This window comes from Marinococcus halophilus, from assembly GCF_002265875.1.
In the GTDB taxonomy this organism is placed as follows: Bacteria; Bacillota; Bacilli; order Bacillales; family Marinococcaceae; genus Marinococcus; species Marinococcus halophilus.
In genome coordinates, this window is sequence record NZ_NPFA01000017.1 from 1 (window position 1) to 41,592 (window position 41,592).

At 43.8% G+C, this 41,592-nt stretch carries 44 protein-coding genes, 3 pseudogenes and 1 riboswitch; of the genes and pseudogenes, 15 read left to right on the forward strand and 32 right to left on the reverse strand.

Annotation, left to right across the window (positions count from 1 at the left end; genetic code table 11):
- Positions 1–286, reverse strand: a pseudogene (locus CHL76_RS14035) (IS701 family transposase); the annotation flags it as partial.
- A 271-nt stretch (positions 287–557) separates the two neighbouring features.
- Here CHL76_RS14035 and CHL76_RS14040 point away from each other — a divergent pair.
- From CHL76_RS14040 to CHL76_RS14050, 3 genes are all read left to right on the forward strand, one after another.
- Positions 558–1,763 (forward strand): MFS transporter, encoded by a 1,206-nt coding sequence (locus tag CHL76_RS14040; protein WP_158219187.1) that lies wholly within the window; start codon positions 558–560, stop codon positions 1,761–1,763.
- 120 nt (positions 1,764–1,883) lie between these two features.
- Positions 1,884–2,072, forward strand: a complete 189-nt coding sequence (locus tag CHL76_RS14045; protein ID WP_094908867.1) for a hypothetical protein — start codon at positions 1,884–1,886, stop codon at positions 2,070–2,072.
- Positions 2,073–2,455: 383 nt separating this feature from the next.
- A complete protein-coding gene (locus tag CHL76_RS14050; protein ID WP_079476674.1) occupies positions 2,456–3,211 on the forward strand; it encodes a tryptophan-rich sensory protein in 756 nt (251 codons plus the stop codon).
- 634 nt (positions 3,212–3,845) lie between these two features.
- On the opposite strand, the gene CHL76_RS14055 is transcribed toward CHL76_RS14050, so the two are convergent.
- Complete coding sequence (locus CHL76_RS14055) at positions 3,846–4,895, reverse strand: 2,3-butanediol dehydrogenase (protein ID WP_094908868.1); 1,050 nt, start codon at positions 4,893–4,895, stop codon at positions 3,846–3,848.
- Positions 4,896–5,114: 219 nt separating this feature from the next.
- Here CHL76_RS14055 and CHL76_RS16845 point away from each other — a divergent pair.
- Positions 5,115–5,288 (forward strand): annotated as a pseudogene (locus tag CHL76_RS16845) (type II toxin-antitoxin system YoeB family toxin); the annotation flags it as partial.
- Positions 5,289–5,365: 77 nt separating this feature from the next.
- On the opposite strand, the gene CHL76_RS14065 reads toward CHL76_RS16845, so the two are convergent.
- Positions 5,366–6,616 (reverse strand): aminopeptidase, encoded by a 1,251-nt coding sequence (locus tag CHL76_RS14065; RefSeq protein WP_094908870.1) that lies wholly within the window; start codon positions 6,614–6,616, stop codon positions 5,366–5,368.
- A 27-nt stretch (positions 6,617–6,643) separates the two neighbouring features.
- On the reverse strand, positions 6,644–7,051 hold the full coding sequence (locus tag CHL76_RS14070; protein WP_094908871.1) for a hypothetical protein: 408 nt from the start codon (positions 7,049–7,051) through the stop codon (positions 6,644–6,646).
- Between the two features lie 509 nt (positions 7,052–7,560).
- Between CHL76_RS14070 and CHL76_RS14075 the strand changes: the two genes are divergently transcribed.
- Positions 7,561–8,073, forward strand: a complete 513-nt coding sequence (locus CHL76_RS14075) for a DUF4352 domain-containing protein (protein WP_094908872.1) — start codon at positions 7,561–7,563, stop codon at positions 8,071–8,073.
- Between the two features lie 177 nt (positions 8,074–8,250).
- Here CHL76_RS14075 and kynA read toward each other — a convergent pair whose 3' ends face one another.
- Together kynA and kynU are read right to left on the reverse strand one after the other, a co-directional pair.
- On the reverse strand, positions 8,251–9,084 hold the full coding sequence (gene kynA / locus CHL76_RS14080) for a tryptophan 2,3-dioxygenase (RefSeq protein WP_094908873.1): 834 nt from the start codon (positions 9,082–9,084) through the stop codon (positions 8,251–8,253).
- Between the two features lie 241 nt (positions 9,085–9,325).
- Positions 9,326–10,567 (reverse strand): kynureninase, encoded by a 1,242-nt coding sequence (kynU, locus tag CHL76_RS14085; protein WP_094908890.1) that lies wholly within the window; start codon positions 10,565–10,567, stop codon positions 9,326–9,328.
- Positions 10,568–10,772: 205 nt separating this feature from the next.
- On the opposite strand from kynU, the gene CHL76_RS14090 reads away from it, so the two are divergent.
- The 3 genes from CHL76_RS14090 (at position 10,773) to CHL76_RS14100 (ending at position 13,541) form a co-directional block, all read left to right on the forward strand.
- Positions 10,773–11,387 (forward strand): TetR/AcrR family transcriptional regulator, encoded by a 615-nt coding sequence (locus CHL76_RS14090; RefSeq protein ID WP_094908874.1) that lies wholly within the window; start codon positions 10,773–10,775, stop codon positions 11,385–11,387.
- Positions 11,388–11,667: 280 nt separating this feature from the next.
- Positions 11,668–13,119, forward strand: coding sequence for a cardiolipin synthase (gene cls / locus CHL76_RS14095; RefSeq protein ID WP_094908891.1), 1,452 nt, complete (start codon positions 11,668–11,670; stop codon positions 13,117–13,119).
- Between the two features lie 107 nt (positions 13,120–13,226).
- On the forward strand, positions 13,227–13,541 hold the full coding sequence (locus CHL76_RS14100; RefSeq protein WP_094908875.1) for a hypothetical protein: 315 nt from the start codon (positions 13,227–13,229) through the stop codon (positions 13,539–13,541).
- A gap of 108 nt (positions 13,542–13,649) precedes the next feature.
- On the opposite strand, the gene CHL76_RS14105 is transcribed toward CHL76_RS14100, so the two are convergent.
- Positions 13,650–14,261 carry an N-acetylmuramoyl-L-alanine amidase family protein gene (locus tag CHL76_RS14105; RefSeq protein WP_079476680.1) on the reverse strand — a complete coding sequence of 204 codons (612 nt, stop codon included), beginning with the start codon at positions 14,259–14,261 and terminating at the stop codon, positions 13,650–13,652.
- Between the two features lie 455 nt (positions 14,262–14,716).
- Between CHL76_RS14105 and CHL76_RS14110 the strand changes: the two genes are divergently transcribed.
- Positions 14,717–15,028 carry a hypothetical protein gene (locus CHL76_RS14110; RefSeq protein WP_094908876.1) on the forward strand — a complete coding sequence of 104 codons (312 nt, stop codon included), beginning with the start codon at positions 14,717–14,719 and terminating at the stop codon, positions 15,026–15,028.
- 57 nt (positions 15,029–15,085) lie between these two features.
- Here the strand turns inward: CHL76_RS14110 and CHL76_RS14115 are convergent, their stop codons facing one another.
- From CHL76_RS14115 to msrA, 3 genes are all read right to left on the reverse strand, one after another.
- Complete coding sequence (locus CHL76_RS14115) at positions 15,086–15,400, reverse strand: DMT family transporter (RefSeq protein ID WP_094908877.1); 315 nt, start codon at positions 15,398–15,400, stop codon at positions 15,086–15,088.
- Positions 15,400–15,741 (reverse strand): DMT family transporter, encoded by a 342-nt coding sequence (locus tag CHL76_RS14120; RefSeq protein ID WP_094908878.1) that lies wholly within the window; start codon positions 15,739–15,741, stop codon positions 15,400–15,402. Before CHL76_RS14120 ends, CHL76_RS14115 begins: the two co-directional genes overlap by 1 nt.
- Before the next feature lie 74 nt (positions 15,742–15,815).
- Positions 15,816–15,921, reverse strand: a riboswitch (guanidine-I (ykkC/yxkD leader).
- A gap of 528 nt (positions 15,922–16,449) precedes the next feature.
- Positions 16,450–17,577: a peptide-methionine (S)-S-oxide reductase MsrA gene (gene msrA / locus CHL76_RS14125; protein ID WP_094908879.1), complete on the reverse strand. Its 1,128-nt coding sequence runs from the start codon at positions 17,575–17,577 to the stop codon at positions 16,450–16,452.
- A 492-nt stretch (positions 17,578–18,069) separates the two neighbouring features.
- Between msrA and CHL76_RS17480 the strand changes: the two genes are divergently transcribed.
- Positions 18,070–18,144, forward strand: coding sequence for a hypothetical protein (locus tag CHL76_RS17480; RefSeq protein ID WP_371862280.1), 75 nt, complete (start codon positions 18,070–18,072; stop codon positions 18,142–18,144).
- 98 nt (positions 18,145–18,242) lie between these two features.
- Here CHL76_RS17480 and CHL76_RS14130 read toward each other — a convergent pair whose 3' ends face one another.
- The 12 genes from CHL76_RS14130 to CHL76_RS14185 form a co-directional block, all read right to left on the reverse strand.
- Positions 18,243–18,698, reverse strand: a complete 456-nt coding sequence (locus CHL76_RS14130; RefSeq protein WP_094908880.1) for a hypothetical protein — start codon at positions 18,696–18,698, stop codon at positions 18,243–18,245.
- Between the two features lie 86 nt (positions 18,699–18,784).
- Entirely contained in the window at positions 18,785–20,086 is a 1,302-nt protein-coding gene (locus CHL76_RS14135) for a PepSY-associated TM helix domain-containing protein (RefSeq protein WP_094908881.1), read from the reverse strand.
- A gap of 41 nt (positions 20,087–20,127) precedes the next feature.
- Positions 20,128–20,700: a DeoR family transcriptional regulator gene (locus tag CHL76_RS14140; protein ID WP_158219188.1), complete on the reverse strand. Its 573-nt coding sequence runs from the start codon at positions 20,698–20,700 to the stop codon at positions 20,128–20,130.
- A 308-nt stretch (positions 20,701–21,008) separates the two neighbouring features.
- Entirely contained in the window at positions 21,009–21,602 is a 594-nt protein-coding gene (locus tag CHL76_RS14145) for a hypothetical protein (protein WP_079476695.1), read from the reverse strand.
- Positions 21,603–21,926: 324 nt separating this feature from the next.
- Positions 21,927–23,459 (reverse strand): BCCT family transporter, encoded by a 1,533-nt coding sequence (locus tag CHL76_RS14150; protein ID WP_261764001.1) that lies wholly within the window; start codon positions 23,457–23,459, stop codon positions 21,927–21,929.
- A gap of 338 nt (positions 23,460–23,797) precedes the next feature.
- Positions 23,798–24,421 (reverse strand): malonate decarboxylase holo-ACP synthase, encoded by a 624-nt coding sequence (locus CHL76_RS14155; protein ID WP_079476696.1) that lies wholly within the window; start codon positions 24,419–24,421, stop codon positions 23,798–23,800.
- Positions 24,412–26,094, reverse strand: coding sequence for a biotin-independent malonate decarboxylase subunit beta (locus tag CHL76_RS14160; RefSeq protein ID WP_079476697.1), 1,683 nt, complete (start codon positions 26,092–26,094; stop codon positions 24,412–24,414). Before CHL76_RS14160 ends, CHL76_RS14155 begins: the two co-directional genes overlap by 10 nt.
- Complete coding sequence (locus CHL76_RS14165) at positions 26,078–26,383, reverse strand: malonate decarboxylase subunit delta (protein ID WP_079476698.1); 306 nt, start codon at positions 26,381–26,383, stop codon at positions 26,078–26,080. Before CHL76_RS14165 ends, CHL76_RS14160 begins: the two co-directional genes overlap by 17 nt.
- A complete protein-coding gene (locus CHL76_RS14170; RefSeq protein WP_158219189.1) occupies positions 26,352–27,272 on the reverse strand; it encodes a triphosphoribosyl-dephospho-CoA synthase in 921 nt (306 codons plus the stop codon). The genes CHL76_RS14165 and CHL76_RS14170 overlap by 32 nt, the downstream gene beginning before the upstream one ends.
- 13 nt (positions 27,273–27,285) lie before the next feature.
- Positions 27,286–28,932 (reverse strand): malonate decarboxylase subunit alpha, encoded by a 1,647-nt coding sequence (mdcA, locus tag CHL76_RS14175; protein WP_079476700.1) that lies wholly within the window; start codon positions 28,930–28,932, stop codon positions 27,286–27,288.
- A gap of 30 nt (positions 28,933–28,962) precedes the next feature.
- The gene (locus CHL76_RS14180) at positions 28,963–29,874 is read right to left on the reverse strand and encodes an ACP S-malonyltransferase (RefSeq protein WP_233133443.1); all 912 of its coding nucleotides are present in this window, start codon (positions 29,872–29,874) and stop codon (positions 28,963–28,965) included.
- A 61-nt stretch (positions 29,875–29,935) separates the two neighbouring features.
- A complete protein-coding gene (locus CHL76_RS14185; protein WP_094908884.1) occupies positions 29,936–30,604 on the reverse strand; it encodes a GntR family transcriptional regulator in 669 nt (222 codons plus the stop codon).
- A gap of 164 nt (positions 30,605–30,768) precedes the next feature.
- Here CHL76_RS14185 and madL point away from each other — a divergent pair, with 164 nt between their 5' ends.
- A complete protein-coding gene (madL, locus tag CHL76_RS14190; RefSeq protein ID WP_079476703.1) occupies positions 30,769–31,161 on the forward strand; it encodes a malonate transporter subunit MadL in 393 nt (130 codons plus the stop codon).
- Positions 31,162–31,176: 15 nt separating this feature from the next.
- Positions 31,177–31,941, forward strand: coding sequence for a malonate transporter subunit MadM (gene madM / locus CHL76_RS14195; RefSeq protein WP_079476704.1), 765 nt, complete (start codon positions 31,177–31,179; stop codon positions 31,939–31,941).
- Positions 31,942–32,115: 174 nt separating this feature from the next.
- Here madM and CHL76_RS14200 read toward each other — a convergent pair whose 3' ends face one another.
- Positions 32,116–32,676, reverse strand: a complete 561-nt coding sequence (locus CHL76_RS14200; RefSeq protein ID WP_079476705.1) for a sugar O-acetyltransferase — start codon at positions 32,674–32,676, stop codon at positions 32,116–32,118.
- A gap of 180 nt (positions 32,677–32,856) precedes the next feature.
- Between CHL76_RS14200 and CHL76_RS14205 the strand changes: the two genes are divergently transcribed.
- Together CHL76_RS14205 and CHL76_RS14210 are read left to right on the forward strand one after the other, a co-directional pair.
- Positions 32,857–33,450: a TetR/AcrR family transcriptional regulator gene (locus CHL76_RS14205; RefSeq protein ID WP_079476706.1), complete on the forward strand. Its 594-nt coding sequence runs from the start codon at positions 32,857–32,859 to the stop codon at positions 33,448–33,450.
- Entirely contained in the window at positions 33,447–34,004 is a 558-nt protein-coding gene (locus tag CHL76_RS14210) for a hypothetical protein (RefSeq protein ID WP_079476707.1), read from the forward strand. The genes CHL76_RS14205 and CHL76_RS14210 overlap by 4 nt, the downstream gene beginning before the upstream one ends.
- Here CHL76_RS14210 and CHL76_RS14215 read toward each other — a convergent pair.
- From CHL76_RS14215 to CHL76_RS14225, 3 genes are all read right to left on the reverse strand, one after another.
- Positions 33,995–35,146 carry an MFS transporter gene (locus CHL76_RS14215; protein ID WP_079476708.1) on the reverse strand — a complete coding sequence of 384 codons (1,152 nt, stop codon included), beginning with the start codon at positions 35,144–35,146 and terminating at the stop codon, positions 33,995–33,997. The genes CHL76_RS14210 and CHL76_RS14215 overlap by 10 nt on opposite strands.
- Positions 35,147–35,242: 96 nt before the next feature.
- The gene (locus tag CHL76_RS14220) at positions 35,243–35,797 is read right to left on the reverse strand and encodes a TetR/AcrR family transcriptional regulator (RefSeq protein WP_079476709.1); all 555 of its coding nucleotides are present in this window, start codon (positions 35,795–35,797) and stop codon (positions 35,243–35,245) included.
- 70 nt (positions 35,798–35,867) lie between these two features.
- Complete coding sequence (locus CHL76_RS14225) at positions 35,868–36,119, reverse strand: hypothetical protein (RefSeq protein WP_079476710.1); 252 nt, start codon at positions 36,117–36,119, stop codon at positions 35,868–35,870.
- Positions 36,120–36,425: 306 nt separating this feature from the next.
- Between CHL76_RS14225 and CHL76_RS14230 the strand changes: the two genes are divergently transcribed.
- A complete protein-coding gene (locus tag CHL76_RS14230; RefSeq protein WP_094908885.1) occupies positions 36,426–36,953 on the forward strand; it encodes a hypothetical protein in 528 nt (175 codons plus the stop codon).
- A gap of 49 nt (positions 36,954–37,002) precedes the next feature.
- Here the strand turns inward: CHL76_RS14230 and CHL76_RS14235 are convergent, their stop codons facing one another.
- From CHL76_RS14235 to CHL76_RS14255, 6 genes and pseudogenes are all read right to left on the reverse strand, one after another.
- Entirely contained in the window at positions 37,003–37,197 is a 195-nt protein-coding gene (locus CHL76_RS14235; RefSeq protein ID WP_079476712.1) for a hypothetical protein, read from the reverse strand.
- A 586-nt stretch (positions 37,198–37,783) separates the two neighbouring features.
- Positions 37,784–38,009 (reverse strand): annotated as a pseudogene (locus CHL76_RS17485) (DUF6007 family protein).
- Between the two features lie 153 nt (positions 38,010–38,162).
- Positions 38,163–38,336: a hypothetical protein gene (locus CHL76_RS17130; RefSeq protein WP_158219190.1), complete on the reverse strand. Its 174-nt coding sequence runs from the start codon at positions 38,334–38,336 to the stop codon at positions 38,163–38,165.
- Between the two features lie 174 nt (positions 38,337–38,510).
- Entirely contained in the window at positions 38,511–39,365 is an 855-nt protein-coding gene (locus CHL76_RS14240; protein ID WP_094908886.1) for a MurR/RpiR family transcriptional regulator, read from the reverse strand.
- A 358-nt stretch (positions 39,366–39,723) separates the two neighbouring features.
- The gene (locus CHL76_RS14250; RefSeq protein ID WP_094908888.1) at positions 39,724–41,034 is read right to left on the reverse strand and encodes a PTS sugar transporter subunit IIC; all 1,311 of its coding nucleotides are present in this window, start codon (positions 41,032–41,034) and stop codon (positions 39,724–39,726) included.
- 15 nt (positions 41,035–41,049) lie between these two features.
- A complete protein-coding gene (locus CHL76_RS14255) occupies positions 41,050–41,358 on the reverse strand; it encodes a PTS sugar transporter subunit IIB (RefSeq protein WP_094908889.1) in 309 nt (102 codons plus the stop codon).
- Positions 41,359–41,592 lie beyond the last annotated feature (234 nt).

A 41,592-nucleotide genomic window follows, 5' to 3' on the forward strand; every position in this document is an offset into this window, starting at 1 on the left:
TGGAGGAGGCCTGCCGCCGGATGTGCTGCAGTACCGAGCGCTGGAGCTTACGCTCCAGGGCATGGTCATCCACCCGGGACGTGCGAAAAAACCGGGTCACCGATGAATGGTGGGCGTGATGATTCGCAGCTTCCTGCAGGGCCTTCACGCTCCCGTTACGGTGCTCCCGGGTCCAGCCTTCCAGCAGCTTCTGCATATGCCGGGCAGCTGGGGCGGACATAAAGAACCGGAGGTTCCATTGATCAAAGGCGTTGGCGATGCAGGAGGAATATGATACGGTAGACATGAGGCAGAATCCTTTCTCGATGGTGTTTTGGTCGATGTCATCGTACCGTATTAACGGGGATTCTGTCTCTTTGTTATTGATAATGGAAATAATTGTTAGCAAACCTGCAACATTAGAGCAGAAGTTAAATCAACATTAATGCAACATTTTATCCAATAAAGCACTTTGACGAAAGGACGAAAGCCCATGTAGGCAGCTCATCTTTTTCCCATATAAAAACTAAATACTAGTGGGTGATATGATGGGCCGTAAGCGTTCGTTCTTTTTGTTGTTGAGTAATCAGTCTATCGCCAGTGCCGGCGATATTTTTTATCTTGTAAGTATTATCAGTGTCGTTTACGAGCGCACTTCTTCCGTGTTTCTCGTTTCTCTTATTCCTTTTATCAATACATTTTCCCGGTTTCTTGGCGGACTGTTCGCTCCCTGGATACTGGAAAAAGGGAGCCTGAGATCGATTTTAGCTTCGGCGTCCATTGGCAAGGGGCTGCTGTTGATGATTCTGCCCGCGCTTCTCCTAACAAACGTGGTGTCTTCATTTTTAATATGGGCGTTGACGGTTGTAGGCCTGATTGCCGTATTCGACAGCTGGATTACGCCAGCCCGGAACGCTTCTCTCCCGAGAATCGTCCCCCGGCATTCGCTGGTTCGGGCAAACAGCCTGATGGCCATGTCGGATCAAACAATTCAATTAGCCGGATGGCCTGTTGGCGCTCTGTTCATCGTACTGTTTCCCCCGGGCGCGGTGCTTATAGGCACCTCCCTTGCCTTTATGGTGATTTCTTTTCTGCTTCTCGGCGTTCGTATTGAGAGAAGCGACGCTTCTTTTCAAACCTCTTCGGGCCCATCGATGGCAGCAGTCCTTCAAGCAGGGTGGAAGTATGTTTGGAAGCATCGTCCGCTGCGCACCATGTTTATTGTCGACGGCATTACCTCTTTAACAGGAGCCATCTGGATTGCTGCGTTATTGTATGTGTATGTTACCGACGTGCTGCAGGAAAATCAATCGTGGTGGGGGTACATCAATGCTTCTTTTTTCGCCGGCCTGATGATTGGAGGCATGCTCTGCTTCCGGTTTGAAAAGGCACTTCAGATAAAAGCCCGGTATTTTTTAATCGGCAGCTCCTTTTGTGTTGCGGTTTTCACCTTTTGGTTCGCATTTCCAGCTTCCAGCGTTTTTGCCCTGCTCATTTCCCTTTTGATCGGTATTCCGACGCAGGTTCAGGAGGTTACACAGATTTCTCTGATTCAAATCCATACGGAGGAAAAACAGCTGGCAAGGGTATTTTCCGCCAGAGACGTAATTTTAACCAGCTTTTTTGGTTTTTCTTCGCTGCTGGTTGGCGGAATCGCGGAAGTAGTGGGAGTCCGCAACGTTTTTATTATGGCTTCGCTCCTTTTGACTATCAGCGGGCTGATGTATGTACGGTACCGGAATGTATTATCGACGTCTGCCGAAGAACAAGAGCTCTCTACCTAAGAAATACTGATACAACCACCATATAAAAATAAACAGCGGCGCTTTCTGTATATAGAGGGCGTTGCTGTTTGTATTGAAGTAAATAAATCTTTCAGTTTAATAGCAGAAAGGAGAATCTTATTGAATGCAGTTGACGTGATTATTTATGCAGTGTGCTTTCTATTAATCATGACCGCCGGCGTTATTATGTTCAAAGAGTACAGAAAATCAAAAAAGGTGAGCAGGCAGCCGAAGTTCACTATATCTATATGCCTTTTACTATCGGCTTCTTTACTTCAGCTGATTTATGGTATCACCACTAATTTCTAAGAGCACAATCCCGAACGTGCATTGAGTGATTTCAAGTATTATTAAAAATTGATGACAGCACAGTTTAATAGCGTGTCAAATATGTCCAGATTCATTTTCAAACACCCCATAAATAATTTAAGACCTTTTGATAAGTAAAAGTGCTTTTTTAAGTCGATATATGGAATGACTAAAAATGTTTATCTTTAAAACAATAAACATTTCCCTATTTATGCCCACGAAAATAGCATGGAACGTCTATCGATAAATTTTTCATCCGTTCGTTGAACAAAAAGCGTTTAAAATGATCTCGAAGAGGAAAACCTAACACGCATACGTTTCTACTGCCTCTTGATCAGTAGCTACGGAAGAGACTATACATCGATGAAAAAGGAGAGAGAGTCATGACAACATCACGGCGATGGGCTATCGCTTACCTGCTCGTTTTTGGCTTTATGATTTTTTTAAATTACTGGAGTACCACCAATGTTGGGACTGTAGCAAACAACAACCAGGCGATCATCCAGCCCGCCGGCTTTGCCTTTTCCATCTGGGGTCTGATTTATGTGCTGCTATTGGCCTGGATCCTCAAGCAGTTATTCACCAGTGGGCGGAAGGAAACCGTAGTGTCCCAATTGACATTCTGGCCGATCCTCAATTTCCTGTTAAACGGATGCTGGATCATCGTGTTCACCCAGCAGTGGTTGGTCACTTCTACCCTAGTCATTGCGGCCCTCCTCTATACATTGGGCGTCATGTACACCCTCACAGCCAAAGCCGGTTATCGAGGGTTCGACCGGCTGCCTTTTTCCATTTATTTTGCCTGGGTGACGGTCGCAACCATCGTGAACGTGTTTACGGTAATGGTCAGCGCGCAGGTCACCACATTGCTGGGCCTGCAGGAATTAGGCTGGACGTTGATCCTGCTTGGAGCAGCGACCGGCATTGGCGTCCTCATTGCCGCGCGATTTCGCGACTGGCTGTATCCCCTTGTTCTCCTCTGGCCCTACTACGGCATCTATGCGGCAAATGATCGGGCCTACGCAAGCCTAGACCTGACCCTGCTGCTTACCAGTATTCTCTTAGTGTTCGTAGCGCTTATCGTGGGAATCTATCAGCTGCGTCTTCAGCAACGGACGAGCCATCCACAATCCTTGTAAGTTCTGCTGGAATCGGTGCTTCATGGTAGTCGGTTTTCTGGAAGAAGACATTAAAGTCTCCTTCTTTGATGTTGGTTGTTGGTTCTGCAGTGTATTATGCTACTAGGCAGCTTTTTTCCTAGATGGACCACCAACGTCTGTGCTTCTCTCACAGTACAGGTTTTTTGGTCATAAAAATAGAAAAAACCGCTACTCGGCGGAGCAGCGGGACGAATCGTCCTGGTTCCACATCTGATCTTACAGGGACATCGGACTTAAGCGATTGATAATGTATTCTTTTTGTCTTTATGTTTGAATACCGTGAAATAGCTCCTCCTTATAAAAAGGAAGCAGACTTCTAGCAGCTTCCCTCTTCAACGTATTCATGACATTGCGACAGATCTTTAAGCAGATGATCTTTTGAATAAGACTTCAATTAACATAATCACGATTATTAGCAATTCACAAAAAAGCTTCGCTTTCTCCGTTTGGAAAGCGAGGCTTTTTGCTTGGGCTTCATGTTTATTCTCTTTTCACGTTAAGCGTTTGCAACGTGGAAAGGGCGTGCGTGAAGGAACACTAAGAAATGTTCTCTTCCCTTCAATCATAAAACCCGTCATTAATTCAAATGGTTTGAGGGTTGATAACGTGATTGTTACGACTTTCCACTTACTCGTACAAGAATTTTTGCCTGGGACTTATCCTGCGATAAGGCTTCAAAACCACGAGGGACAATGTCGTTCAAATCAATATGATCCGTAATGACTGGATCAACATACAGCTGACCATTGGCTAACAGTTCCAGTGTTTGCTTATACGTACTTGGTTCGAAAGCAAACGTCGATTTCACGCTGACACCGGTCGTCGTTAACGACATCGGGTGGAACGTCATGTCATTAGCAAAAATAGAAACCACATTCATGATGCCCCGTGCTTTTGTAGCAGCCACGGCCTGGTTAAAGGTGACACCGATGCCTGCCACTTCAAACGACTTATCGACACCGTCAGGAACAATCTGTTTGACCGCTTCGACGGCATCTTCTTCGCCAGAATTAATGATGTGGGTGGCCCCAACGTCTTTCGCTTTTTGCAATCTGGTTTCAGACAAATCCAGGGCAATAATTTTCGAAGCCCCGGCGGCCCGGGCGGCAATAACCGTAAGAAGACCAATAGGACCTACCCCAAAAACAGCGACCGTTTCCCCTATCGTTATATTGGACTCCTTAATTGACTGCACGGCTACCGACGTTGGTTCCACCAGAGCGCCCAATTCCAGGGAAAGTCCTTCTGGTAATTTATACACGTGATCTTCAGGTACCGAGACAAAATCGGCGAATCCACCCTCCCGATGAAGACCAATAAAAGCGACGCCGTCATAGATATCGTAATGTTCACCCTTGTTTCCATAGGTAAGTACAGGATTAATAGAAACACGATCACCTACATGAACATCTTTAACGTTCTCCCCAATGGCTTCTACCACCCCTGAAAATTCATGGCCCATCGCAAAAGGCGCCTGGCCTCCGGAGATGGGATCCTGTTCCTCGTTGGGGATAAAAACCGGGCCTTCTTCGTATTCATGCAAGTCACTTCCACAAATACCGGCCCAAGCTACTCGCACTTTGACCTCGTCATTATGGATAGACGGCTCGGAACGCTCTTCCACTCTTATGTCTTTGGCATCATACCATACGGCTGCTTTCATGATTATTTCCTCCTTTATTGGTAAATTATTCCCAATTTATAAAATATTTAAACGAAACCCCGCATCTCTCTTTAAAATTTTGAGATTAACGCTTGGACAAAGCACTTTAATCGAAGTAGTCAAACGTTCATCAACATAACGGCCCTTATCGGAAGTAAAGTCGTTATATTGAAAATAACCTAGAATAATGATTACACATGCGCAACGCATAAGGCGTTAGACGGCGTTGGGAAGCCGGAGGAGTTAAAAGGAAAATTAGTCAACTTTTATAGTCGTCGCATTGATATCGAACGCCGACTGATGTATAACACGGATAAACAGCAAATTAGTATTTTTACTTGGAGGAATGAAATCTGCCACCTTGATTGGATATATAACCAAATGACAACTTAAAATGTTTTTCAGCTTAATTCATATAACATTGATTACCAACCCACTAAGAATCCTTTCACAGCAGTTAACCCTTCGAATTAGAATTGGAAATCCCCATCTCTCATTAAGATAGTTTCTTTCCCGTCTTTTTCGACCCCCACCGCCTTCATATCTTCAGTACCAAAGGCGACATTGATCGATAGGAGGGACGTATTCAGCCCGGCTTCCTCCAACGCTTGCTCCGATAGACTACTGCCGTGTTGAAGATTAGAAGGGGAGGCGTTCCCGATGCCAATATGGCAGGCCGTATTTTCATCAAACAGGGTATTGTAAAAGAGCGTATTTGTCTGGGAAAGAGGGGAATGAGTCGAAACCAAAGCAATTTCTCCTAAATAAGAAGCACCTTCGTCGGTTTCAAGGAGACATTGTAATGCTTCCTGGCCATCGGTCGCAGCATAGGACGTAATTTGTCCATCTTGAAAGGTGAGGGAAACATCCTCGATAATCCTTCCCTCATAAACAAGCGGTTTCGTAGCTGCGAGTTTGCCGTTGACCTTGTTTTTATGAGGGGCTGAAAATATTTCTTCCGTAGGGATGTTCGGAAAGAACGGAATTCCCTTGGTGTCTGTCACGCCCCCGCCAAGAAAGACATGATTGTCCGGCATCCCAACGACCAAATCGGTCCCCTGACTATTGGTAAAATGCAAAGCGTCAAACTGGCGATTGTTGAGAAACGTTTTCCGGAACTCGAAAGCTCTGTCATGGTTTTCCCAATCTTCGATGGAATGGCTTCCATCGGCACGGACTCCGTGTAAGACGACTTGCCATAACGACTGTAGCGCTTCTTCTTTCCTTAGATGAGGAAATACTTTCGTCGCCCATCCAAAGGAAGGAACAGCCAGAAGACACCAGCGTACCTCGTGGGATCTCGTCTTGGCATAATATCTCTCCAGTTTGTTGCGATAGGCCTTTTGAACGCGACTCGTCCTTTCGGGGGAAACATCTGTAAAGACATCGAAGCTTTCAGAAATGAGATGGATGTAGGCAGCACCCGCATCGCCCCATTCGTTCACGCGCGCCTGCTTCCAATCAGGAACGTGATCGATGGCTCCTCCTGCAGCGTGAAGGTAAAATGCCCGGGTCGACCATTCATCCCTCCAGTCCATCACTACATTGGACGCCCCGGCCTCGTAGGCTGCCGTTTGGACAAGACGCGCAAAAGCGGCATGCTTGATGTCACTATGTATTACCACTAATTGATTTTTCTGTACATTGATTCCCATTCGTACCGCAAGCTCGGCATATTTTTTCAACGATTCGTCACTGATAAGCTCATCGATATTTTCCATTCTCCCCTACTCCTTTTATAGAAACTGCTAGATCTCTAACCATTGCCTACCTATTATAAGCAGCATTAGCCACTCGAAGATCCCTCCTAAGATCCACCAACCACACCAATAATCATCGTTATTATTACTTTCCTTTTTCCATTGATAGGTTCCAAACACCAGGTAGAGGGAACAAAGAGGAAAAATAATGACAAAGAGCGAAAGATAGCCTGGCCACTTTCCCAGGTTCATGGGTAATACGGTAAGAAAAGCGATACTAGCGGTAAACCAACGTGTAACATTTCGATGAGTCTCATTCGCATAGTTTTTAAGGCGATCCTGCCCATTGCGCTTCATATACCATCGCCTCGTTAGTTTCATCGTTAAGGCCATGCCACCCGCCAGCAACAATAAGCTGGAAAACAGTTCCACGAAAAACCACAGTTGTTCGTTCATCACGTTCCCTCTCTCTTTGTTTTTCTTTTGCCATGGCACTATCCAATAAAAAGAAAAAGTTTATCTCGAAACTAGTCGATGTTTTTTTGCACGGAGGCCGGGAGTTCAACGATGAGCTTATCTTTCAACCCTATTAAGACGGATGATTGCAGGCGGTAATTTTGCATTTTCAATGCGTCAACTCTTTAGCGCTTCTCATCTTCTGCTTAATTGTGGCTTTGGTTTGAACGACGGATATTTGAAAAATACCTGCTCTGAAAATTTCAAACGACATTTTTCTCTTTTTTGTTTCTCCGCGCAGAAAAAGATTTATCAGTAATGATTTCGAAAGCAATTAGATTGCAGGGCAAATTTTTGCATTCTTATAGGCTTCAGTCGCCATCTAGCGTAAGGGCATTGATCAGTACCAAATTGTTTTTCACCTTTTTTATTTTCATATCAGGTTAATGCGTTGCTTACAGCGGGAAAGGATTTTATAGCGTTAATAGGGCAAAAAGGAGTTGACCACTTTGCAAAAACAAATTATTACGATGAGTACAGCTCTGCTATTGAGCGGCGGGCTTTTAGCTGGGTGTGGCGGAAACGAAGAAGAAACGCCCTTCAGCTCGCAAAATTACGAAGGGGGCGAAGAGCAGCAGGACGACCGCGAGGTAAATATAATGAGTCCTGGTGACACTGCTACAGCAGATGGCATGGACATTACCATCGATTCTGTGGAGTTCACTTCCAGTGAGGAGAATACTAACGGAGATACCAACGATCTTTTAGCAATAAACGTCTCTGCGACAAATACAACCCAAGAATCAAAAACGCTTTCTCAAGAGAACTTTGAACTTTTTAACGAAAGCGGGTATACCCGCCCGGTGCATAGAACTGGGGAGTCTATCCCTGCCACTCTCAGCCCAAATGAGGAAGCCAGCGGCACCATTTATTATGATGCTAAAGAGGGGAACAAGTTCCAAATTGAATACATGAGCCCTTCTACAGAAGAATCGACCCCCGTTTGGGAGGTGCCGTCATAGTTATCGGCCAAGGATGTTATATTTTTCACTTTTATGAGGGCTCTTTTGCCCAGTGGCACGGTCGATAATTATTTTCAATGTGTTTGCCGGACCCTTATTTTTTGTAGTTTAGTTGCTCTTTCTTTTGGCTTGTGATAGCACAAATAAAGAGCAACCCTTTCGTATGCCATTGGAACATTACAACTTTGTTCTAAGGTTCCATAGCTCTGGAAAAAATTGCTGTTCCAGCACCTTTTGTAAATAACCTACACCTGACGAACCGCCGGTCCCGCTTTTAAACCCGATAACCCTCTCCACCGTTTTCATATGTCGAAAACGCCATTGTTGAAAGCAATCTTCGATATCTACCAACTTCTCCCCAAGTTCATACAAGTCCCAATATTCATTGGAGTTTTGATAAACTTCAATCCAGGCGCCTTCCACCGTTTTATCAAACTCGTAGGCTCTGGTAACATCACGATTTAAAACCTCTTCAGAAATATGAAAACCCGCCCGGCTCAATGCATGGATTGATGCATCATAAATACTGCCGGAATAGTACCCGGCTTCTAATTGTTTTAATAGTTCAGGATCTTTTTCATAGATCTTTAAAATAAAATCTGTCTTATAGCCCAGGGCAAATTCTATTAATCTGTATTGATAGGATTGGAAACCGGATGAACTTCCGAGCGCCTCTCTAAACTCTAAGTATTCAGCCGGAGTTAACGTCGACAGCACGTCCCAGGCCTGAATGATTTGATTTTGGATTTCGGAGACCCGGGCCAGTTTTTTAAAACTTACAGATAAATCCCCTGTCTCAATAGCATGTTTGGCAGCATGAAGCTCATGGAGGATTAACTTCATCCATAACTCGCTCACCTGATGAATGATAATAAATAACATTTCATCGTGATGGCCGGATAATCTATTTTGGCTGGAAAGAATCGTGTCCAGATTCAAATACTCGCCATAAGTCATTTTCTTTTGAAAATTTGTTTCAATATTCTCTTCTCCACTTGTTGGATTAGTCATTTTAACACTTCCCGTTCATCTATTTTTTTCATAAGCCTACTTATAACGGAATGGAGAGATTCTTTGGTTATATTCATCTGTCTTTACACAAGTAAGCTCTAAATCATGAGCAGCAGCTTCCGTCCCAAAATAAGGGCCTGCGAAAACGGGGCATCTCCGGCTCAGTGCGCAATATCAGGGCGCAGGGATTGAAAGTGGTTTATTTATTCGCAAGAACCAGGTATTTAGCAGGCTTTCTTTTCTAAGCGATAATATTACGCTTATTTTCGTATTTTTTGTATGTTTCCTCAGTCATAATACGCTTTAATACGTTTACGGTTTCCCATATATCATAGAAAGAATTGTATAGTGCCACCGGTCCGATTCTAATGAAATCCGGCGCTCTAAAGTCTGGCACAATTCCTTCGGCGTTCAGTGCTTTACAAATGCTTGCGGCATGGGTATGTTGCACGAGCAAATGTCCTCCGCGCTGTTTATGATCCAAGGGACTGGCGATGCTGAAATGAAAACCGCTTAATTCATGGGTTATTAGCGTAATCATATAATCAGTAAGCCTGAGCGATTTTTGTCTAACCTGTTGAATTCCAGCTTCATTAAACATAGCAAGCGAGCCAAGCAGCGGCGCCATACTGAGTATATGCGGGGTCCCGATTTCATAAGCACCGGCATCTGCGTCTGGAGTCAATTCATGGCTCATATCAAACTGAACCTCTTTCTTTGAGCTGAACCAGCCTGCAAGTCCCGGTTCCCGGCCAAAATGTTTTTTATTAACATAAAGCCCGCCAACGGCTCCCGGCCCCCCATTTAAATGTTTATAGGTACACCACACTGCAAAATCAATATCCCATTCGTCGAGCTGGTGCGGAACCGCTCCGATGGAATGACACAAATCGAACCCAACGATAATGCTGCGCTTATGTGCTTCGGCAGTGATTCTTTCCATATCCAGGATTTGCCCGCTTCTATACAGTACGCTTGGTAAAAATATGAGGGCGACATCGTCGCTCATGCTTTCAATAATTTGCTCTTCAGCAAGCATGCCATTCTCACTCTGAACTCTCACTAATGCATTTGCCGGGTCATACCCCTTAAGTTTCAACTGGCTTTTCAATGCATAAATATCTGACGGGAACGTAGCATCATCTGCTAAAATCTTATATTTAGCTGCCGTGGGCTGATAAAAAGTCGATACTAATTGATGAATATTTGTGGTGGTGGAGCCAGTAACTATCACCTGTTCTTTTTCTGCTCCAATTAATGGCGCCGTCATTTCACCTAATTGCTGGGCCATATAGAACCAGGGGTTTTCTCCCTTGCTCCAGCCATCAATCCCTAACGTTTTCCAATCGTTTAATCCATCCAAAAGTGCTTGTTCTGCTCTTGTAGAAAGCAGCCCGAGGGAGTTCCCGTCCAGATAGATCATATCTTTATCCAAATAAAACTCGTTACGATAGGAACGCAAAGGATCTGACTCATCCATCATTGCTGCATATTCTTCTGTACATTCGTTTGGCTGCGTCAACCTCGTTCACCTCTATTTAATATTTTTTCAGAATTATCATTAAATTAATACTATCATTATTTGACACTATGTCAATGACACTATGTCATTAAAAACTAATTATTTTATTCTATTTTTTCTTTTTCATGTTACGGTTGTTATATAAAAAATCAGTAGGAGAGCTAAAATGAGTAATAATAGAAAACAACAAGCAATGGAAACAAAGCAGAAACTACTTTATGCCGCCCGGGAGGTCTTCTTTGAACATGGGTTTAAAAAGGCAACTATACGCCAGATTAATCAGAAAGCAGAAACCGGACACGGTACAGCATATGTATACTTTAAAAATAAAGAGGATTTTCTGGTCGAGCTGATGCTCGAAACCATGGAATCCTTCCATAATATCGCGGCCATTCCTTTTCGGCCTTCCTCCCAGAGTGAAGCACATAAGCTAATCGCCCACCAGGTTGAACAATTTTTATCATTAGCGCTTGAAAAAAAACAAATAATGAAAATTTTTAAAGAAGCAATCGGTATTTCAGCTAATGTCGAATCGAATTGGCAGCATATTCGTAACCAGTTTATAGAAAGTATTACAAAGGATATCGTTTATGCCCAACGGTATGCCCTGGCACACCAGCATTTAAATCCTTCTATCACTGCCCGGTCCTGGTTTTACATGAACGAGATGTTTATGTGGGAACTTGTCGAGGATCAATACACAGATGATATTGAAGAGATTATTGAACATATGACGAGCCTTTATATGAATGGATTATATATCAGTACCTCCCATGGATAAACGGCCCGTACGCAGGCCTGTACTATTATGTATTCTCTTTTAATCGTTATCACATTTGATCATTAATATGTTTCCAGCTGCCTCCACCAAAAAAAGCAGAAGCCAAGCAGCATCTTGAGTGGCTTTTACCATGATCGATTTGGCCGCAGCTATCCTTTAAGCTGGTATTTTTCTTCCCTTTATGTCCCTGCTCTCCAAATAATGCTATTATTTGGAGACCTGCTTTTTAGAGCAAGCTTTAGTAAAAACATGGATTTAGAGAGGAGTAGAAAAAATGGGCATTGATATTATATCTATCTTATTCGCTGTGCTGCTGGTTTTTAATGTTTTTTCCGCTTTTGTGATTGTATTTCTTGAAAAACGGCATCCGACTACCGTCTGGGCCTGGCTTATGCTGCTGTTTTTTCTGCCGATTTTAGGCTTCGTACTGTATTTGATCTTCGGACAGAATTTAACCCGGAAGCGTTTGTTTGATACAAGCGAAATGAAAAGCATCGGCATCGAAGACCTGATTCAGGAACAGCTCGGCGCCGTAAAGTCCGGGTCTTTCTCCTTTTCGGATGATATTGCGGCCAAGCACCGGGATTTGATTTATATGCACTTAAAAAATGACGGAGCTATTCTGACCCAGCAGAATGACGTTCAGATTTACATCGATGGCCAAAACAAATTCGACGCTTTGCTGCATGATATTTCCCAGGCCCGGGATCATATTCATCTGCAGTACTACATTCTCCGAAATGATAACCTCGGCTCTCAAATCATTGAAGCTCTCCGACAAAAAGCGGCCGAGGGCATCACCGTCCGGGTGCTCTATGATGATATGGGCTCAAGAACGTTAAGCAGAAAAGATCTGAACGGCATTTTGGCGGCTGGCGGGGAAGCCGCTGCATTTTTCCCCAAGCGCCTGCCCTTGATTAACCTGCGGCTTAATTACCGCAACCACCGGAAAATCGTAATCATTGATGGACAGATTGGTTACCTCGGCGGCTTCAACGTAGGCGATGAGTATGTTGGCCTAAGCAACAAGTTTGGTTATTGGCGTGACACGCACTTGCGGCTGGAGGGGCAGGCTGTTAAAGCAGCGCAGACCCGGTTTGTTCTCGACTGGAACCAGGCTCATTCCCACTCGAAGATTCGCTACGACGACCGCTATTTTCCCTCTCTCTTTGCGTCCGGACCCTGCAGCACCCAGATTGTATCGAGCGGCCCGGACTCCGAATGGGAACAAATTAAAAATGGGTATATTAAAATGATCAACTCTGCCAAGCACTCTGTCACCATTCAAACTCCGTACTTCATTCCGGATGAAAGCCTAATGGATGCGATACGCATCGCTTCTCTTTCCGGCGTTGATGTGCGTATCATGATCCCTTCCATGCCGGACCACCCTTTTGTTTACTGGGCGACGTACTCCCATGTGGGAATGATTCTCCGGGCCGGCGCGAGAGTCTATATATATAATCGCGGGTTTATCCATGCCAAAACGATCACGGTGGATGAAGAAATCAGCTCGGTCGGCACTGCTAATATCGATGTGCGCAGCTTTCGCTTAAATTTCGAGGTGAATGCCTTTATCTATCATGCCGCCACCACGAAACGTCTGGTTGATGCGTTTCATTACGACATGGGGACTTACGCCTCTGAACTTACTCTTGAAGCTTACCAGCAGCGCTCCCTGTGGATTCGAAGCAAAGAAGCGGTGTCCCACCTATTGTCACCCATTTTATAGCGCAAAAAACTTTTTAGGTATGCTATGATAAAAAGACAAACATCTTTTAAAATGAAACGAAGCAGAAACAGTACTTGCCTCTAGCTTAATAAAAGGAGTTGATGTTGGTGACAGGATCCCAGATTACTTCCATCCTTTCCTATATCAGCGTGTTTTTTGCCCCAATCTTTGTGCCATTAATCGTGTTAATCGCTGGAAATAATTATTCCCGGGCCCATGCCGGGAAAGCTCTGGTCTCTCATCTGATTCCGACGCTCATGATCCTAGCCATCGGTATCTGGGTGTATTTATCCGACGGTATGTTTGCGTACTCGAATTTTTTCTGGACACTTTTATCTCTTATTGCGCTGGTCCAAGTCATCATTATGATTTTAAACGTGCTCTGGGCCATACGGGTGGCAAGAGAGGAACCCCAGGAATAAGAAGAATAATAAAGACGGGCATCGTAGAACAATACGACGCCCGTCTTTATTTCGTTTATTTAAAACAAGAAACCGTTCGGCTGGCTTTTATGTAAAGAATGGCTCTAATTAAAAATGCTGATGAATCCCTAAGTATAGAGCATTTGCCGCCTCGTTCCGAAACGCACTGTCTTTCATGCGTTCTGCTTCCTGCTTGTTTGTCACAAATCCAAGCTCGACAAGAGCCGCCGGCATTTCTGTGTTGCGCAACACACTGAAATTAGCGGTTTTGACGCCCCGGTCCTCACTGCCGAATTCATCCACCATGTGCTCCTGCAGGTTGAATGCCAGTCGTTGTCCTTCTTCGCTTGTTGGGTAATGATAGGTTTCCGTTCCTTCTGCATAAGGAGTGGCAGCCGCATTGGCGTGAACGCTGACGAAAATATCTGCATCCTTGCGATTTGCGATCTCCGCCCGATCTTCTAAGGGAAGGTATTCATCTCTCTCCCGGGTCATGACCACCTCAGCACCGGCCTGCTCCAGCCGCTGCTTGGTCCGGTACGCTACATCATATACCAGTTCTTTTTCATGCAGACCATTATCCAATGCGCCTGGGTCTTCTCCTCCGTGTCCCGCATCCAGCGCGACTGTTTTGCCTTCTACAGAGGCTTCCGCCTCATTAACGAAAACACCGCCTCCCAATAAGAAAATGGTTAACACGATGCCGATGTATTTTTTCATGTTCAAATCCTCCCAAAGAAGTAATTATCATACATGTCGACTGTACTAATCGAAAGCGGAAACGACAAGCTGCAAAAGTCGATCCTACCAATCCCCTTACCAAATAGATTCGGCCTAAACGACAATGTTTGACTTCGCATATAAGTAGGAAAAATGTGTATGATAGAAAAGGATTCTGTACGGGGCGGAGTACTAAAAGCGTTGCTCTTTTTAACCAGGCTTTGTTCATTTAAGGTGCTTCTCTTACCGGCCCTGATTTTTTCTTAAACATTATAAAATATACCAAGTTAAGTTGCTGCCTGCGTCAGGAAAGACCATAATACCACCTTAATTTCGATCGAAGGTTTTATAGTAAACTAGCAGGAAAAAGAAGATGACAGGCTTGCGAAAGCAAATAGTTACGATAACTTCCCCTCTGTTTTTAAGCGGAAGGGTCTTAGCGGGAGCCAGTGAAAATGAAACAGAAGTGTTTTTTAGCGCTGAAAACTATGAGGGGTGGTGAACAGCAGGAGGGCCGTGAGATCAATATCATAAGTCCTGGCGACACCGTTACGGCAGCTGGCATGGATATGGCGGTCGACTCTGCGGACATCTCTTCCAGCGAAGAAAATGCTGACAGCGAAATGAAAGCTCTATTAAAAGTGATTCTCTCTGAGACAAACCAAAACGGGGAATCAAAAACACTTTCGCAGGAAGAGACGTCTTATTTTGCTTTATGTGCATATTCTGTCGGTTCCTTATTTTTCATGCGATTGGAGTCTGGCTGACGCTGGGTGTCATAACGCTAAAAAAACGCCGGCTCAGTGGAAGAGCCGGCGTTATGATTAAGCAACGAGTTTCAGTCCTACTGCTGCGCCTAACACCATAAGGATGAACAAGAGCCGCTGCCAGTTTTTCTTTTCCCCGTACAAAATCATCCCTGCCAGCGCACCTCCGGCTGCTCCAATGCCTGTCCACACTGCATAGGCCGTCCCCATTGGCAGGGTCTTCATGGCTTCAGATAGAAAAAAGAAACTTGCCCCGAATCCGATAATTAACCATACCAAGGATCTCCAGCGCCGGTCTTGATGCATTTGATTGATCATCATCACACCAAACATTTCAAATAATCCGGCTAACACGAGCCACACCCATGCCATTAAGAATCAGCTCCTTTCTCTTTGCTTTCCGTCGTCACCAATTTCAAACCTACCACGCCGGCCAAAAGCAGCATAACTAAAACGATCTTTATTATACTGAATGCCTCGCCAAAAAAGACAATTCCTGAAAATACTGTCCCTGCTGTCCCGAGTCCGACAAATACAGCGTAAACCGTGCCTACTGGCAGTTTTCGGCCTGCCATGATCATAAGGTAAAAACTGACGATAATACAAACCACCGTTCCGCCCCACGTCCAGACGCTCTCGGCATGCTTTAATCCAATAACCCAGCCTACTTCAAAAATCGCGGCAATCACCACTTTGATCCAGTTTCCGTTCATCTTAATGGTGCCTCCTTTTCTTTATTTCGTTCACAAATCAAAAAAAGCCCGGGAGACAGCTGTATACAAACAGCATCTCCCAGGCTTTTATCCTTCCGTGTGCACGGTGTGTTCTACAAGAACCGTGTGTTTTCTCTCGGACCAGCCAGTCTGAACTGCGGAACCCTAGAAAACATTCCCTTATTTGATTAATTTCATTATATATTATAAGAAACACCAAGGCAACCCTTGAGCTTATTTTATGTCGAGTAGACAGGCATTGTTATAAACACTTTGATCGCTATCCTCAAAGGAGATCCCTACACATCTTTTAGGAAAATTTCCCTCTTCTGCTAATTCTTTATTTGTTCAGGTGTTACTCTTGTAAGAATCTTATTTATGAATCAAACTCTTGCGCACACACGCTGTATTTTGTCAGTTCAACCAATTTAGTTACTCAGGCAATAGACCACTCCAGCCAGGAGGCCCTACGTAAATGGTGGTAATTCGTCTCAAACAGCCGAATGCAGCCAATTTTTATCACTCATCAGCGCCGGCGGCGAGTCAAAAGTTTTCTCCACTCAAATTAGAGGCCTCAACAGTACAACGCCTAACAGGAATATCAATCCCAAACGTTTAATCTAATTCATTGCTGTAATGTTCTTTAACACTTAAGGAAGGTTTGCTTTTGAAAAGCTTGAACCTATTCCAAAGAGAGTTTCTGGTCTGCTATTTAAAATCGTCCGCATACTTTTCGTATTCAGTGCCTTCCAGTTCGTCAGCCGGGATAAACTCCATCGCTGCTGAATTCATGCAGTATCTGAGGCCTGTCGGCTCAGGTCCGTCTCGAAAAACGTGTCCTAAATGTGAATCTGCATGTTTGCTGCGAACTTCCACATTCGTTCCAAGAATACCGGTGTCTTCTTCATACGTAATATTTGCGAGCTCCAATGGTTTCGTAAAGCTTGGCCAGCCTGTTCCGGAATCATACTGGTCAAGCGAGCTGAAGAGAGGCTCACCGGATACAATATCAACATATATACCCTCTTCCCCGTTATCGTGGTAGGCATTATCGTACGCAGGCTCCGTTCCGTCTTCCTGCGTCACTTCATACTGCATGCTGTTCAGTTCCGATACGGCCGCTTCTTTATCATCAACGGCAAATGGGGATTCCGTGCTTACCTCATATTCTTTATCCTCTCCCCATACCTTATCTAAAAAGGCATCGCGCCCGGAATTATTTCTGTAATATTCATATCTTCCCGGGTTTTTCTTATAGTAATCCTGGTGATAGGCTTCTGCTTTGTAAAACGTATCATATTGTTCAATGGAGGTTACAATGTCTTCATCAAACCGGCCGGACTCTTCGAGCTCCATTAACGAGGCTTCCGCTGCCTGGCGCTGGGCCTCATCATGATAAAACACTGCCGATAAATAAGGCTCTCCCTTATCCACAAACTGCCCTTCGTCATCCGTCGGGTCAATCTGGCGCCAGAAAATCTGCAGCAGGTCCTCGTAGCTGATCTGCTCCGGATCGTACGTAATTTGCACTGCTTCCTGGTGTCCTGTCTGCTTGCCTGATACTTCTTCATACGTAGGATTTTCCTCCTCGCCGCCCGTGTAGCCGGAAACCACACTGACGACGCCGGAACGGGATTCAAATGGCGGCTCCATACACCAGAAGCACCCTCCAGCGAACGTAGCCTGCTCCATCCCTTCCAGATCCCCCTGCAATTCCGATTGCTCCGTAGCAACCACTTCTTCATATTCATTAGCCGTAAACGCCTGGTACAAATACCAGCCGCCTGCCAGCAGAATAACCGCCGCTATACTAAAAAACCACCGTTTTTTATTCATACAGCACCCCTTTTGTATCTTTTCTTTCATTATAAGGAAAAGGGGCCGACTTTAACATCATTCCAACTTGTCCGCACTTATATTAGTGAATGTTATTCGAACAAAAGACACCAATCAATGTTTTCAATGTTTAGTTATTACCTGCTCGTTAATTTACCAGCTGTAGCAATAATACGCCCACGAGCATTCCAATGAGAAAATATGCCAGAAACCGCACGAATTTATTCTTCACCTTGAACCACCACCTCAAAAATGTATAGCCGTCTAGGCTGTAAATAATCTTAATGTGTTCAATATACTGTTCGAAAAAGCAATTGTATACTAAATCTATACTCATTTATAAAAATGAACTATCTTGCTGTTCGATCCAAAACTTGAAGACAAGGAGACGAAGAGTGTGAATCAGCGACTGATTAAAACAGAAGCATTTATGGCAGCCGTCCTGGCGGGTGCTTTGTATTATGCAAGCGGATACTCCTGCCAGACCTTTCCATGATCGGGTATGCGGTTAATTCCATGATTGACGCTTATGTCTACAATGTCGCTCCCACGTACATTCTTCCCTAAAATTTTTAAAATGGCAAAAAAGAAGGCCAGCTATAGCAGCTGGCCGCCAGTGTGGGTATTAAACGATAAGAGTGATTCCTGGGAAAACGTCCTCTTTACTAATGATGACTGCTGCTGTGCCCTGATTCGTGTCCGCCTCCCAGCATTTCCTGCTCCTCAGAGGTTAAATCCCCTACGCCCACTTGTTTGGCTGTCTGCAGCTCGCTTTTGTGTTCTTTTAACTCCGCTTCGAACGTATAAACGCCGTCGTCCGGCACCCGTACGGAAGCCGTATAGACGCCCTCACCCGATGAGTCCGCTCTCTTTGTCTCAATCTTTTCCTGCTCGGCGTCATATACTGTCAGGCTAACGTCTCCCTGAACCGAATGCGGCTGCTCATTCTGAAGTAAATGAATCTGCACAGGAACAGCATCTCCTGGCGCCACGTTTTCTTCCGTATGAATGTATAAACTAGCAGGAGCACTGGTTCCGTAATCCTCATGGTTACTAGCATCTATCGCTGAGCATCCACTTGCCAGCAGCAGGACGGTTATTCCCCAAAGCATGATTTTCATTATTACTGCTCCTTCTTATGAGGCATAGAAAAATGATCGTAAACGCCGGCTTTGGCGAATCACCAGCCGATCAACCGCAAAGATAATTAATACCGATAAACCGAAGAGAGGAAAAAGGATCCCAAAGCCGATGATAAGCACGACAAACCCCCGGAACCTCCACAGCTGCTCATGCTTCTCGGCGCTCCAAGCTGACCTTCCGGACGCCGGGACCACCACAGCCAGATACCGCTCAGGATCATCCCGATCAGTCCCAGGCAGATGAAGAGCCCGGCCAGCTGGTTCCAGATGCCAAACTGCAGACCTTTATGGATGGTAATACCCATGGCCATCGTTTTGGCGAGCGGCGGATACTGTTCCCACCTGTAATCCGCTAGTAGACTTCCAGTATACTGATTTATATGCATCGTGACTTCCTCCTGGGCCTGGTCCGGGAAAGCAGATACCGTGTAGACCCCTTCACTCGAAGAAGGATAAAACACATCGTATCCGGAAGTCACATCGGTTTGTTCCGCCTGGTCTACGACCCGGTCGATCGATATTTGTTCATAATTGTTGTCTGCATATGATTCCGGCACCGGCATCTGCTCGGCAGCCCAGGAAACATCCCCCGTTTCTTCGGTAACCTGGTCGGACACCGGAGCGTCTCCGACCCAGGTCGACGGCGGATAGCCAATGCCCTGGCTAGTCGTCAGCTGCTGAAACCCGTTTCCCCAAAAGCCGGTCCAAAGCATTCCGGTCAACAAAAAGAAGGCCAGGCCGCCGGAAATCCAAAAGGCCGGTACCGAGTGCCAGCGCTTGCGTCTCTCACGGTCTTTATTCGATTTTCCCGGCAGAAAGCTTTTCCGGGAGGCCATCTGTTGTCGGGACGGCCACCAGAGATACAAGCCGCTGATCAGCATAAAAATGGTCCAACAGGCAGCGGTCTCCACAATACGGTCTCCCGCGGTACCAGACATTAGTTCTCCATGTAATTCTTCAACCCGGTCCATGATCCGGTGTTGGTCCATCAGTGTGCCGGTGCTCTCCAGGGTATAGGGATTCACAAACACCGTCATTCCCTCCCCAGAGGCGTTGGTCATTCCCACTTCTGCCGCTTCGCCCTCCCCGGCCGGCGGCTGGTAGCGGGTCACCGTACCGTCAGGGTGCTCCTCCATGGCAGCGCCGGTAATCGCAGAGGCTTCCTGTTTCTCTCCTTCTGCGGCCACCTCTACATAGTCCTGATACAGCCATTGTTCGATATTGCCGCGGAACAAATAGGTCGCTCCCGTAATGGCCAGCATTAACAAGATTGGCGTCAATATAATACCGGCATAAAAGTGCCACCGCCAGAACACGTGATGATGCTGCCGGTTCATTCTATTCTTTTGGCTCCTCTGTTGTTTCATGTCTTCCTCCTAGTATAAGTTGCTCCGCGTCCGTTCTTTCTCTAATTCTGGCCGGGGTCCGGCGTGCAGCAGGACATTGCCGAAGCGACAGCTGTCACAGCCTGAGAGAAATCGTATAATTCCCCGCCAAATCCTGCTTGGAATTTGACTGCCTGAGCTTGATGTTGAAATAGTAATACCTGTGGGGCACAGCAATGCAAGCATTCATCGGCTCCAATTAAAAAAATACCCAGGCGCGCATTCATGGTGGTCCCCCGCAGAAAATCACGCCCTATCACCTGTTCTTCTTCGCTGCCGTGATGGGCCATAAACATCAGCAGGCAATGCGGGCAACAGAAATGAGCCATCGATCCATCAGCATGCATGAGCTGCGCTGCCTGAACCGAGAATGATTCCTGAAAGCAGACGCCGCATTGTCTTGATTGCACCGAAGGCTGAAGGTATTTGACACCTCCAGGCACCCGTTCAATTTCTTCATCCTGAATCAATTTTTGGATATCCCGGTAAATGGTCATTTCGGATACGCCCAGCTCTTCTTTCAAAAAAGCAATGCGGACGGATCCATGCTGCTTTACCCAGGCCAGGATTTGTTTTTGTCGTTTTTCAGGAATCACCGGCACTCCCTCCTTATGTATTCTTCTGTGAAGCAATTAAATGATACACACCCACTGGTCGGTTCATCCCACATATACAATGGCACGTCAGTCACATTTGTGTACCATCATCATATCCGTTTTCAATTGTTATTGCTGTGAACATTGTTTGAAAATGTTAAAAATCATCAAACTTTAACATGACTGACACATATACCGTTTTCAAAACCGAGGCTTTTAATTATCTATTTAGATCACGTAAAAAAGCCTTCATGTTTTTCACTAAACATAAAGACTTTTGTCGTCTTCTGAAATTCTTGATAAGAGCTTCACTCTCGATCGTTGGTGGTTTCCTCTTCTGTTCCGTAAACAGAGATATAATCCCCGTTCTGGTAGACTTTAAACCGATCTACGGTTCCTGTGCCTCCGGCTTCTGAAAGGGCTTTTGAAGTTAATTGGACCGTGTAATAAGCTCCCTGTTCATCTTCCCGGAGGACGCCGCCCAGGTCATCAAGCCGGATGCCTTCGCCAACGTCCTCCTGTTGTTTAACTATGTTAATGGCTTCCTCACCTGAAGAGACTATCACTGCCTGATCTTCATCTGTTGATGTTTGACTCCGCTTCTGGTTGGGGGGCTTGCTATCAGTCTTTTGATTTTCAGCAAGCAGGTCCCACGTATTTAGCCCAGGCATGGCCTCAATAGTCAAAAAATACCCCTGCGCATTCAGGGCGGCCCGCGTGATCGCTATGCCCCTCGCTGGATCCCCGCCTGTCGCTGCCAGCTCTGACCCTACGGCATCATGTATACTCGTCTGAAATACTTCTCGTTCGTCGCTGCTATTGGAAGCCACAGCTCCGATTGGCGCCAGAATCAGACCGGCAGCACTTATTATAAAGATAGTCCATGTTGAAATACGCTTCATGATAGATTTTCCTCCTTCATTTCACAACCACCTTTTTCCATAAATAGGGCATTCCAAACGTATCAGTTTTTTATAATATAACATTGCCTTTTTTCGAAATTAGGTTACATTATCTTGCCTGTGATGGGCTTCATTGTTTCAGAAAGTAGCGAAAAATATGTCGTATTGCATTTATATTATTTTTGGAAGAAAGCCGAGCAGCACTCGGAACGTAAGCATATGAAGAAGCTGAAGAAACAAGCAGGCAAAGTTTGGGCTGTAACTATAAAAAGAGCTTTTCATAAAAAAGAACTCCCAATATTATTAGGAGTTCCAGCTGCCAATTCAGGAAGCCTTATCTGGTTTATCGGCATTTCTGCTTTTATCCTTTGTTTCCACGTCTTTTTCTTCCCGGAGTGCTTTAAACAGCGAGTACACCATTAATATCATCACAATGGAAAATGGAAGGGCCGATATAATCATGACGTTTTGCAGCGCATTAATTCCTCCCGAGTACAGCAGCACGGCCGCTGTAGCAGAAAGCATGACCCCCCAGATGAACTTCACCACAGCAGAAGGGTTCATCGAGCCGTTGGAGGTCTGCATGCCGAGTACAAATGTAGCGGAGTCAGCCGAAGTGATAAAGAAAGAAACAATTAACAAAAGTGCAATTGTGGACATAACGGTGCTGAGCGGGTATTGGTCAAATACGCCGAAAATCGCTTCTTCGGGAGCCAGCGAGGCAATATCTGCCATACCGCTGCTTTGTACGTTTAAGGTGGCCCCGCCAAACAGCGAAAACCAGACGAAGCTGACAATTGATGGTACCAAAATGACGCCGATCGTAAACTCCTTCAGAGTACGCCCTCTCGACACACGGGCAATAAATATTCCTATAAAAGGCGTCCATGAGATCCACCAGGCCCAGTAGAAAATCGTCCATGTATTAATCCACTCTCTTGTATTTTCAGATGTGGGAGCGATTCGGAAGCTCATCTGCGGAAGCGTCTGCAAATACGTACCGAGTGTATTTGTAAACAAATTCATGGAAAATAATGTTGGGCCGACAAAAAGCATTAAGACAAACAAAATAATCGTTAAATATATGTTTGCGTTACTCAGGAATTTAATTCCTTTGTTCAAGCCCGTATACGCTGACACTAAAAACATGGCAGTAATAACAACAATGACTATCAACTGCATCGTATAGTTGTTCGGGGTGTTAAACAAATAGGACATACCACCGGAAACCTGTGTTACGCCAATACCAAGGACGGTGGCAATCCCCGAGACTGTTGTAATCAGAGCGATAATATCTACAATTTTTCCACCGATGCCTTTTTCGTTCATAATCGGACTGAGCATGGCGCTTACCATGCCGGGCGCACCTCGGCGGAACGTAAAGTAGGCAAAACAAATACCTGTAATCCCATAAATCGCCCATGGATGTATGCCCCAATGCAAAAACATGTACCTCATTGAATCGAGAAGCGCCTGCTCCGTTCCTGCATCTGCTTCCGGGGCGCTTGTGGCATAGTGCGACACTGTTTCCGCCCCGCTCCAGAACACAAGACCGACTCCCATACCCGAGCTGAACAGCATCGCAAACCAGGTGGGATAGCTGTATTCGGGGAGGTCCTCCGGTCTTCCGAGACGAATGTTGCCATATCTGCTGAAAATAAAATAAATACATAAAAGTACACATGCTGATACAATTAAAAGATAGTACCATCCAAAATGAGTCGATACAAACGACCTTACAACAGAGCTTGCGTTAAAAAACGATTGCGGAATTGCGACTCCGACAATCGCCATGATAAGCAGTATCACTAAGGCTCCGTAAAACACAAAACCTACTCTTGGTTTTTGATTATCCACGACGGGGGCTCCTTCCTCTTTTCACAGCGGCTCAAAATATGGAACTAATTGCTCTAGAAACCTTCTTATTAACGTTAAAATAAGTGATTCCCGCCGCATTTACAGCGTAAACCCCCTGTCTACAGATCTAATTAATAACCCAAAACCGGTGAAAATCAAGGAAGGGCGGGCGCTTTTCAAATATAAATTAGAGGAACATAAAATGAGTAATCGACTCCGCCAATCCAAAATAGGTACCACGGCTTCCCAATAGTTATGGTGCTTATAAGGCTTATAAACCCAGTATTCAATTAATTTATTCCGAGTAGCTGAAAGAATATTTAGGAGAAGTTGCTATACTAAAATACTTTTTCTCTATCAAAGAGCCTGGGTCCATTTTTGGTACGTACTAACATTTTTGAGTGCTTTCCTAGATAATCCTCTAACGCTATAGCTCCGATTTCAGCTTCGAGCAGTACATCAACACGTGCCGAAAGGTTTTGAATTTTCTCTCTTAAAGTTTCCATCTTTTTTATATTTTGTTCATCAACGCGAATAATAATGTCTACATCGCTGTGCATATTTATTGTATTCATTTTTGACACCAGTTCAAACCCTGTACTGCCGCCCGGGCCCCAGGCCAATCTTTCTCTTCGGAGCAGCTTGTCCAAAGCCAGCATCGCTTCTATCTGGGGCAGTACTCTTCTATTTCCCTCTAATTCTTTCCACATTTTCTGATGAATAATCTCTTCCGGTGGGATAACCTTTTCTGCATTTTCTTCATCTACCCAGGCCGCCATTCGCTCAGCCCGGTTTTCACCACGTATCCCGACCGGAATTTTCTTATTCACAATCTCAGCTCTTCGTACAACGACATAGGGAGCTTTCTTTAATGAAAAAATTGCCCAGGCAGGAAGAGGTTCACTTGTCTCGAGCGCCTGGGCTCCATTAATTTTTACTAAATCATGCACGTTTATATCCATTGTTCCTCCATCTTTTCCCGAACGTTGATGGAAGCTATGCGTCCTTCTTTCACTGCCTGGGCTGTCTTCCAGCGGTGATTAATATCTAACCCTTTTTCCTGGACGTCTGCAAGCTGGGAAAGAATATGTTGTTCTATCAATTCCTTATCTTTTACATCCGGTGTTCCCGGGGACTCTGTATGCACCAGCTCGTCCAGGGCCCCCAGCTTCTTAAAGGAATGAATATCATAGCCAGTAGCTGGAACAGTTTCCGACGCCCGCTCTACTTCTTCAACAGTCCGCAGGGTAACCCGTGCTGCCGATTCTTTAGACATTACCTGTACTTGAACGTGGTCATCGTCTAAGGCAATTATTCTATTTCCCTGCATTCCATGGGAAAGAAAAGCTCCAGATATAGCTTTCCCCACTATCAGCGTTATGATGGGGTGTCCTTCCATACGGGCTGTGGCATAGGCATCTACAGCGGCTGCACAAGAAAGATGAATACCTGCCATCTCTTCATTATAGCCATAGGCCTGACTTGGTGTATCAACAACGGCTACAATAGGCCTTTTCAGACTATTTTTGTCTTCTTCAACAATACTATTAATGTATTCCGCTAGTTTCCATCCTTCTTCAAGTCCAAATTCTCCGTCTGTGGCCCTGCGGTATTTTGCTTCTGCATTTGGAACGACCGCTAAAAAACAAGCTTCTTGCTCTCCCACTTTTCCGCTTCCGTATAGTACAGAAGGAATTTCCTCCATATGGGCGGCATTTTTTCCTGTAAATACCTCAAACCACTTTTCTCCCCTACTTTCAGCAGACTGGTTAACAGGGCCAGAGTTTTTCTGCACGCTACTATTATTGGAATGAGTTATTTCTCTAAAAATTTCAGGCTGGATTCTCTTACTGGGATCGTGCTGATTAACAATCTGCCTGTAACGGTATATTTGCCTGCTTCTGGGTTCTTCTGCAGAATCGCTTGTGAATAAGGCATTTATTTTCGCTTTGAAACTATCGATATCATCTTCAGATAATGCATCTGCTAAATTTGTTTTTACGCGTTGCTCTCCGCCAATAACTCTCCATACCAACCGCCGATCGGAAGAATCAAGCTCCGTAATACCTGCTTCCTGCTCAATAACTTCAGGCCCGTTTAAACACATCCTGCCTTCTTTAGTCATAATAAGTTTACTGCACAGGCCGGCACTAATGGCCATACCTCCAAATACGCCGATTTTTCCAGGAATAATACCGATTACAGGTACATATTCCCTAAGCGCTATTATTGCTGCATGAATTTCAGCAATCGTCAGTAGACCGTAATTTGCTTCCTGGAGCCTGACGCCCCCTGTATCCAGAACCAGAACTACCTGCGTAGAAAGGCCGTTTTGATTATCACGCAAAGCAAGCTCCAGGGCTCCGGCAATTTTTGCCCCGGCTACTTCCCCGATACCCCCGCCCTGAAATTGGCCCTCTGTCGCAATTATAACGGTTCTTTTTCCTTCCAGTAAGCCCTTGCCAATCACTACTCCATCATCACTTTGTGGTACGATTCCCTGAGCCGGAAGGTGTGGAGACTCTATTCCATCGAAAGGGCCCAACAGCTCTTCGCAGGTATTTTCATCTAATAAAGCATGCACCCGGTCTCTTGCATTTAAGTCTGTGAGGCTCTGTTTATTGGTTAACTTCATCGTTTCCCTCCTCTAGTGCTTGTTCAAGTCGAAGCTTTACTACCCCGGGGGTAGCGCCGAAATCGTTTACTTGGATATGAACTGCCGGCTCGTTTTCTTCCATGAATCGATCAAGCACATACCTCCACATGTCTTCAAATCCGTCTAAACTCGTTCTTATTTCCACAGTGCTCTGTTCGCCAGCAGCAGGCCGCATCAATACTTCCAGGTCCCCAGAACCAACAATGCCTGTGTGAGCTTTTTTTTGAATAGATTTACTAGCGGGATACTCCAGCGTGAGTGTATTCATGGATATGTTTCTCCTTCCGCAAATATTTTAAGTCATTAGAAGTTTTTAATGAGTTGAAGCATACAGCGTCAATGTATAGCGTGGCTGCCAGCATATCAGCACATCCCCCCGGCGAAGCGTTTTTTTCGATAAGCTCTTTATCAAGCTCCAGCAATAGATCCCGTCCGTCTTTATATGCCACTCCCCCCGATAACAGGATCAGGGAAGCTTTGTCATGCATACTTGCAAGCGCCTCAGAGCCTGCCCGGTGCAGCACACAGGTATCAGAAAGGGAAGCCATAATGGCAACTAAAGTGTTCAAGCGGGAGGTTTTCTCTGTAAACCCTTTTTTTCTGCTGTTCCAAAGCATTGGAAGCCCTACCTCCGTCACGTGAGGAAATCCAGACCCAGCCTCCCCTTTCGCGCCAGAAATATTATATTGGATTTCTGCCTGTCTCCCATTGGTTTTAGCCGCTCCTGCGCTGGGATCCTTAAGAAGTGCCAGTCCGCCGACCAGCCTGGCCAGTCTTTTTCGGGATATTTCTTCTGAGTTCATCGAAGCCATGACGGCAGTAAAAAGACCAAGCGCCCAAATAGCTCCTTTGTGTGTATTTACTCCTTCGGTAGCCAGAAACATATTCTTTTCCGCAACCCGCCCAATTTGACCAATATCCTCTCGCAGCGCTTGATTTAACTCAGCCTCATAAGCCCTTTTGGCAATATGATAAAAGGAATTCTGCAATGCTTCTGCGGAACGGTACATCAGCCTGTAATTCAGGTCCGTGTGCGAACCGTTTTGGTATTTGTCCACTAATCCAGGCTTGGGTGAGAGAGCCACTTCCTGAATTAAAGCCTGCGTGGCTGCTTCTGAAAGCATTTCACCGCATTCCGACGCGCTTTGCCATTTCATTTGTTTGTCCTCCCTACCACGTTTTAAATTTTTCAGGCGGCTCGTACAAGCCATCCGACCACTCCACCAGCTCATCAATATTTTTTGCTGCGAGCAGAGAACGGCTTGCCTGGCTTCTTTTAATCTCCATATCCTCTGGAAGAGCTAAAATGCCTCTCTTTCTTAGTGCTTCTGTTGTTTTCTTGTCAGCTTGTCTTCCAAGCGGTGTAATGCCGGCAATGGCTGAAATTGCATCTTTCTTTTCTTCCGGGCTGTCCGAGCGGTACAAATAAGCAATACCCTCTTCCGTAACAACATGGGTGACATCATTTCCATATATCATTACCGGAGCGTTAGGCAGGCCGGATTCTTTTGCCACTTCCGCTGCGTCTAGAGAATCAACAAACACCGGCTGATTCCCTGACTGGTGCGTTTCCACCATTTGAACTACCAGCTTTTTTCCTTTGGCCAGTGGGTCCTCAGATGTTCTCATGTTCAGCCATGCCGGAGTAGCATGCCTTCTGCCTCCAGGATCATGACCCATGTTCGGAGCGCCTCCGAATCCTGACAACCTTCCGTTGGTTACGGTGGAGGAATTCCCGTAGCTGTCCATTTGGAGTGTGGAGCCGACAAACATATCCACAGCGTACTGTCCTGCTAATTGAGACAAGGTCCGGTTGGATCTCATAGAACCATCTGCGCCAGTAAAAAACACGTCCGGACGCTGTTCTATATATTTCTCCATCCCCACTTCTCCCCCGAAGCAGTGTACGCTGTCGACCCAGCCGCTTTCAATAGCAGGAATAAGAGAGGGATGAGGATTCAGGGCCCAGTGCTTACATATTTTCCCACGCAGGCCGAGACTCTCACCGTAGGTAGGGAGCAGCAGTTCAATTGCTGTAGTATTAAACCCAATACCATGATTTAGTGACTGAACTTCGTGTTTTTGGTAAATGCCCTTTATCGCATACATCGCCATCAAAATTTGTATTTCTGAAATATGCCGGGGGTCTCTTGTAAACAGTGGCTCTAATTGGTACGGTTTATCCGCTTCAACGATATAATCCACCCATGACCCTGGTATGTCTACCCGTGGCAGTTCGTCTGTAATTTCATTTACCTGCACTACTACAAAACCATCACGAAATGCAGCAGCTTCGATCAATGTCGGCGTTTCTTCAGTGTTAGGCCCTGTATACAAATTCCCGTGTTTGTCTGCTTTATCTGCAGCCACCAACGTAATATTTGGGGTTAAGTCGATAAACAAACGACCGTACAGTTCAATATACGTATGAATGCCGCCTACCTTCATGGTCCCGTCCTCTATCATTTGAGCTGTTCGAAGACTTTGCGGCCCTGCATACGCGAAATCTATATTTGTAGCAATTCCTTCTTCAAAAAGATCCAAATGCTCGGGTCTTGAAATGCTAGACATAATCATATGAAGGCCGTGGACCTTATTTTTATTCACATGCATCAGCGCCTCAGACAAAAAAGATGCTTGTTTCTGATTATTTCCTTCCATCACGACCTTGTCCTTTGGCTTAATTAAGTATTCCAGGGCACCTACAATATTTTCCGTAGGAATAATTTTATTTCCGGTAATCGCTTTCATTTTTTCTTTTGTTTCATTTTTAGCATCTCTTCTTTTTGTCCAGGAAGTAATTGTTGAAGTATTCATAGCTTGGACCTCCTCTATACTAATTCATTATTAATTGTATCTTTTTATAAGCTCCAGACAGTTGTCTGCTCCCTGCGTTTGAATGGATAATCCTCTGGCATCTGTGAAGGTCTGGTTAATGATATTCGATAACACTGATCGCGGGGAAAGCTCGATAAAAAGCCGGGCTCCCCTCTCATAATACATACACATAGCGTCATGCCAACGCACCGGCTTTTTAATACTCTCTGACAGATCCTTTCTTATTTTTTCCGGATCCGTTACAGCTCGTGCCGAGACATTGGCGGCATAGGGAATGCTGGCTCTCTGTACAGAAGCTTTTTCCAGCTCTAGCCGCATCTGTTCAGCTATTCTTTCCATAAACGGAGAATGGGAAGGCACCTTTACATTAAGCATTTTCGCAGATGAAGCGCCTGCTTTCGACAATGCTTTCAGGGCTTTCTGAACATTTTGTATCGTCCCGGAAATGGTTATTTGTGTGTTCGAGTTAATATTTGAGATAAACACACTTTCCTGTAATGAGAGCGAGGATATGATACTTTGCACATGCCTTTCCGTCATCCCATTCACAGCTCCCATTCCAAAACCACTTGAAAATTCACTTTCCATTAACTCCCCCCTTTTTGCCACTAAAGTTAGTGCTTTACTAAATGGCAGCGCATTCGATAGTACAGAGGAAGTAAAAGCTCCAACGGAATGCCCTGCTGTAAAATGGGGCTTTGCGCCGCTCTCTTTCAGCAACTCCCCCATAGCTATACTCCAAATAAATAATACTAATTGGACAGCGTAGGTTGAGGATAATGCCGATTCTTTGTCAAGATTCCGGACGTTAAGCTGCAAAACATCGCTTGCTTCTTCGATGGTGTTATTAATAATTTTTTGATCTGGCAGCTCATTTAACATATTTGATTTTTGGGAGCCCTGGCCGGGACATAAAAACACTATGCTCAAAGTATCACCTCTATATAGTCGATTGTCGACAATTCTCTAACGAGACTTTAATTTACGTCTCGTTAGAAGATGTTTTAAATACATTTTCCTTTATATTTTTTATTACGTCAGCGTTATGGGTCTCTAATAAATCAGCGGCTTTGTGCCACTCTTGCTGTTCAAGTAATTTTAAGAGTTCCTCGTGTTCTCTTATAGACTTTTCGATGTTTCCTTTCAGCGAAAAAGATAGATTTTGTATGGTTAACAAGGGTTGGCCAAGCCTGGTGTAGGTTTCTTTAATAACTTCGCTTCCACTCATTATAACCATGCACATGTGAAAAGAGTGGTTCAACTGCGTATACTCTTCTTCTCTTTCCATGTTTTTCATTTCTGAAAGGATACGCTTCATCTCTTCTAATGTATTTGTGTCAGTACCGTTAGCCATGATCCTTTTCATTACTAATGCTTCTAAATTGTTCCGGATTTCCAGTAAATCATAAATTTCGCTTTCTGTGTAAGTTCTTACCACCGCTCCCCGGCGCGGGATTTTTTCTACCAGGCCATCTACTGTAAGCAAAAAGATTGCTTCTCTTACAGGAGCTCTGCTTGTACCGTACGCTTCAGCATAAAAAGCTTCATTCAGCTTATGTCCTGGCTGCAGCTGGCCGGCTATAATCTTTTTTGAAATATGCTCAGCAATCTTTTGAGAAAGAGCGTTATTCGATAGGTCTATTGAGCTCATAATAAAAACTCCTAAATTTTTATTTTCAAAAATTTTTGAATTGTTATTGCATTCTTACTACTTGCATTTTATTATAAAGCAAACAGTAGATTGTCGACAATATTTTTTTTAACATTTTTGTAAGCGCTTACTGATTTTAAAATTTTTATTAAGGAGACGATCACATGGTTATTTTTGGTGTAGCTCTACTGGCTTTTTGTATGCTGCTCGGTGTCTACTTTGGAGATCTTTTAGGAATAGTGATGGGGGTAGATGCAAATATTGGCGGTGTCGGAATCTCGATGGTCTTCCTTGTGCTTATCGTCGATTATTTAAAGCGAAACAAAAAAATCACCCAGAAATCTGAAGACGGAATGGCTTTCTGGGGTGCCATGTACATCCCTATTGTCATTGCCATGTCTGCTCAGCAAAACGTAGTAGGAGCCATTTCCGGAGGGCCCATGGCAATCACAGCCGGTGTGCTCGCGGTTGCTGCCAGTTTTGCCCTCGTACCGGTAATTACTAAAATAGGCCAGCAAAAAGATGAAGAATACGTGACGAAGAAGATCTTTAAATAAGAGGAGGAATGGTTAATGATAGACTCACTGCAATCCATATTAGCAGAAAATGGGCTGATTACTGCCTTCGCTGTCGTCGGCATCACAATGTACCTCTCTTACTTTCTCTCTGACAAGCTTACAAAAGGGCGTCTTCACGGGTCTGCTATCGCTATTCTTTTAGGTCTTTTGTTGGCCTATATTGGAGGGGTTGTTACAGGCGGAGAATCCGGTCTGGCCGATATTCAGATATTCTCAGGGATTGGACTTATGGGAGGTGCTATGCTCAGGGACTTGGCTATTGTAGCTACAGCTTTTGGAGCTAGTATTGAGGAGATTAAAAAAGCTGGCTTCAGCGGTATTGTTGCTTTATTTGCCGGCATTGTCGTTTCTTTTCTCATTGGGGTAGTAATTGCACTATTATTTGGCTACACCGATCCAGTCGAGATTACTACGATTGGCGGCGGCGCTGCTACTTATATTGTCGGTCCGGTTGTTGGGACAGCCCTGGGAGCGAGTTCAGAGGTTATCGCCCTCAGCATAGCCGCCGGTTTGGTAAAGTCTATTCTCGTTATGATCGCCACACCATTTTTCGCAAAGCTTATTGGCTTAGACAACCCACGGTCAGCGATGGTTTTTGGAGGGTTGATGGGCACGACCAGTGGGGTAGCAGGCGGTTTAGCTGCCACTGATCCCAAGCTTGTTCCCTACGGAGCCATGACTGCTACTTTCTACACAGGCTTAGGCTGTTTGATTGTCCCTTCATTTTTATATTTTCTTGTTCGAACATTTGCCGGGTAAATTGAAAACATGCTTTTATATAAAATGATGAAGATCGCCTGTGCTTCCAGGGGATCTTATTATTTTGCCTGAAGTGTCAGTTTAAAAATGAATTTCCGTATTTTTCATCGTATTCGTAAAAACCATATCGGTATATACACATTATAAAGATATACCCTTCTTCCGGGCACAGCTTTATTGGTCCAACCGTTTTATAAAACCGGCCGGATTACCACCTACAAGCGTCCGGGCAGAAACATCCTTTGTAACGACTGCTCCCGAAGCAATTACTGCGCCGTCTTCAATGCGAATGCCGGGATTAATAATGGCTCCTCCCCCGATCCACACGTTATCCCCTATCGTCACAGGCGAACCGTACTCCTGCAGCGTAGCCCGTGCTGCTTCCCCCATCGGGTGATTGACGGTGTATATGTGTACCCCGGGCCCTAGCATTACTCCGTCGCCAAACGTAATTGGCGCCTCGTCGAGCATGACGCAGTTGACGTTGGCAAAAAAGCGGTCCCCAAGGTGGATATTGTAGCCGTAATCACACCAGAACGGCGCCCCGATACGGGCTTCCTTTCCCATCGTCCCTACAATTTCCTGTAGTATCTGCTTGCTTTTTTCTTTTCCGCGTATACTGATGGAGTTATAGTCTTCGAGCAGCAGCTTCGTTTGGAGCCGTTCCGCTGCAAGCTCCGAATCGTGCGGGAGAAAAAGTTCTCCATCCATCATTTTTTCTTTCTCGCTTTTCATTTGCACACCTCTTTTAGTTCACTTCTTAAGTATTCAATGCTTTTATATGCCCACTATACCATTATTCATTTGAACCTGGAGACTTGTTTTGCAGAATGTTCCAGAAAATGCTTTTCTTTTTAACACACTTGTATTAAAAAGTGCTATACTTGCATTAATTTCTAAGTATTGAGGTGTACGATGCCAAAACTCATTGACCACAAAAAGAAAAAAGAGCAGATTATTGAGTATACATGGCAGTCCATTGTGAACAGCGGTGCGAAAGGCGCGACGGTAAGAAATATCGCAAAGCTGGCGAAAATGACGCCGGGACAGATCCGTTACTACTATCCCACCCATAGTGCACTGCTGGATGCGGTTATGGAAAAAGTAAATCATAAGGTGAGCCAACGAATCCAGGAGATTTTTGGGCAAGAAACGTTACCCGAAAAGGAGCGGATCATCCAGGCGATACTTGCGGTTCTTCCTTTAGATGATGACCGGTACGCGGACATGGAAGTGTGGATGGCTTTTCAGTACGAAATCCATCAGGCAGGAACAAATTCTATGGGAGACGAGATACGTATGCTCATTCAAAAATCCCTACAGCATTTAAATGAAAAACAAATGCTCCAGAAGGATCTGCCTCTAGAGTTCACTACAATGCGCGCTCATGCTCTGGTTGACGGTCTGGCACTGCATAAATTGTTAACTCCTGACCGCATAGACAATAAAGATGCCATCAAACTGATTCGTGCCGAAGTGCATTCCTGGCTGAAGGAGGAGTATCAATGAATTTCATCCTGCTGTTGATTATTGGGATCGAAATAGCCTTTTGGGTTGTTATTGCCGCCGGGTTAATCGCTCGCTACGTGTTTCAATTACCGAGATTAGGGCTGTTTCTTCTCGCTTTAACCCCCGTACTGGATTTGATTCTTTTGATTGCAGCTTCAGCAGACCTTTTACGAGGAGCAGCCGCGACCACGGCTCATGCCATTGCTGCTATTTATATCGCGGTCTCCATTGTTTTTGGAAAGCATATGATCCGATGGGCCGACGAACGCTTCAGGTATTATATTATGAGACAGGGCAGCAAGCCCTCCAGGCTTTACGGCTATGCATACTCCCGAAAGTACTTTAAGGACTGGCTCAAGCACGTATTGGCGTACGTTTTAGGCACGGGACTTTTGTGGGTAGTAATTTTCCTTGTCAATGATGCAGGCAGAACCGGAGCATTGAGCGGCACTATTAAACTTTGGTCGCTCGTCGTGATGATTGACTTAGTTATTTCCATTACGTATTTCATATGGCCGCGCGAAGCAAAACATAGAGAGAAAATTCATGAATAATATGCACGGCTGAAATGTTGCCGGGTTTTGTATTGAAAAACCAATGAAACGTAACCAATCATTGCAGCGGCAAGAAAGAGCATATGGTATCCAAACAGGCCAGCGAGGATGCCGGAAACAACAGATCCAACAGCCTGGCCCAGGGCAAGCACTAAAAACGGAAGCCCCAGCCCAATAGATGGATTTGTCCGGAACACCGACACCCCCCAAACGATTAAAACTCCCGTGATGAAAACATAAGAACTCCCAAATAGAAACGGAGATAAAATCCCCACGATAGAATTGCCGGGCCAGCCTCCCAAAAGTAAAGAGGCGGTGGATAACGTCACTACCGACATCCTGAACGCCTTCATAATACCAAACCGGTTAATGAAGATACCGGCGGTGCCGCCCAACAAGCCTGCCAAACCAATGATAACCCAGAACCAGTCCCCCAGATAGGCAGGTACGCTGGCTAAATTCACTATAAAATCCCGCGAAAAGGTCCAGTACGCCGCCGAAGAGCCTCCCAAAAGCAGCGAGGCCAGTATCAGCTGCACAGACTGCCTCCACTCCTGCTTCACGAACCCAGTCGGACTCTTTTCTCCATACGCCTGCGTACGGGGAAGTACTTTATAATTGGCAGCAAGCACCATAACAGCAATAATCATAAAGATCACATATGTTGCACGCCAGCTGTCCACCATCATAATTGCAACCACCCCAGTGAAAGCCGTACCTATGCTTGTGCCGGAATTAATCCAGGCATTCGCCTGGTTTTGCCTGTTGGATTCGACGTTTGTATTTACAATACTGGCGTACGGTGGAGAGGATAACCCCGTGCTCATTCCTGCTAAAAATATTCCTGCGCCAAGCCCCACCGGCGTCAAAGAAACAGAAATGACACCGAGTCCAACGACCGACAAAGCCCCCGCCGTCACTAAAATGAGCCTCGAAGCCACCGTCCGGGAAAATACCATCGCTGCGACAATCGCTATACAGTAGGCCACGTAGGATAAAGAGGATATGATCCCGCTCGTAGATTGAGTCATATTAATTGCTTCATTAATATAGGGAAGCATCAGCCCGTAGCTGAACCGGGACAGCCCGTAAGTAACTGCAATCATAGGCAGGCCGGCAAGTATTAATTTATTCGCATTCATGTTCGTTCGCTCCTTTTTGCTTATTTATTGATTGTTCATTCAATAAATATTAAAAATAAGAGCCATAAGGCTTACCATAGATGCCTATGGCCATTATTACTGGCTGTCTGCCCGCATGTTCTTCGCTATACGGAAAGCCGCCTCTTCCACTTCCTCCATGGCCATAACCTGAGCCGTTGAAGTGATGCCCTCCAAAATCATTACCAGCTGCGTTCCGGCCTGCTTGGAAGAATTAAAGGTTTTGAGCTCCTGTTCAATCTTTTGCTGCAGGGTTTTTTTATGCTCCTTACTCAGGGCGGCAATTTCCTCATTCACCCCTTCATACTCCTGCTTCGCTCTTAAGAACAGACACCCGTTCAATCCGTCTGTTTTCATCCAGTCTGTATGCGCTTTGATAAGGGTTTCTGCATACGCGGCGAGACCATTGTCTCTATCAATTTCCTTTTGTAAGAAATCAAAATACCGCAGCTCTCTTCGCTTCAGTATTTCCACAATTAACGTTTCTTTAGAATGAAAATGATAGTACATCGTCATAGGGGCCACACCGACTTCATTTAAAATACTTTTAACCCCGACAGCATGAAACCCGTGCTGATAAAAGAGATTTTCTGCAGTGTTCAATATAACCTCTTTTTTCGATACACCTCTCATGGAAAACCCCCTTTATTTATTGAACGTTCATTATAATAAACCATAACATATTTTATCGCTTAATGTTACTTTATTGTTTTTTCTTCCTGATTTTCTCTGCTGTATCGTCTAAAAATTCATCAATATTATATTCTTTATAATCGTCCCGAATTTTATCTATAATAATATTTTTTGCTTCCTGTTCTGTATAACCTTTTTCTATGATATTCAGTAATTCAGCATGATACGTATGCTTGTACTCCTCTTCCCCGGCTGAAATATTTCCAGCATCCCTGCCCCAGATAATACCGACAATTTCTTCTAAAAACTCCCGATATTCCATATCTTTTCCCCTTTTCAAGTAGAATGTGGTAGTTCCATTATACTTCATCCTTTTAGAAATTTTGACTTTATTTATTAGGTTAACCTGATAAATAATTTAAATATGCAGAGTCTCATCAACATCAAAATTGGCAGACACCAGTCAACCAGGTTTCTTATAAGTCTTTAAAGCTGTTCGTTTGGTCCGAAAATAATTTTTAAAATAAAAAAGTAATTAAATTTTACTTTTATTACAATAAATGGTTTTCATTTTATTTCATTTTCGTTATACTTAAGCAACATTTTTGAAAAGGGGGGAAGAGAGCGTATGAAGATGCTCACTACTACTATTTTAAGCCTACTATTTGCATCAGCAGTGTGGGCTACACTGGAAACGCCGGCCGATGCCGCTAATGTTGCCATTGTCGGCGGCGGCAGTCTGGGGTATCAACCCATTATTCAGAAACAAACGCAAAACGGCCAGCACATCCTGCGCACTGAAAGCTACATTTCAGAAGACCAGCGACGGCCGTGCGGCACTTCTGAATGCCGCACGATTTTTCAGCAATACCATGAGCGCATGAACGAAATATTTAATCACACTAATCATGTGCTTACGTTCGATTCGTTTGAACAGTCGCTGGTGTACCAATTATCCAACGGCGATTATTTCATCGTCTCGAATTACACCAATGAAGTCACCGGGGATTATCGCCACATTGAAGTCATTTTGCACCAAAGTCTCAATTATATGCAGGACATGTATATCGATAACGAAGCCTCGTCTTCATACGACTCTCCCATGGTACCAGGAGAAAACCGGTGGGTAAGAAACACCGGACAGAGGGATGAATAACCACCACAAAAAGGCTGTCTCTTTAAAAGGGAGACAGCTTTTTTGTGCTTCATGATTTAAAATTATGTTTGATCAGCAGCACCCAGAACGGAATCACGATGATAAGCAGTAAACCAATGGCAAGAACCGATAACAAATTGGCAACGAGAGAGGATTTGACAATAATTAAGTAGATATTGAAAAAAATAACGGCCGTAAGAAAAATGCCGCCAATGACAGAGCCCATATTCATCTTTTGTTTCAATCAATCACCCCCAAGTACAGAAAAGAACGAACCACAGGCAGGTTCGTTTCATCCATTCTGAAAAATTATAGGAAAGCTATTAGCGAGCCAGCGAATATATTATTCTTTTTCATTATAGCATTGGCTCCCCATTTTGATTAAGAAAAAGTCACTTATCCAACTGTAAGATATATGTTTTTTCAATAAAACCATATAAAGATTTTCCAATTCAAGCATTTCCAATAGTATATATTCAGTTCAGTTATGTATTTATGTTGTTGGTTTAAAAGCATTAGTTTTTTATTCTTTAGTTAAATGTAAGTAGCGATTAAAATTTATTTTAATGTTAAAATAAATTTTCTATAAGCCAAATTAACTGACTAGTCTTAAGCTGGCACATTAAAAAAACATTACTAAATAAGTTCGAGAGAGGTAATAGTCTAGAAAATATAGCAGTAAGCCAAAGCGTACATGTCGCTTTTCTTACCTATCTAGCTTTATAAATAGAGAAATTATAAAAAGACAATAACGAAATATACTTGCTCGTTCTCCCCTCTTCTTATACTGCTTGAAACGTTATCGCAATACACATCTTTCTTTAGACAAATCATTTACTTTTTCTACGCTTTTTTGCTTCTACAAGCGTATGCGTAACGTAAAATAACCCAATACCAACAAAGATAATAATGAATAACTGCAATACTCCATAGACCACTTACTGGTAGATAGGAAAACAGCCAGGCCATTGGGAGCAAAAAGATAAGATCATATGTATTAATTTGAGCAAAAATATGTTCAAAAGTTCCCCGTGCCTTATCTCTCACACTTCCCATCCCCCTGATTTAGCCCAATCATTTTTAATTATGAAGCACGACTGTGGTTCTCCAGAAGTGAAGCCCTAGGCTTCTTAGGCGCTATTAGATACTTTAAAAGTGTAGACATTATTATAATTTCCTCTTGATAAATCATTATGTACCTCGTACTAGCTACTTTTTCGAAGCACTCATCCAGGAAGTACCCCAAGCAGCCATCAGAATAAAGATTACTATAAATCCAGCAGATATTACTGGCATTCCTAATTCATAACCGATCCCCAAACCTCCAGCTATGATTGCAGCCAATAGCGAGGAGACCGGTGTTATTATCCGTTTTACCTTCATTATGATTCCTCCAATTGGAAAAATTCTTATTTATATTCTTTCATCTTATCAATAGTTATTCATTAAAGGAATATTATGGATAATATTCACCCTATAATATTAAGCTAAAAACATGTTTAAGCAAACAGCAAAAGCGAGTACAACGTAAACACGTCTTTACTCGCTTAATAATTTCTAATCATTATCATTTTCCACTAATTTTTTAGATTTATCTATACTGTCTATGGTTTCTTGAAAGTTTTTAGAGACATAGCTCATAAATAAAATATCAATAATATGAAGCTGGGCTATTCTTGTTGAAGTTGCTGCGCTGCGACTGATAGCTTCCTTTTTAGGCGAAGAATATATCGCACAGTCCACTAGATCTGACATTGAACTCTTTCCGTATTTAGTAATACCTAAGGTGCGTACTTTTAATTTTTTCGCCTGTTTTAATATGTTTATCGTTTCCTTCGTTTCCCCGGAAAAAGATATAAATATAGCTAAATCGTCCGGACCACAGTGAGCTAATGTAGTTAGAGTTAAATGAGGATCTTCAAAATAATAACTGTTTAACCCCACACGAAGAAATTTTTGCTGACAATCATACGCAATTATGCCTGAAGCGCCGATCCCATAAATAATTATTTTGGAACTGCTCTCTAGCCATTCCAATGCTGTTTCTATCTTTTCTTTTTGAATGTAATCTTTAGTTTCGCTGATCATACTAACTGTATTATATGTCATTTGATCAATGATATTAACAACAGGTTCATTTACTTGTATATCTCTATACTCAAATGAATCACTTTGCTGAAGATCCCCGGCTATTCTCATCTTCAAATCTTGAAAACTTGATAATTTCATTGATTTACATAAACGTACCACAGCTGCTGAGCTGGAATTACTGCTTTCACCTAATTCCTGTGCTGTCATTGTTACAGCTGCGTCAGGATGGTCTTGGATATATTGAGCAATTTTTTTCTCAGAAAGCGGCAGTCTACTCTCAATAATCTTAAGCATTGATAACCCGCCTGATATTTGTGCCATAAACCTACTCCCTACTAAAAAATAATAATAACGACATAATTACATACAATACTACCTATTAAAGAAAAACTAATCCAACTTAATTTAGAAAAAGAGTAGTTTTGCAATTTTACGATTTTCACCGTTAAAATACTAAAAAAAACAAATAAACTTATACTCATAGCCAAAAACATGCTCAAGCTGTCAGATTCAAATGCAGATTGGAAAACCGGATATATGAAAAACAACCCTGCGCTTAATAGCAAAATTAACAGTCCAACAACTTTAAAATTTCTATTAGGAAAAGATATAGACAGCATATTGAACCTCCTATATAGAAGGCTAAAATAATTTTTAGCCCTCTTTTCTTTTTACTTTATTATGATGTTCTTTCTTTCTGCTTTTTATCGCTGTCTATTTCTTCCTCCTCTTCATTCTTTTCCTGTTTTAACAGCTGATTGTCATAAATCTTAAAAAATGGATAATAAATCATACAGGATAAAAAGATATTAACAAATACCAGGACAATCGCCCGCCAATCTCCACCTGTTGCCAGATAAGCTCCTATAGGCGCTGGTAGTGTCCATGGGGGCATCACGTATGTTTCGGAAACCAATCCAAGAACGGTTGCAATATAAGAAAGTGTGGCCAAGATAAGTGGAATGGAAACAAACGGAATAATAAGTATAGGGTTCAACACAATAGGAGCACCAAATATTATCGGCTCATTAATATTAAATAGTCCAGGCACAGCTGTTGTACGCCCCAGCGTTTTCGAATATTTTGATTTTGCAAATAGGAGCATGACAATCACGAGTCCCAAAGTGGAACCTGCGCCACCAATCCAAATGAACCATTGGAAAAATGTTTCAGGAGCCACGTGAGGAAGGCTGTTTCTGCCATCTGCTACTGCAGCTGAGTTTTCCACCAAGTACACTTCCCAAAACGGGCGGGCAACAGTACCTACTATAGAGACCCCGTGAATCCCAAAAGACCAAAAAAATGTTATCAAAAATACTGGAATGATTACTCCGACAAAACTGTCACCTACAGCAACAATTGGAGCCACTGCCTGTTCTACTAAATGATGAATATCCAATCCAATTAACACAGTTACTATCGAAATACCTACAATTACAATAGCTACTGGAATCAAAGCTTCAAACGAACGTGATACAGAGGTTGGAACCTGGGGAGGCATTTTAATTGTTACATTTTTTTCTTTGCATAAACGCATAACTTCAACTGCGAAAATAGAACAAAGCATAGATACAAATAAACCGGCTGGACCCAGCGGCTCCATTGGCAGTACATATTCGGTTTCATTTATGATTTGCGGAGTGATGGTAAGTAATAATGCTGCTACAGCAATTTGTGCACCAGACAACGCATCTATCCCGTAGCTTCTGGCCAGATTATATCCTATACCAAAAGCTACGTAGAGAGACATTATAAACATCGTGAGCCGATAAGGGATTAATATATCTGCTGCATTGTTACTTGCCCATTCTGTAACTCCCCAATTTTGAGGTAATGGAGGAGAAGCGATAATCAGGAAAAAAGAACCAATTATGATAAAAGGAAGCGCTGAAATAACACCGTCTCTGATTGCCTGCAAATGTCGCTGTTCGGCCAGTCTCGCCATAGGTCCAGATAATTTTTCATCCATCCAATTTGCAAAGTTATTCATTATGCCCGCCTCCCTTTATTGGTTCACTGTGCTATTCATGGTTTCAAGCATTTGTTTACCTCCCATAGGATTGTAGGCATTTGGAGGAATTTGTCCACACGGAATACTTTCAGCCTGCGCAATTTTTTCGATCTTTTTAAATTGATGGCGTATTTGCGGTGCTACCATGCAAACATTCCAGTCATTTTTTATTTCATCCTCTACCTCGCTGCTTCCAATTGCTTTTACGTGCAGCTCTTGCCCATTTTTTTCTGCCTCTTTCTTTAATGCATCCACAGCGATAGCACTCGACATTCCACCTGAACAAATAAATAATACGTTCATCATAAACCCCCTAAAATTTAAAATTTTATTTTAACCTGAGTACATTATATGCTAATATAAAATTAAATTTCAACAATTTACTGAAAGAGAGCATAAAATAGTTTGTGTAAACGATCGATCACCAAAAAAGGAAGTCCTTTTCTAGTAGAATGAAGTTACCGACCACATCCACAGAAAAGAGGACTTCCCTATGAATAATTTTACTACAGATATTGCTCACGCTCTAGTCCAACA

Excerpts from the sequence above, each read along its gene's own strand:
- CHL76_RS14050 (WP_079476674.1), top strand. The coding sequence starts at position 2,456 with ATGACAACATCACGGCGATGGGCTATCGCTTACCTGCTCGTTTTTGGC.
- CHL76_RS14055 (WP_094908868.1), bottom strand. The coding sequence starts at position 4,895 with ATGAAAGCAGCCGTATGGTATGATGCCAAAGACATAAGAGTGGAAGAG.
- CHL76_RS14065 (WP_094908870.1), bottom strand. The coding sequence starts at position 6,616 with ATGGAAAATATCGATGAGCTTATCAGTGACGAATCGTTGAAAAAATAT.
- CHL76_RS14070 (WP_094908871.1), bottom strand. The coding sequence starts at position 7,051 with ATGAACGAACAACTGTGGTTTTTCGTGGAACTGTTTTCCAGCTTATTG.
- kynA (WP_094908873.1), bottom strand. The coding sequence starts at position 9,084 with ATGACTAATCCAACAAGTGGAGAAGAGAATATTGAAACAAATTTTCAA.
- kynU (WP_094908890.1), bottom strand. The coding sequence starts at position 10,567 with ATGATGGATGAGTCAGATCCTTTGCGTTCCTATCGTAACGAGTTTTAT.
- CHL76_RS14090 (WP_094908874.1), top strand. The coding sequence starts at position 10,773 with ATGAGTAATAATAGAAAACAACAAGCAATGGAAACAAAGCAGAAACTA.
- CHL76_RS14105 (WP_079476680.1), bottom strand. The coding sequence starts at position 14,261 with ATGAAAAAATACATCGGCATCGTGTTAACCATTTTCTTATTGGGAGGC.
- CHL76_RS14110 (WP_094908876.1), top strand. The coding sequence starts at position 14,717 with ATGAAACAGAAGTGTTTTTTAGCGCTGAAAACTATGAGGGGTGGTGAA.
- CHL76_RS14115 (WP_094908877.1), bottom strand. The coding sequence starts at position 15,400 with ATGGCATGGGTGTGGCTCGTGTTAGCCGGATTATTTGAAATGTTTGGT.
- CHL76_RS14120 (WP_094908878.1), bottom strand. The coding sequence starts at position 15,741 with ATGAACGGAAACTGGATCAAAGTGGTGATTGCCGCGATTTTTGAAGTA.
- msrA (WP_094908879.1), bottom strand. The coding sequence starts at position 17,577 with ATGAATAAAAAACGGTGGTTTTTTAGTATAGCGGCGGTTATTCTGCTG.
- CHL76_RS14130 (WP_094908880.1), bottom strand. The coding sequence starts at position 18,698 with ATGAAAATCATGCTTTGGGGAATAACCGTCCTGCTGCTGGCAAGTGGA.
- CHL76_RS14135 (WP_094908881.1), bottom strand. The coding sequence starts at position 20,086 with ATGAAACAACAGAGGAGCCAAAAGAATAGAATGAACCGGCAGCATCAT.
- CHL76_RS14145 (WP_079476695.1), bottom strand. The coding sequence starts at position 21,602 with ATGAAGCGTATTTCAACATGGACTATCTTTATAATAAGTGCTGCCGGT.
- CHL76_RS14155 (WP_079476696.1), bottom strand. The coding sequence starts at position 24,421 with ATGGATATAAACGTGCATGATTTAGTAAAAATTAATGGAGCCCAGGCG.
- CHL76_RS14160 (WP_079476697.1), bottom strand. The coding sequence starts at position 26,094 with ATGAAGTTAACCAATAAACAGAGCCTCACAGACTTAAATGCAAGAGAC.
- CHL76_RS14165 (WP_079476698.1), bottom strand. The coding sequence starts at position 26,383 with ATGAATACACTCACGCTGGAGTATCCCGCTAGTAAATCTATTCAAAAA.
- CHL76_RS14170 (WP_158219189.1), bottom strand. The coding sequence starts at position 27,272 with ATGAAATGGCAAAGCGCGTCGGAATGCGGTGAAATGCTTTCAGAAGCA.
- mdcA (WP_079476700.1), bottom strand. The coding sequence starts at position 28,932 with ATGAATACTTCAACAATTACTTCCTGGACAAAAAGAAGAGATGCTAAA.
- CHL76_RS14185 (WP_094908884.1), bottom strand. The coding sequence starts at position 30,604 with ATGAGCTCAATAGACCTATCGAATAACGCTCTTTCTCAAAAGATTGCT.
- madL (WP_079476703.1), top strand. The coding sequence starts at position 30,769 with ATGGTTATTTTTGGTGTAGCTCTACTGGCTTTTTGTATGCTGCTCGGT.
- madM (WP_079476704.1), top strand. The coding sequence starts at position 31,177 with ATGATAGACTCACTGCAATCCATATTAGCAGAAAATGGGCTGATTACT.
- CHL76_RS14200 (WP_079476705.1), bottom strand. The coding sequence starts at position 32,676 with ATGAAAAGCGAGAAAGAAAAAATGATGGATGGAGAACTTTTTCTCCCG.
- CHL76_RS14205 (WP_079476706.1), top strand. The coding sequence starts at position 32,857 with ATGCCAAAACTCATTGACCACAAAAAGAAAAAAGAGCAGATTATTGAG.
- CHL76_RS14210 (WP_079476707.1), top strand. The coding sequence starts at position 33,447 with ATGAATTTCATCCTGCTGTTGATTATTGGGATCGAAATAGCCTTTTGG.
- CHL76_RS14215 (WP_079476708.1), bottom strand. The coding sequence starts at position 35,146 with ATGAATGCGAATAAATTAATACTTGCCGGCCTGCCTATGATTGCAGTT.
- CHL76_RS14220 (WP_079476709.1), bottom strand. The coding sequence starts at position 35,797 with ATGAGAGGTGTATCGAAAAAAGAGGTTATATTGAACACTGCAGAAAAT.
- CHL76_RS14225 (WP_079476710.1), bottom strand. The coding sequence starts at position 36,119 with ATGGAATATCGGGAGTTTTTAGAAGAAATTGTCGGTATTATCTGGGGC.
- CHL76_RS14230 (WP_094908885.1), top strand. The coding sequence starts at position 36,426 with ATGAAGATGCTCACTACTACTATTTTAAGCCTACTATTTGCATCAGCA.
- CHL76_RS17130 (WP_158219190.1), bottom strand. The coding sequence starts at position 38,336 with ATGAAGGTAAAACGGATAATAACACCGGTCTCCTCGCTATTGGCTGCA.
- CHL76_RS14240 (WP_094908886.1), bottom strand. The coding sequence starts at position 39,365 with ATGGCACAAATATCAGGCGGGTTATCAATGCTTAAGATTATTGAGAGT.
- CHL76_RS14250 (WP_094908888.1), bottom strand. The coding sequence starts at position 41,034 with ATGAATAACTTTGCAAATTGGATGGATGAAAAATTATCTGGACCTATG.
- CHL76_RS14255 (WP_094908889.1), bottom strand. The coding sequence starts at position 41,358 with ATGAACGTATTATTTATTTGTTCAGGTGGAATGTCGAGTGCTATCGCT.